The 57,545-nt window shown below is 41.5% G+C and carries 56 protein-coding genes and 1 rRNA gene (1 of these 57 running past the window's edge); 32 read left to right on the forward strand and 25 right to left on the reverse strand.

From position 1 onward, the window contains the following. The 4 genes from rrf to cysK form a co-directional block, all read left to right on the forward strand. Positions 1-107 (forward strand): 5S ribosomal RNA (gene rrf, locus GBI66_RS14520); the annotation flags it as partial. A gap of 156 nt (positions 108-263) precedes the next feature. Next, positions 264-806, forward strand: a complete 543-nt coding sequence (locus GBI66_RS14525; protein ID WP_151716582.1) for a GNAT family N-acetyltransferase — start codon at positions 264-266, stop codon at positions 804-806. 98 nt (positions 807-904) lie between these two features. Continuing rightward, positions 905-1,489 carry a hypothetical protein gene (locus GBI66_RS14530; RefSeq protein ID WP_078197427.1) on the forward strand — a complete coding sequence of 195 codons (585 nt, stop codon included), beginning with the start codon at positions 905-907 and terminating at the stop codon, positions 1,487-1,489. A 128-nt stretch (positions 1,490-1,617) separates the two neighbouring features. Further along, positions 1,618-2,619 carry a cysteine synthase A gene (gene cysK, locus GBI66_RS14535; RefSeq protein WP_151716583.1) on the forward strand — a complete coding sequence of 334 codons (1,002 nt, stop codon included), beginning with the start codon at positions 1,618-1,620 and terminating at the stop codon, positions 2,617-2,619. 66 nt (positions 2,620-2,685) lie between these two features. On the opposite strand, the gene GBI66_RS14540 is transcribed toward cysK, so the two are convergent. The 5 genes from GBI66_RS14540 to GBI66_RS14560 all read right to left on the reverse strand — a co-directional run bounded on the left by GBI66_RS14540 (position 2,686) and on the right by GBI66_RS14560 (position 5,736). Further along, complete coding sequence (locus tag GBI66_RS14540; RefSeq protein WP_005191647.1) at positions 2,686-3,228, reverse strand: lytic transglycosylase domain-containing protein; 543 nt, start codon at positions 3,226-3,228, stop codon at positions 2,686-2,688. A 335-nt stretch (positions 3,229-3,563) separates the two neighbouring features. Beyond that, the gene (locus GBI66_RS14545) at positions 3,564-4,127 is read right to left on the reverse strand and encodes a lytic transglycosylase domain-containing protein (RefSeq protein ID WP_151716584.1); all 564 of its coding nucleotides are present in this window, start codon (positions 4,125-4,127) and stop codon (positions 3,564-3,566) included. A 315-nt stretch (positions 4,128-4,442) separates the two neighbouring features. Continuing rightward, positions 4,443-4,661, reverse strand: coding sequence for a DUF2798 domain-containing protein (locus GBI66_RS14550; protein ID WP_005191653.1), 219 nt, complete (start codon positions 4,659-4,661; stop codon positions 4,443-4,445). Further along, entirely contained in the window at positions 4,658-5,233 is a 576-nt protein-coding gene (locus GBI66_RS14555; protein ID WP_151716585.1) for a flavodoxin family protein, read from the reverse strand. Before GBI66_RS14555 ends, GBI66_RS14550 begins: the two co-directional genes overlap by 4 nt. 11 nt (positions 5,234-5,244) lie before the next feature. Continuing rightward, a complete protein-coding gene (locus GBI66_RS14560) occupies positions 5,245-5,736 on the reverse strand; it encodes a DUF2938 domain-containing protein (RefSeq protein WP_151716586.1) in 492 nt (163 codons plus the stop codon). 81 nt (positions 5,737-5,817) lie between these two features. Here GBI66_RS14560 and GBI66_RS14565 point away from each other — a divergent pair, with 81 nt between their 5' ends. From GBI66_RS14565 to GBI66_RS14590, 6 genes are all read left to right on the forward strand, one after another. Beyond that, positions 5,818-6,222 carry a helix-turn-helix domain-containing protein gene (locus GBI66_RS14565; protein ID WP_151716587.1) on the forward strand — a complete coding sequence of 135 codons (405 nt, stop codon included), beginning with the start codon at positions 5,818-5,820 and terminating at the stop codon, positions 6,220-6,222. A gap of 153 nt (positions 6,223-6,375) precedes the next feature. After that, positions 6,376-7,632 (forward strand): esterase-like activity of phytase family protein, encoded by a 1,257-nt coding sequence (locus GBI66_RS14570; protein WP_171494321.1) that lies wholly within the window; start codon positions 6,376-6,378, stop codon positions 7,630-7,632. Between the two features lie 78 nt (positions 7,633-7,710). After that, on the forward strand, positions 7,711-8,934 hold the full coding sequence (locus tag GBI66_RS14575; protein ID WP_151716589.1) for an MFS transporter: 1,224 nt from the start codon (positions 7,711-7,713) through the stop codon (positions 8,932-8,934). 84 nt (positions 8,935-9,018) lie between these two features. After that, a complete protein-coding gene (locus tag GBI66_RS14580) occupies positions 9,019-9,528 on the forward strand; it encodes a hypothetical protein (protein WP_151716590.1) in 510 nt (169 codons plus the stop codon). Positions 9,529-9,720: 192 nt separating this feature from the next. Beyond that, positions 9,721-12,102: a YgiQ family radical SAM protein gene (locus GBI66_RS14585; RefSeq protein ID WP_151716591.1), complete on the forward strand. Its 2,382-nt coding sequence runs from the start codon at positions 9,721-9,723 to the stop codon at positions 12,100-12,102. 306 nt (positions 12,103-12,408) lie between these two features. Continuing rightward, positions 12,409-12,951, forward strand: coding sequence for a DUF2726 domain-containing protein (locus tag GBI66_RS14590; RefSeq protein WP_005191674.1), 543 nt, complete (start codon positions 12,409-12,411; stop codon positions 12,949-12,951). Here GBI66_RS14590 and GBI66_RS14595 read toward each other — a convergent pair. From GBI66_RS14595 to mdtD, 10 genes are all read right to left on the reverse strand, one after another. Beyond that, the gene (locus GBI66_RS14595) at positions 12,948-13,301 is read right to left on the reverse strand and encodes a RidA family protein (protein ID WP_005191677.1); all 354 of its coding nucleotides are present in this window, start codon (positions 13,299-13,301) and stop codon (positions 12,948-12,950) included. The two genes, GBI66_RS14590 and GBI66_RS14595, sit on opposite strands and share 4 nt — an antisense overlap. A 74-nt stretch (positions 13,302-13,375) precedes the next feature. Then, a complete protein-coding gene (locus tag GBI66_RS14600; protein WP_004802052.1) occupies positions 13,376-13,579 on the reverse strand; it encodes a hypothetical protein in 204 nt (67 codons plus the stop codon). Between the two features lie 62 nt (positions 13,580-13,641). After that, positions 13,642-15,030: a cell envelope integrity protein CreD gene (gene creD, locus GBI66_RS14605; protein WP_151716592.1), complete on the reverse strand. Its 1,389-nt coding sequence runs from the start codon at positions 15,028-15,030 to the stop codon at positions 13,642-13,644. Positions 15,031-15,105: 75 nt separating this feature from the next. Continuing rightward, positions 15,106-16,572, reverse strand: coding sequence for a two-component system sensor histidine kinase CreC (gene creC / locus GBI66_RS14610; RefSeq protein ID WP_151716593.1), 1,467 nt, complete (start codon positions 16,570-16,572; stop codon positions 15,106-15,108). A 13-nt stretch (positions 16,573-16,585) separates the two neighbouring features. Further along, positions 16,586-16,891, reverse strand: a complete 306-nt coding sequence (locus GBI66_RS14615; RefSeq protein ID WP_151716594.1) for a hypothetical protein — start codon at positions 16,889-16,891, stop codon at positions 16,586-16,588. A 42-nt stretch (positions 16,892-16,933) separates the two neighbouring features. Beyond that, positions 16,934-17,650 (reverse strand): two-component system response regulator CreB, encoded by a 717-nt coding sequence (gene creB / locus GBI66_RS14620; protein WP_151716595.1) that lies wholly within the window; start codon positions 17,648-17,650, stop codon positions 16,934-16,936. A 303-nt stretch (positions 17,651-17,953) separates the two neighbouring features. Then, positions 17,954-19,021: a DNA polymerase IV gene (dinB, locus tag GBI66_RS14625; RefSeq protein WP_151716596.1), complete on the reverse strand. Its 1,068-nt coding sequence runs from the start codon at positions 19,019-19,021 to the stop codon at positions 17,954-17,956. Further along, positions 19,011-19,772 (reverse strand): GH25 family lysozyme, encoded by a 762-nt coding sequence (locus tag GBI66_RS14630; RefSeq protein ID WP_078197399.1) that lies wholly within the window; start codon positions 19,770-19,772, stop codon positions 19,011-19,013. The genes dinB and GBI66_RS14630 overlap by 11 nt, the downstream gene beginning before the upstream one ends. Positions 19,773-19,782: 10 nt before the next feature. Further along, positions 19,783-20,751 (reverse strand): hypothetical protein, encoded by a 969-nt coding sequence (locus tag GBI66_RS14635; protein ID WP_151716597.1) that lies wholly within the window; start codon positions 20,749-20,751, stop codon positions 19,783-19,785. A gap of 49 nt (positions 20,752-20,800) precedes the next feature. Then, complete coding sequence (gene mdtD / locus GBI66_RS14640) at positions 20,801-22,189, reverse strand: multidrug transporter subunit MdtD (protein WP_151716598.1); 1,389 nt, start codon at positions 22,187-22,189, stop codon at positions 20,801-20,803. 164 nt (positions 22,190-22,353) lie between these two features. On the opposite strand from mdtD, the gene GBI66_RS14645 reads away from it, so the two are divergent. Further along, positions 22,354-24,135 carry a choice-of-anchor I family protein gene (locus GBI66_RS14645; protein WP_151716599.1) on the forward strand — a complete coding sequence of 594 codons (1,782 nt, stop codon included), beginning with the start codon at positions 22,354-22,356 and terminating at the stop codon, positions 24,133-24,135. A gap of 55 nt (positions 24,136-24,190) precedes the next feature. Here the strand turns inward: GBI66_RS14645 and GBI66_RS14650 are convergent, their stop codons facing one another. Continuing rightward, complete coding sequence (locus tag GBI66_RS14650; protein WP_151716600.1) at positions 24,191-24,817, reverse strand: TIGR00730 family Rossman fold protein; 627 nt, start codon at positions 24,815-24,817, stop codon at positions 24,191-24,193. A gap of 326 nt (positions 24,818-25,143) precedes the next feature. Here GBI66_RS14650 and GBI66_RS14660 point away from each other — a divergent pair, with 326 nt between their 5' ends. From GBI66_RS14660 to GBI66_RS14685, 6 genes are all read left to right on the forward strand, one after another. Further along, a complete protein-coding gene (locus GBI66_RS14660) occupies positions 25,144-26,727 on the forward strand; it encodes a TerC family protein (protein WP_005191700.1) in 1,584 nt (527 codons plus the stop codon). 80 nt (positions 26,728-26,807) lie between these two features. Continuing rightward, positions 26,808-27,278: a YchJ family protein gene (locus tag GBI66_RS14665; protein ID WP_151716601.1), complete on the forward strand. Its 471-nt coding sequence runs from the start codon at positions 26,808-26,810 to the stop codon at positions 27,276-27,278. 52 nt (positions 27,279-27,330) lie between these two features. Then, positions 27,331-27,975, forward strand: coding sequence for a trimeric intracellular cation channel family protein (locus tag GBI66_RS14670; protein ID WP_004802075.1), 645 nt, complete (start codon positions 27,331-27,333; stop codon positions 27,973-27,975). 22 nt (positions 27,976-27,997) lie between these two features. Continuing rightward, the gene (locus GBI66_RS14675) at positions 27,998-28,519 is read left to right on the forward strand and encodes a hypothetical protein (protein ID WP_171494322.1); all 522 of its coding nucleotides are present in this window, start codon (positions 27,998-28,000) and stop codon (positions 28,517-28,519) included. A 160-nt stretch (positions 28,520-28,679) separates the two neighbouring features. Continuing rightward, complete coding sequence (parC, locus tag GBI66_RS14680; protein ID WP_151716602.1) at positions 28,680-30,899, forward strand: DNA topoisomerase IV subunit A; 2,220 nt, start codon at positions 28,680-28,682, stop codon at positions 30,897-30,899. A 156-nt stretch (positions 30,900-31,055) separates the two neighbouring features. Beyond that, positions 31,056-32,735: a long-chain-fatty-acid--CoA ligase gene (locus tag GBI66_RS14685; RefSeq protein ID WP_005191709.1), complete on the forward strand. Its 1,680-nt coding sequence runs from the start codon at positions 31,056-31,058 to the stop codon at positions 32,733-32,735. Between the two features lie 48 nt (positions 32,736-32,783). On the opposite strand, the gene GBI66_RS14690 is transcribed toward GBI66_RS14685, so the two are convergent. After that, complete coding sequence (locus GBI66_RS14690; RefSeq protein ID WP_151716603.1) at positions 32,784-33,176, reverse strand: hypothetical protein; 393 nt, start codon at positions 33,174-33,176, stop codon at positions 32,784-32,786. Positions 33,177-33,326: 150 nt separating this feature from the next. Between GBI66_RS14690 and GBI66_RS14695 the strand changes: the two genes are divergently transcribed. Continuing rightward, complete coding sequence (locus tag GBI66_RS14695; protein WP_004802081.1) at positions 33,327-33,725, forward strand: MAPEG family protein; 399 nt, start codon at positions 33,327-33,329, stop codon at positions 33,723-33,725. 116 nt (positions 33,726-33,841) lie between these two features. Further along, positions 33,842-34,369, forward strand: coding sequence for an inorganic diphosphatase (gene ppa, locus GBI66_RS14700; protein WP_004656389.1), 528 nt, complete (start codon positions 33,842-33,844; stop codon positions 34,367-34,369). Between the two features lie 98 nt (positions 34,370-34,467). On the opposite strand, the gene GBI66_RS14705 is transcribed toward ppa, so the two are convergent. Further along, the gene (locus tag GBI66_RS14705; protein ID WP_151716604.1) at positions 34,468-35,757 is read right to left on the reverse strand and encodes an OprD family outer membrane porin; all 1,290 of its coding nucleotides are present in this window, start codon (positions 35,755-35,757) and stop codon (positions 34,468-34,470) included. Positions 35,758-36,497: 740 nt separating this feature from the next. On the opposite strand from GBI66_RS14705, the gene GBI66_RS14710 reads away from it, so the two are divergent. Continuing rightward, positions 36,498-37,310, forward strand: a complete 813-nt coding sequence (locus tag GBI66_RS14710) for a TorF family putative porin (protein ID WP_005191715.1) — start codon at positions 36,498-36,500, stop codon at positions 37,308-37,310. 111 nt (positions 37,311-37,421) lie between these two features. Here the strand turns inward: GBI66_RS14710 and GBI66_RS14715 are convergent, their stop codons facing one another. Then, positions 37,422-38,186, reverse strand: a complete 765-nt coding sequence (locus GBI66_RS14715; RefSeq protein WP_151716632.1) for a TSUP family transporter — start codon at positions 38,184-38,186, stop codon at positions 37,422-37,424. Between the two features lie 393 nt (positions 38,187-38,579). On the opposite strand from GBI66_RS14715, the gene GBI66_RS14720 reads away from it, so the two are divergent. Beyond that, entirely contained in the window at positions 38,580-39,368 is a 789-nt protein-coding gene (locus GBI66_RS14720) for a TorF family putative porin (protein WP_151716605.1), read from the forward strand. 42 nt (positions 39,369-39,410) lie between these two features. On the opposite strand, the gene GBI66_RS14725 is transcribed toward GBI66_RS14720, so the two are convergent. Then, on the reverse strand, positions 39,411-40,898 hold the full coding sequence (locus GBI66_RS14725) for a YifB family Mg chelatase-like AAA ATPase (protein ID WP_151716633.1): 1,488 nt from the start codon (positions 40,896-40,898) through the stop codon (positions 39,411-39,413). Between the two features lie 69 nt (positions 40,899-40,967). Continuing rightward, the gene (locus tag GBI66_RS14730; RefSeq protein ID WP_004802123.1) at positions 40,968-41,195 is read right to left on the reverse strand and encodes an accessory factor UbiK family protein; all 228 of its coding nucleotides are present in this window, start codon (positions 41,193-41,195) and stop codon (positions 40,968-40,970) included. Positions 41,196-41,470: 275 nt separating this feature from the next. Here GBI66_RS14730 and glnK point away from each other — a divergent pair, with 275 nt between their 5' ends. The 7 genes from glnK to GBI66_RS14770 all read left to right on the forward strand — a co-directional run bounded on the left by glnK (position 41,471) and on the right by GBI66_RS14770 (position 48,331). Further along, positions 41,471-41,809 carry a P-II family nitrogen regulator gene (gene glnK / locus GBI66_RS14735; protein ID WP_004656379.1) on the forward strand — a complete coding sequence of 113 codons (339 nt, stop codon included), beginning with the start codon at positions 41,471-41,473 and terminating at the stop codon, positions 41,807-41,809. Positions 41,810-41,877: 68 nt separating this feature from the next. Continuing rightward, positions 41,878-43,284 (forward strand): ammonium transporter, encoded by a 1,407-nt coding sequence (locus tag GBI66_RS14740; RefSeq protein WP_151716606.1) that lies wholly within the window; start codon positions 41,878-41,880, stop codon positions 43,282-43,284. Positions 43,285-43,410: 126 nt separating this feature from the next. Continuing rightward, on the forward strand, positions 43,411-43,875 hold the full coding sequence (gene nrdR / locus GBI66_RS14745; RefSeq protein WP_004656377.1) for a transcriptional regulator NrdR: 465 nt from the start codon (positions 43,411-43,413) through the stop codon (positions 43,873-43,875). A gap of 12 nt (positions 43,876-43,887) precedes the next feature. After that, the gene (gene ribD / locus GBI66_RS14750; protein ID WP_151716607.1) at positions 43,888-44,988 is read left to right on the forward strand and encodes a bifunctional diaminohydroxyphosphoribosylaminopyrimidine deaminase/5-amino-6-(5-phosphoribosylamino)uracil reductase RibD; all 1,101 of its coding nucleotides are present in this window, start codon (positions 43,888-43,890) and stop codon (positions 44,986-44,988) included. After that, complete coding sequence (locus tag GBI66_RS14755; RefSeq protein WP_151716608.1) at positions 44,985-46,277, forward strand: DNA adenine methylase; 1,293 nt, start codon at positions 44,985-44,987, stop codon at positions 46,275-46,277. Before ribD ends, GBI66_RS14755 begins: the two co-directional genes overlap by 4 nt. A gap of 396 nt (positions 46,278-46,673) precedes the next feature. Beyond that, positions 46,674-47,516, forward strand: a complete 843-nt coding sequence (locus tag GBI66_RS14760; RefSeq protein ID WP_078197369.1) for an MIP/aquaporin family protein — start codon at positions 46,674-46,676, stop codon at positions 47,514-47,516. Between the two features lie 155 nt (positions 47,517-47,671). Continuing rightward, positions 47,672-48,331 (forward strand): riboflavin synthase, encoded by a 660-nt coding sequence (locus GBI66_RS14770; RefSeq protein ID WP_004656373.1) that lies wholly within the window; start codon positions 47,672-47,674, stop codon positions 48,329-48,331. Positions 48,332-48,374: 43 nt separating this feature from the next. On the opposite strand, the gene GBI66_RS14775 is transcribed toward GBI66_RS14770, so the two are convergent. Genes GBI66_RS14775 through GBI66_RS14785 form a run of 3 tightly spaced genes read right to left on the reverse strand, consistent with a single transcriptional unit; the run spans position 48,375 to position 50,896 of the window. Continuing rightward, positions 48,375-49,001, reverse strand: a complete 627-nt coding sequence (locus tag GBI66_RS14775; protein ID WP_005210033.1) for a hypothetical protein — start codon at positions 48,999-49,001, stop codon at positions 48,375-48,377. 35 nt (positions 49,002-49,036) lie between these two features. Further along, positions 49,037-49,444 carry a DNA polymerase III subunit chi gene (locus GBI66_RS14780; RefSeq protein WP_005210035.1) on the reverse strand — a complete coding sequence of 136 codons (408 nt, stop codon included), beginning with the start codon at positions 49,442-49,444 and terminating at the stop codon, positions 49,037-49,039. Positions 49,445-49,447: 3 nt separating this feature from the next. After that, entirely contained in the window at positions 49,448-50,896 is a 1,449-nt protein-coding gene (locus tag GBI66_RS14785) for a leucyl aminopeptidase (protein ID WP_151716609.1), read from the reverse strand. A 154-nt stretch (positions 50,897-51,050) separates the two neighbouring features. On the opposite strand from GBI66_RS14785, the gene lptF reads away from it, so the two are divergent. The 4 genes from lptF to GBI66_RS14805 all read left to right on the forward strand — a co-directional run bounded on the left by lptF (position 51,051) and on the right by GBI66_RS14805 (position 56,075). Further along, positions 51,051-52,151: an LPS export ABC transporter permease LptF gene (gene lptF, locus GBI66_RS14790; protein ID WP_005191750.1), complete on the forward strand. Its 1,101-nt coding sequence runs from the start codon at positions 51,051-51,053 to the stop codon at positions 52,149-52,151. After that, positions 52,151-53,221, forward strand: coding sequence for an LPS export ABC transporter permease LptG (lptG, locus tag GBI66_RS14795; protein ID WP_005191753.1), 1,071 nt, complete (start codon positions 52,151-52,153; stop codon positions 53,219-53,221). Before lptF ends, lptG begins: the two co-directional genes overlap by 1 nt. 121 nt (positions 53,222-53,342) lie before the next feature. Then, positions 53,343-54,887 (forward strand): 2,3-bisphosphoglycerate-independent phosphoglycerate mutase, encoded by a 1,545-nt coding sequence (gene gpmI, locus GBI66_RS14800; RefSeq protein ID WP_151716610.1) that lies wholly within the window; start codon positions 53,343-53,345, stop codon positions 54,885-54,887. A gap of 9 nt (positions 54,888-54,896) precedes the next feature. Further along, positions 54,897-56,075 (forward strand): S41 family peptidase, encoded by a 1,179-nt coding sequence (locus GBI66_RS14805; RefSeq protein ID WP_151716611.1) that lies wholly within the window; start codon positions 54,897-54,899, stop codon positions 56,073-56,075. Positions 56,076-56,112: 37 nt separating this feature from the next. Here the strand turns inward: GBI66_RS14805 and GBI66_RS14810 are convergent, their stop codons facing one another. After that, a protein-coding gene (locus GBI66_RS14810; protein WP_151716612.1) for a sigma-54 dependent transcriptional regulator crosses the window boundary here: on the reverse strand, positions 56,113-57,545 show its 3' portion. It continues 4 nt past the right edge of the window; 1,433 of the gene's 1,437 nt are visible here — the last part of the coding sequence; its start codon lies off the right edge, out of view; the stop codon is at positions 56,113-56,115.

Here is a 57,545-nt window from a genome sequence, read left to right on the forward strand (position 1 = left end):
CAATAGCAAGAGTGAACCACCTGATCCCTTCCCGAACTCAGAAGTGAAACCTCTTAGCGCTGATGGTAGTGTGGCACTTGCCATGTGAGAGTAAGTCATCGCCAGCTTTTAAATATCAAACACCCCCAACCTAACGGCTGGGGGTGTTTTTTATGGCGGGGAATTTTATATCTCAACTTATTTTAATTAGATCTGACTAAAAATACTTCATACTCCTCCATCTCTTGCTTAAGATATAAACAATTTGAATCGAGCATCAGTTCATGCAGTTTAAAATTATCGCCGCTCAAGATTTGGATAGACTACAGCGACAACAGATTGCTGAGTTATGTTTTACAGCTTTTGATGAAGATCCTTGGAGTCAGTATGCCTTCATGCAAACAGCTTCTCATTTAATCTGTATATTGGATGAAAAGATTGTATCGCACGCTCTATGGACGGATCGAATGTTCATTGTTAATGACAATATCAGTGTAAAAACTGCCTATATTGAATATGTGACGACTGATCAAATGATGCGGGGGAAGGGGCTAGCATCACAGTTATTAAGATATTTAATCGATGCTTTAACTAATTTGGGTTATGAACTTGCTGCACTCCAGCCCGAAGATGATGCATTTTATAAAAAACTAGGCTGGATTTCTTGGTCGGGGGATTTATATATCAAACAAAATAGCTCTGCTTATCTGACAGATGAACATGAAATTCTGTTGTATCCATTGAGTGCTAAGCTGAAAGAATTACTATCACATCATACAGCTGATGATGCTATTTGCGCTGATTGGCGAGAGGGAGAGCTTTGGTAGTTCTAGCTATATTTTAATGCTAATTGTTTGATTTAAAATGTATATTAAGTAAGGGATTATGATAATTACTATTTGAGATTGTTAGCCTAGGAGATGCTATGGAGTTTATAAGTACCTATGGTAAGGAAATAGTTTCTTTATTAGTACCATTTATTACTTGGTTTCTGAATGTGGGGATAAAGCCTAAAGCAAAATTAATTTGGACAAATCCTCACGCATTTGTTTTCCTTGTACAAGAACCTTTGAAGGATGCTGAGGGTAATATTTTAAAGCCGATGCAAAGAGTTGAGACAGCATCGATCAAAGTTATAAATACTGGAAGAGATACTGCAAATAAAATTGAATTAATTTTTAATTGGCAGCCCCAGCATATCAATTCTTGGCCTGTTCGCTCTTATGAACAAAAGATAGCCCAAGATGGTCGCTGTACTTTAATATTTGATAACCTATCACCTAAGGAAGAGATAGGTATTGAAATAATGGGCATAAATGTTGACCTTCCTGCTTTACTTCTAGTTCGTAGCGCTGAATGTACTGCTAAAAATGTAGCTTTGAGTTGGTTCCAATCTGTACCGAATTGGAGAATTAATTTAGTTCGTGGATTAATTCTAATTGGTTTTAGCACAACAATTTATTGGGTTATCTCTTTAATTCAGTTTCTTGTTTTAAAGACACCACATTAAATCATTAGTTAGAATAACTAATGATTTGAATAAGGCGAATTTGTTTCAGGATAATTGAATTTTGTAGTAACTCTTATTTATATGCCTATAATGATTGAGAATCATTCCAAATCTAATAAGGAAATAACATGTCAACCGATCAGCAATTTCCAACACCTGCAAACCTCGGTATCGCAGTTTATTCAAATAATGCCGAAGCGATTGGTAACACACCTTTAGTCCGGATCAATCGCCTTATCAAAACGGGTGCAACGGTACTGGCAAAAGTGGAAAGCCGTAACCCTGCATTCTCAGTGAAATGTCGTATTGGTGCAGCGTTGATTGCAGATGCGGAAAAACGTGGTGTTCTTAAAACAGGTATGCATATTGTTGAGCCAACCAGTGGCAATACAGGCATTGCCTTGGCATTTGTCGCAGCAGCAAAAGGTTATCCAATTACCTTAACCATGCCAGCCAGTATGAGCTTAGAGCGTAGAAAAGTATTAAAAGCATTAGGTGCAGATCTGGTTCTGACTGATCCAGCCAAAGGTATGAAAGGTGCGGTCGATGAAGCCGTTCGTTTGGCTACTGAAAATCCAGAACAATACTTCTTACCACAACAATTTGAAAATCCAGCCAATCCACAAATTCATACAGATACCACTGGCCCTGAAATTTGGCAGGCAACCAATGGTCAAGTGGATATCTTGGTTGCAGGTGTAGGAACTGGCGGTACCATTACTGGGATTTCACGTTATTTTGAGCAAGTTCAAAATAAACCATTGTATTCAGTTGCGGTTGAACCTGCAGAATCACCAATCATCACACAAACCAAGCGTGGTGAAAGCATCACACCAGCGCCACACAAAATTCAGGGTATTGGCGCAAACTTTATTCCTAAAAATTTGGATTTAGATCTAGTTGATGAAGTGCTGCCAGTGAATAGCGTAGATGCAATTGAGTGGGCAAGAAAGTGTGCAACCCAAGAAGGCATCTTAGTAGGCATTTCAAGTGGTGCAGCATTAGCGGCAGCAGCCAAAATTGCTGAACGTCCTGAAAATGCAGGCAAAACTATTGTGGTAATCTTACCTGATAGTGGTGAACGTTATTTATCTTCAGTTTTATTTGAAGGTTTGTTTGACGAAGCTTAATTTCGTGATTCAACCAATAAAAAAACCATGCTTGAACAGCATGGTTTTTTTATTATTTAACTATTTTTAAAGTGCTTTTTTCAAGTTCTTTTCGTGATGTTTAACCGAGCGTGCATATTTCTTGGCTTTATGGCGCGTCCAGAAACTGCGTTCATAGCCAGTTGGTCCGACATTATAGTAGGCCACGGCTTTAGACCAACTGCCAGCAGATCTATAGTAAGTCGAGAGAACATGTGCACCACAGTTAATATTGACATTCTCATCATAGAGATTGCCCGGACAAGACTGACGCCAATGGCTGGAAATAATCTGGGTTAAACCGATTGCACCCGTTGGCGAGCGTGCTGAACTGTTGTAATTCGATTCTTGGCGAATGAGCGCGGCAAGTAAAGTCGGGGATACATCATAACGCTCAGCACTTTGAATAATTATTGGTGATAAACGATTTGCTGTGCTAGGCGAAACGGAATAGGCATTTTGTAAGCCTGATGAAAGTTGATTCGAGCGATTGGCAAAGGACCCGCTTAAACTGCTACATGCAGATAGACTGATTGCAAGCACAACAAGGCTGATCTTTAAAATGATTGAGGCAAACGGTTTAAAAGCCATATGTTGATCAGAAGAAGTCGATGTGAAGTGCAAAACCAGAACCCGATACCAAACAGAAGTATAAGGATGGTATGCACTCAGTTTAGGCGAGTCAATAGTAGTTATTTTACGGTAATGAATGGGGCAGAGAGGGTCATAAAAAAGCCCCGACATCTTGTCGAGACTTTCTCATATTTGGTTTCCTGCTGCCAGCTTCTGTAAATGACTACATTCTGTATTTTTTGTTATTTTGAATGAGATATCCTGTCTTTCTATGATTTATAGATTAGACGGTTGTGTCATCGTATATATTCGCTAATCACCGCAGTTGTTTTAGGTTCTTGCACAATGGAGCATTAAAGGGCTTCTTTTAAACTTTGTTCATGGCGTTTGACTGAGCTGGCATAGCGTTCAGCTTGCCGACGCATATAGGGACTTCTTCTATAACCTGTGGGGCCAACATTGTAATAGCCGAGGGCTTTTGACCAATCGCCTGTCGATTGATAGTAGTTCGCCAAGATATAAGCACCACAATTGATATTGACATGTTCATCATATAAATCACCAGGGCAGAACTGTTGCCAAAATTTTGGGCGTACTTGGGTTAGACCCACGGCATCTGCTGAAGATCGTGCACGGGTTCTATAGCTAGACTCTTGACGAATCAGCGCGGCTAATAAATGTGGTGAAATATTGTGACGCTCAGCTGTTTGCAGAATGATTGGAGCAACTCGATTTGCGGTTGTTGGTGCTACTGAAAAAGCATTTTGAATACCAGAAGACAATTTCTGGGAATGATTTACCGTAGGTGCTTTGGTTGTCGTACATGCGACAGTGAAGTAAGTACTTAAAAAAATGAGACTCAATTTGGCAAAAGTAATGTGAAAGCGAGAAAAAGAAAATTTTTTGTAAATTATCATCGTAGAAAAATTTGACCGTCATCTATAAAACATGCGGATGGTAGGGAGCAAGCCGATGGGAGTCAATGTAATCTATAGGGGTAAATCGTTTAATTTTAGATATTAAGCCAAATAAAAAAACCCCGACATCCTGTCGAGGCTTTCTCATATTTGGTTTCTTGCCGCCAACTCCTGTCAACGACCACATCCTGTGCTTGTTATTATTCTGAATGAGACATCCTGTCTCTCTATGCTTAATATATTAGTGAATCTATCTCATTCGGTATATTCGCCAATCACCACAGTCACTGTAGGCTTTTACTTACAAAATGCAAATTAGCGTTTCTTTAGAATCCAGCCGACCAACCTTTGTGCAATTGGTGCGCAGACTAATACGCTAGGAAAGGCAAACATCCATGCCACGATCCATGCAGACATCCACATCGCAAAGAAATTATCGATAAAACCCACTGCTTTTAATGTGGTGATGCCAGAGATTATACAAGACATCATGCAGGATAAAATCAATGGGAATAAAAGACTTGCTGCTTTCACGTGATCATCACTCCTTGATATGCACTTAAGCTCAATGCAAAATTTTGTCCAAACAACTGAGCGGTTTTGATATCGCCAAAATCAAAAGCATCTGCCGCACTGGAATGTTCAGCTTGTGCCATAAGGCCAGACCATGACCCGAGACGATTGGCCGCTTGCGTATACGGAACACCTTGATGTTGCTCAGGTAAAATAGGATTACCAACCCATATCATACCGTGTTGCATCGAAAAGGTGAAAAGTGAAATCAGTGTAGATTGCTTATCGCCTGCAGGCAGTGAGGAAACTGTAAATCCTGCAGCTAACTTTCCTTTAAATGCTTGTTTTTTCCATAAAGGTCCTGTGGCATCCATCAACAGTTTCAATGTGCCTGACACACCACCCAAATAGGTTGGTGAACCCCAAATCAGTCCATCATAGTGACAGAGTAATTCAGGTTGTGACATTAGCTGCTCAGCGGTGAATAAATCAATTTTAATCTGTCCAACTTGTGCGGCACCGAGTTGAATCTGTTGGGCAATAAATTGGGTATGGCCCTGACGGCTATGATAAATAATAGCAATGGATTTCATGGTTGAACTCCTCAGTGAAACCGTGCAAGCAATTGAGCGCTGAGATATAAACCGCAGCCAAAAATAGTGTGATTGATCAGACTTCGTAGGCAGTTGCGCAAAGGTTGTGCTGTTTTAGCTGAAGCAATGCCTGCTCCCATGGCGGGTTGCATGATGAAAAAGGGAATAAGCACTGTAATCACCCCGAAAATAAAGGCAGAGCTGAATTGAGGGTGTCGTAACCATACACCTCCTACAATCAGGACAAAGCTGAAGGCAAAGAGGATGCCGACACTGTAATGTGCCAGCCAACCCAAGGCATATTCCCTTTGAATGGCAGGGCTTTGCGCAATCGATGCATGGATGAACTTGCCCCGAAATATCCAACCGACCCAACGGCCCAGTAAGGCAAAATTTAAGCTCGGGAGGTGGAGTCTTTTTAACAGCAGTAGCCATATATCCATGATTATTGTGGCTCCTACGCCTAGGCATAGGATTTGAAATAATAGTTCCGCAGTTTCCATTTTTTCACCTTGATCTTTTTTGCATAAAACGCGATAAATATAGTGTGCAAATTCAAGTCAACTTGAAGTCAAGGGGTATTTATGGATATTGGAGAAGTGGCTAAACGGGCCAATGTGACCACCTCAACCTTACGCTTTTATGAGGAAAAGGGCTTAATTAGATCGATTGGTCGTCACGGATTACGTCGCCAATATGGCAAACAAGTCTTGGATCAATTGGCATTGATTGCTTTGGGGCGGGCGGCAGGTTTTTCCCTCAATGAAATTGCGCATATGTTTGGGGAGAGTGGTCAGCCCGAATTGGACCGAACCATGCTCAATCAGAAAGCAGAGCAGTTGGAACAAATGACCCGACGTTTGCACTTTATCAGCCAAGGGCTGAGACATGCAGCGGTATGCCCCGCAGAAAATCATATGCAATGCCCAACCTTTCAAAATTTTTTAAAAGCTGCGATTGCAGGAGAGTATCAACCGATCAAGCTTTAGCAACATGGAGTCAAGAGGAGTTGGCATGATTGATGGCGTAAAGCCATGAGTGACATTGTCATCTTTTCGCCATAAAGATTTCATTTTATTGCAGTAAAAACGTCATCAAAGCTTGTTTTAATTTGCGTAAATTTTTACCAAATGTATAAAACCATGAACAAGAAAACTTTATTGGCCTTATTCTGCTGTAGTGCTTTGGGTTTAACGGCTTGTAATAATGATGACAATAATCAAGATCAGAATACATCGACAGACAAAGTCACAGCACCCACACTGATTTCATTCGCCAAGCTTCCTGTCGCAACTTATGCCGCTGGACCCGATTCAGGTAAAGCGGTGAGTGGGGCCAATGGCATCTATCCTCCCTTTAAAGGACAACCCGTACAGGGCTTTTCTGCTGCCTTAAAAAATGAGGATGGCAGTTATATGGCCATGGCCGATAACGGTTTTGGTACACAAGATAATTCGGCTGATTTCTTGTTGCGTATTTATAAGATTAAAGCTGATTTTAAAACCAAGAGTAAAGGTTCGGGGCAGGTTTCTGTACAAAGCTTCATTCAGCTACGTGATCCCAATAAGCGAATTCCTTTTGAGATTGTGAATGGCAATACGGCAGAACGTTTATTGACAGGGGCAGACTTTGATCCTGAATCAATGCAACGTGCGCCAGATGGTACTTATTGGATTGGTGATGAATTTGGCCCATTCTTACTACATTTCTCGGCCGAAGGTGTATTACTCGATGCACCGATTGCTTTGCCAAATCCATTTAATCCGAGTCAAGAATTATGCTCTCCGCAAAATCAACTGAATAAAGCCAATATCAATTATGTTGAGCCATTGGTGGGGCGCAGTAGTGGTTTTGAAGGCATGGCGATTTCACCTGATGGCAAATATCTGTATCCACTACTGGAAAAACCATTGCTGAATGACTCGACAGGTCGGCTGCTGATCTCCCAGTTTGATCTTCAGAAGAAAGCCTATACGGGTGTTTATTATTGGTTTGTATTGGATAGTAAAGCCACCAATATTGGTGACTTCCAGCTGTTTAATGACAAAGAGGGCATCATTATTGAGCGCGATGTGAGTCAAAATAATCTTGGTGGCCATAAGAAACTGATTCGGATTAAATTCAATGAACCGAAGCAGGTGGTGGCACGTGAAGACTTGGTCGACTTAATGAAAATTGCCAACCCAAATGGGCTGTATGGTACAGCGCGTGAAGGCGATATTGGTACAGGCAAGCTGTTTGCCTTCCCATTTGAAACCATTGAAGATGTGATTATTGAAAATGGCACCACTTTGACGGTATTGAATGACAATAATTTCCCAGGTTCATCGGGCCGCAATGCCAAACTTGCCGATGATAATGAAATAATTCAGATCCGTTTGCCTAAAGCATTATTTTAAACATTTGATAAAAATGGCCGAAATGATCATTCCGCATTTCGGTCGAAGGCGTATACTGATCGGGCATAAGGAGTCCTCATGTCTGAATCAGTGCTGCGCCCAACCCATATTGAATATGGTTCGAAATCGTTTACTGCGATTTTATGGTCATTGTTCTTTGCTGGTTTCGCGTCATTTTCCTCGTTGTACTGTGTACAGCCGATGATGCCGATCTTTGCAGAATTCTTTCATGTCACTCCGACCCACAGTAGTTTTCCGCTCTCTTTTTCCACCATTGCACTGGCTATTGGCCTGTTGTTCACTGGCTTTATTTCCGATCGTTTCGGGCGTAAACCCATCATGGTGTTTGCCTTATTTCTGGTCTCGATTTTATTACTGATTAGTGCTTCTTTTCCAATCTGGGAAATCTTTCTAAGTACCCGTGTTTTGATTGGTCTAGCTGTTAGCGGTGTTGCTGCGGTTGCGATGACTTATATCGGAGAGGAGATCGCTCAGAAGGATATCGGTTTTGCTATGGGGCTGTATATCTCAGGTACAGCGATTGGAGGAATGGGTGGGCGTTTGATTGCAGGCGTTTTGGTTGATTTTATTTCTTGGCAATCGGCAACCTATATTATTGGCTTTCTGAATTTTGTGATTGCCTGCTTATTCTATCTGTTATTACCCAAATCACAGCATTTCAAACCATTTCCATTCCGATTTTCACGTTTTAAAGCAGCCTTTGAGCAAAATTTAAAAGACCCGAAACTACGCATTTTATTTGCCCAAGGTTTTATCTTGATGGGCTGTTTGGTGACTGTATTTAACTATATCAGTTACCACTTATTAGAAGCCCCGTTTCATCTATCGCAAACATGGATTGGTCTGATTTCAATTGCCTATCTGGCAGGGATTTATAGTTCACCCAAAGCCGCGCAATGGGGCTTTAAATATGGGCGCGATAAAGTGTTGCCAGTTTTACTGGTCATGATGATTATCGGTCTATTGATTACCTTGATTCCATCGCTCTGGACTATCTTACTGGGCCTCACAATTTTTACCTTTTCATTTTTTGCAGCACATTCGACGGCCAGCAGTTGGGTTTCTGTTCAAGCTGTTCAGTATCGAGCAGTCGCGTCTTCACTCTATTTATTCTGCTATTACATCGGCTCAAGTTTGCTTGGCAGTAGTGGAGGGTTAGTTTGGGAGCGTTTTGGATGGGGTGGAATTAATTTGAGTGTCGCTGTGGTCTTAGTGATCGGTTTTGTGCTCGCGATACACTTAATGAAGAATGAAAATAAAACGACAAATAAAGTCGCATAAACTTGATAAAAGTTCTGAAGATTTAGTAACTTAAATAAGCACCTATTTGGGTGTAGAGATAATATTAAAATTGGGGAAAATAATATGGAATTACATAGTCGCGTTTATTATAAACATCCTGATTCAACAATCATGGGGCAATTAGAAGTTTTATTTACCACACATCATGGAGATGAAGAAAAGTTCATTCAGACAGCTTTACTAATTAATCCGCAAGCAGATGAGATTACTCAAGAGCTGGTTGATTTGATCGATTCGATTGAACATGATCTTACACCAGAGACACTGTACTATGTTGATGGGTTTGCTGTGCTAGATTTTACCCATGGCTCAAATGGTGATGAAAACATTGAAAATATTTTATTATTCTTAAAAAGAGTATTACCTGATATTCATGCACAAGCTTGGGGCTGTGGTGATGATGATCCTTGGGAGTTTTGGTTCAAATTTAATGGCGATGAGCTTATCCGTGAAGATGATGAACCTTTTAATGATCCTGATGAAGATGAAGAAATTAAAGCTTCTATTTATATATGGTGGCATCAAGATTTACCTTCTGAAATTAAAGAAGGTTTCTTGAACGAAAAAGAATAATTATCATCATCTTATGACGCTGTTTCCTCAATAAGTTACAAATACTTTTTGGGGAAACACTATTGTTTGTTTTTTGAGCTATAAAAATGAATGAAATTCATGTTAAAATGATCGGCTTTCATTTTAGGGGTTAAAATACAACCAACCCCGATAAATGTCTCTCCTTCATCTGCTAGCCGAGATTCGCAAGCTATGTCTACTGCCTATACCATGCAGACTGCGCCTAAAGCGTTGTTTGATTACGACAAATATTGGGCGTCGTGTTTTGAACCCGCACCATTTTTGCCGATGTCACGAGAAGAAATGGATCTACTCGGCTGGGATGCATGTGACTTTATTTTAGTTTGTGGCGATGCTTATATTGACCATCCATCTTTTGTATCAGGTGTGATTGGGCGTGTACTTGAAGCACAAGGCTTCCGTGTCGGAATCATTGCACAACCAGACTGGACCAATGCAGAGAGCTTCCGCGTTCTAGGCAAGCCAACCATTGCATGGGGTGTGACCGCAGGGAATATGGATTCAATGATCAACCGTTATACGGCTGACCGTAAAATCCGCTCTGATGATGCCTATTCACCAAATAATGAAGCGAATAAACGCCCAGACCGTGCAGCCACGGTTTACTGTCAGCGTTGCCGTGAAGCTTTCCCAGATGTTCCAGTCTTACTTGGTGGGATTGAAGGCAGCTTACGTCGTATCGCACATTATGACTATTGGTCAGACAAAGTCCGTCGTTCGATTTTGATGGATTCTAAAGCTGATTTGCTCATGTATGGCAATGGCGAGCGTGCCATCATCGACGTGATGCATCGTTTAGCCAAAGGTGAAAAAGTCCACGAGATTACCGATGTTCGTGGTACTGCATTTATTATCAATAAACATAATAAAAAATCGAAAGCAAAATTCGTTGAAATCGCCAGTAACGATGTTGATACCATTGGTCGTGTTGATCAAATTATCAACCCCTATGTCATGACTGAAGACATTGATGGCTGTGAAGTTGAAAAAGAAAAAGGCAACTCACTGGCGCAGTATCAAAATTTCCAAAAAGAATTTGTGGCAAATCCGATCGTACGTGAAGGCGACAATCTAGATCCAGATACGCAGATCGTACAGCTGAAACCTGCACCATCAAAAGCAATTAAACATAAATTACCACCCCGTGAATTGGCGGTAATCCGTTTACCTTCTTATGAAGAAGTGGCTGAGGATCAGGTACTCTATGCACATGCCAACCGTATTTTACATCTAGAAACCAACCCCGGTAATGCGCGTGCATTGGTGCAACGTCATGGTGAGCGTGATGTTTGGATTAATCCACCGCCAATTCCTCTGACCACTGAGGAAATGGATTATGTGTTTGATTTGCCTTATGCGCGCTTACCGCATCCCGCATATGGCAATGCGCGTTTTCCAGCATTTGATATGATCAAATTCTCTGTGAATATCATGCGTGGTTGTTTTGGTGGTTGTACTTTCTGTTCGATTACCGAACATGAAGGTCGTATTATCCAAAACCGTTCGGAAGATTCAATTTTACGTGAAATTGAAAAGATCCGTGATACTGCGCCTAACTTCACTGGGATTATTTCGGACTTAGGTGGTCCAACCGCAAATATGTACCGTTTGCACTGTCAAGATCCTGAAATTGAAAAGAATTGCCGTAAACCATCGTGCGTTTATCCAGGTGTTTGTCAGAACTTACATACCGACCATGCACCTTTGGTTCAGCTTTATCGTAAAGCTCGTGAAATCAAAGGGGTGAAGAAGATTCTAATTGGTTCAGGTCTACGTTATGACTTGGCCGTACTGAACCCTGAATATGTTAAAGAATTGGTTCAGCATCATGTCGGTGGTTATCTAAAAATTGCGCCTGAGCATACCGAAAATGGCCCATTATCCAAGATGATGAAACCCGGCATCGGGACTTATGATCGCTTTAAGCAAATGTTTGAGCGTTTCAGTAAGGAAGCAGGTAAGGAACAGTATTTAATTCCATACTTTATTGCTGCGCATCCGGGTACCACCGATTACGACATGATGAATCTGGCGATCTGGTTGAAGAAGAATGGTTTCCGTGCCGATCAGGTACAGACCTTCTATCCATCGCCAATGGCAACTGCAACCACAATGTATTACTCAGGCAAAAACCCATTGTCTAAAGTGGCACGTTATACGGAAAATGTGGATATCGTGAAAGGCGAAAAGCGTCGTCGTTTGCATAAGGCATTCTTACGCTACCACGATCCAAACAACTGGCCTTTATTGCGTGAAGCCTTGAAAGAGATGGGGCGTGTAGATTTAATTGGAAATTCAAAGCAGCATTTGATTCCAACTTATCAGCCACAAGGGACTGCTGAAGGTGAATATAAATCGGCACGCAAAAAGAATTCATCTGTTGCAGGGGATTCTGCAAAACGTGGTCAAGGCCAGTCTCGTTCGCAGTCTGGTCAACAGCGTCCGCAAAAAGGACAGGTCTTAACCCAACATAATGGTTTACCACCACGTGAAACGGGTGATAAAAGACCATTTTCAGGAAAGCCAAAGTCTAAAACCAAAGCACATCGTTAATTTAGTATAGAAGAGGGCATGAGAGCGTTCATGCCTTCTTTTTTATGCCTAAATTGTCGTGTGGTCACAATTTGATCGCAAAACTATCGCCCATAGAAACATAAACTGACAATAACGACTTGAATCTTGGATGCCGAATGATTATAAATAAAGTGCAGAGGGCTATTACGACTTTGGTCGTCTAGGAAAACACGATTAAAAAACTTAAGTTTGCACTGCAAAATGACTTTGCTATCGATGTTCTTGATTAAAAAAATTGGCATAAAGCCAAAATGATTATAAAAAATCTAAAGGGATTAGTTAGAAATGTATTATTTTATAACAACAGTTGGGTTGCTGTTGATCACAGCACTTGCACTTCGCCGCCTACAACAAAATAGGCGTCAGGATAGTCCGTTAAAACGCCGTGGTATTTTGAATATCGCAGAACAAATTACACTCATGCGTTTGCAGGCTGTTTTACCTCGTCATACCATGTTGGCACATGTTTCTTTTGATGCTCTACTGACTACAAAATTTGCACATACACGCCGTAAGTATCAAGGTTTAGTTGCTGATTTTGTGGTTTTAGATCAACAGCATCAAGTGCTTGCAATTATTGAGATTGCAGACGAATCTTATGTGAACCGGCTGCATCAAAAGCACTATCAAGACAGTTTGCTTGAGTTGGCTGGCTATCGTGTACTACGTTATAGCAGTATTCCGACTGAGCAAGAGCTCAGAGAGGATTTGGTACCTGATCTGTTTGAACCTGCGACGGTTTCAACCGCTTCCACGACAACATCAATGCCAATCGCGAAAGCGGATCGAATGATGAAATATAATGAATTTGCAGTGAAATCTTATTAAGGAAGAACGGCAGTGACCGTCATCTCAACCAGTACATCTGGTGTATAGAGCTTAGATTCGACACAGGTTCGTGCTGGGGGATGTCCCTCAGCAATCCATGCGTCCCATACTGCATTCATTGCCGCATAATCTTTTTCAATGTCTTTTAAAAAGATCAGTACAGATAGAATATGGGTTTTATCTGTGCCTGCTTCTGCCAATAAACGATCAATATTATCTAAGGTCTGCTGTGTCTGTGCGGTTACATCAACACTGGTATCATCAGCCAATTGACCTGCTAAATGAACAAGATTTCCCGAAATTGCAACTTCGCAATAACGTGATGTGACATGAAGGCGTTGCACAGACATAGTGATTCCATAATCGAAAAGTATAGTGGGGATTGTACTTGATGCCATTCAGCTGCAATGTAATTTTCTATAAATCAGGCTAAAAAAGTTTCTATTTCCATTAAGTTACGATGTTTGAAAACTAAAATGCAGCGTTGTTGTGGGCAAATAATAATATTTCCCAGATTCAAAAACTGAATTTTGGCTTGCCGTAATTGATTCAGACAGCTTGCAATCGAACTGTGTAAAGGACATAGCTGTTTAAGTTGTTTTAACGCTAAATAAGTCGTTTGGTACATGGTTTTATTCCTTATCAATCCCGTGAAAGGGGGCGAAGACATTACTTCGTCCTTATATATTTTTATTGGCTTTGTTGTTCGGATTGGTACCAGTTGACATGACGGGTGATGAACATGACGCAGGCAATCAGGATGAAGGACAGGATGGAGCCAAATAAGAAGGTCTTACCACTGGATTGCAGTAATAGATACATCATGCCGTAGAGCACACTGAGTAGAATTCCGAATAACAGCGCAGGCTTAACCCCTTTGACCACAAAATATAAATACCATGTGATGAGACCGACACAAGCGATTGCTGCCACTAGATAGGCGAGTGAAAAGGCGTAATATTCACTAATTGAAAGTAACAACACGAAGAACGCACCTTGTGCCATGGCAACCAGTGCATATTGCACAGGGTGGATTTTGAGTTGTTTTAAAACTTCAAACAGGAAGAAGCAGCCAAAGGTAATGATGATCACCATCACGCCATATTTAATGGCACGATCGGTTTGGGTATAGATATTGACAGGCTCTAGGAATTGAGTCGAAATGCCTGAAATATTGGAGGGGACGCGGCTATCATAGGCAGCTTCTGCGGGTGCATTTTCTGCATTTAAGACCTGATAAAAGCACTGGCTATTTTCGCACAGTGAAACATTTTCTAAATTACGTTTACCCAGTGCGATATTTTTCCAGTCTGCCTGAAATTGGTGTTTTTCACTGGATTTTTTAAAGGGTAGGCTTTGCCCATCGTATTTAACATCGCCCCAGTTACCTGTGGCTTGATAGGTCATTTCATAACTGGTTGGAATGAAGCTGAATTCACTCAGTCCTTCAAGCTCGAACTGCAAGCCAAACTTAAAACCCTGTTGGAACTTTTGCACCAGTTCAGGGTATTGCTTAGCCGTCAGATGCATCAGATCAAAACCGCGTTGTCCTTGGCTTTGCGCAGAAAAGTCGAACTTATAGGCTTTGCCATCAATATTGAAGATTGGTTTGGCATTCAACCCACGCGCATCTTGGATCGGAAAAATAATTTCAGCCTGTTCCCATAGATAATCACGTTTTGCTTCGTTATCGATGGCCTTAAATGTACCTTTGCCTGACATCGAATTTTGATAACTGATTGCTTTATAAATATTACGCCTATAGGTACTGTCCGAAACTTTAAATTGTGCACTCCAGTTGGTCGTTTCAGCACCTACAGCGACAAATAGGGTTTGCGTACAGGTATAGCTTTTCTTTTGTTCATCGGTACAGGTGGTTTGTACTTGGTAGGGCAGTTTTAAATAAGGTGCAACGATTTGTTGTGGACGAATTTGTTCGTTGGCGATGTCATGAATGACTTGTTGTTGATAGCTTTGGCGTTCTGAGACCAAGCTCGAAATAAAAAACAAACCAATATAAAAAATCAAAATCAGGAACAGAATGGCTCCGATTTTAAGATTGATAAAATTGCGACGCATATGAAATTCCATGGTCATTAGGATATGACCAGTATCTATATGCGAGATGCGCTTCGGATGAGTTCGGTTTGAAGCTTAAGTGAAGTTTGTGTGAAGTATGAGGGTCAAGAGCACACCAGATTGATGGGTTGCTAAGAAGTCGAGGCGATTCGCTTCAATATTCTGGATACTAATCTGACCGTGGTGCTGCTGAATAATCTGTTTGACGATACTGAGTCCAATGCCGGTACTGCGTTGCTGATTATGTGGGCGCGGTAGAGAAAAATAGGTTTCAAATACACGGTTTAAGGCGTATTCAGGAATCGCATCGCCCTCATTAAAAAACAACAAAGTGATGCTTTGATGGCTTGGGTCTTGCTGAACTTGAACTGCGATTTTCCCCTGTGGAGAACAGAAATCTCTGGCGTTATCTAACAGATTATTCAACGCTTGTTTTAGCCAAAAGGGATCGGCGTGGATCAAGCAGTGTTGGGGGAGATCAAGCCGTGTTTGGATCTGTTTCAGCTGCAAAGCACTATGTTGTTGCTGAAAGCATTGTTGAATGAGTTCGTTCAGGTCTAAGTTTTGAAACTCTAAAGCATGCTGATTTTTTTCGAGTCGTGTTAATAACAACATCCGTTCAATTAATGACTGCAAACGCTGGCTTTGCTGGACGATATGATGGGCAAACTGTTGCTGATCAGCCAGTGGTAAGTCATCCTGTAGTAATTCAGCGCTGGCTTGAATCGCGGTGAGGGGGCTTTTGAGTTCATGGGTCAATGTATTGACATAGTTCTCCACATAGCCACGATCTTCCAGTTTTTCCCGCATTTCGCTCAGTGCTTGAGTCACTTGGTTGAGTTCTTTGGCGGAATAAAAGAATGGTGCCTGATTCACCGGTGCCAATGCCTGTGCATAGCGTCGGACCCGATCAATACTGTGTCTTAGCCAATATGCCACCATACTCGCCAATAATAAACTGAGTGCTGCGATCCATAAGGCTTGGTAAATTAATTGCTGTTCGGCTCGCTCGATATAAGGTTGTACCGACTGATTTGGTTTACCAATACTGACCACACCAAGCAATTGTTGTTGGTAAATAATCGGCGCTGCAATATGCATGACACTACTGTTGCGGTCGTAGGGATTGGTGGCTGTTGAACGTGCGCCGTATTTGCCACGTAGCGTTAAGTAGACATCATTCCATTTTGAATAGTCTTGTCCTACGGCTTGCCCTTCAGAATCATAAATCACGATGCCTTTGGGATCGGTAATGTACAGTTGCTGGTTAATCTGTTCTTTGCGATGCTGCCAAATGGTGGCATTCAGTTGACGGGACAAAGCTGCCTGAATTTTTTGATCAAATTCGGGCGTATCCACCTGATGTTGATAGACATCTTCCGCAATCAGTTGGGCAATGATATTGGCGTTTTCAGCGAGGGTATCTTCAACTACTTGCCGTACATTGGGTTTCACTTGCTGGGTCAGGGTATAGGCGATAAAACCTAGACTCAATACCACCACCAAGCTAAAGAAAAACCAGATACGGACAAAGATAGACATAATTTTATAACCTCTAAATCGAGGATGGAAATGGAAGCATTATTTTTTCTGCTTCAATTTCAAAAAGATCACCAGATTGGACTTCTATTTGTATGAATGAATTTCCATTCTCTAAAATGGATAAGTTTAATATCTGATTTATTGAAATACTTTCACCCCACTCATTTTTCTGAGAGATATTAAATCTTTTAAATTTTTCTGCAATTAGCATTATGTCTTCTGATTGGTTGTTTTTTAGATGAATCTTAAGATGAGATTGGATCCAATCTAAGTGAATAGAGATGAGAGACCAATCATGCATACTTATATTTTTTTCCATAATTGATAGTCTAGCTGTTGAGATTATATTTAGAAACAGACCTTAGAATTGCATCAAACTATAGCCAAAGCCACGATGAGTACGAATAGGGTCATCATCTGGGGTAATCTGTTTGAGCTTTTGCCTTAAACTCTTGATATGCGTATCGACGGTACGTTCCAAACTATGCTCTGGATGTTCCCAAATATGATCCATCAATTGTTGGCGGCTAAACACCTGTTCTGGGTGCTGAATCAGTAAAAATAACAAGCGGTATTCATAGCGAGTCAGTTGTAGCATTTGTTGATGATAATGAATCTGCAAGGACTGAGGGTTACATGACCAGATTGCCGATTGCAAAATGACTTCAGTTTTCGTGGCTGCTACAGAGGCAATAACAGGCTGAGCTTGCGCTTCCATTCTGCGCCAAATCGCTTTGATTCTTGCCACAATTTCTCGTGCGCTAAAGGGCTTGCTGCAATAATCATCCGCTCCAATTTCGAGCCCCACCACTCGATCAATTTCATCATCACGGGCTGTTAAAAACAGTAAAGGTGTTTGGTATTTTTGGCGTAATTGTTTGCAGACTTCGAAACCATTCAGGTCAGGAAGTCCTACGTCTAAAATAATGAAATCAAAGGATTGTTGTGTCAGTAATTGCAGTGCCTGTGTCCCTGTATTGGCCCAACTGACTTGCCAGCCTTCACGCTCAAGTGCATAACGTAATGGGAGTACAATTGCGGCTTCATCTTCGACACAGAGAATTTGTTTTTGCTTCATAAGACAGGTGTAATGCGCAATATTCTAATTTTATGCACTTAGTTTAACTGAAGTCTTGGAGGAGAGAAGAATTAAATTCAGAATTTTTACAGTGAGGGGAGTTTGTAAAGCACACTTGAAGTGCCCTGTAATATTCGGATTTGATCGTCACGCCAACCACAGGAGCAGATGCTAAAAGTGAGGTTTTCTTTAGCAAAGCAAGTAACATGGATAATGTTACTGCGTTGCTTAGAGTACTGAAAACTGGATAAAAAGCAAACATAAATTTCAGTCAGCGTTGTATGGTTGTGCAAAAAAACAGCATCACCATAAAGAAAGTTGTGATTCTTCCTGTAGCGGTTGCAATTGATAAACACCTACCCCAACCAGACGAAATTGAAATTCTGGGTCGATATGCATTTCATCGAGCAGTTGTAATAGCACTTGGGCTAAATCCTGTTGCGATTGTAGCGCTTGCTTAAAGCTTTTACTGTGTTGTAAGACTTGGAAATTTTTAAGCTTGAGTTTGACCGTCACACCACGCGCGGCTAGCTGTTTTTTATTCAGACTACGCCAGACTTGCTCGGTCAATGGCTGCCATGCATGGCTGCATTGAGCAAGGGTATAATCATCATCAAAAGTAATTTCCTTGGAAATTTGCTGACGTTCCCGTTCTGCTTTGACAGGTCGGTGATCAATGCCTTGCGCATATAAATACAGCTGTTTGCCGTACTTCCCAAAATGATGAATCAGCACATTTTCGTCAATTTTTTGCAGATCACCTAAGGTATGCAAATTTAGTTGTTGCAGTCGTTCTTGGGTGACTTTTCCCACCCCAGGAATTTTATTCAAGGCTAAATCTTGAATAAAACGTAGTACCTGATTCGGTTTAATCACAAATAAGCCATTGGGTTTGTTCCAATCCGAGGCAATTTTTGCCAAGAACTTATTCGGTGCCACGCCTGCGGACGCGGTCAAGCCTGTGACTGCAAAAATATCAGCACGGATCTGTGTGGCGACTTCGGTGGCACTGGCAATATTTTTTAAATTTTCAGTCACATCCAGATAGGCCTCATCTAAAGACAGCGGTTCAATCAAGGGCGTGTATTGCTGAAAAATCTGATGAATTTGCGCTGAAACTTCGCGGTATTTTTCAAAATTAGGTTCGATCACGATGACCTGTGGACAGAGTTTTTTGGCTTGTCCCATCGACATGGCTGAACGGAGTCCAAAGACACGGGCAGGATAAGAGGCTGCGGCAATCACTGCACGAGGATGATGTGAGGAAATCACCACTGGCAAATCTTTTAGCTCAGGGCGGTCTTTGAGCTCGACTGAGGCATAAAAGGCATCCATGTCGATATGGATGATTTTGCGTAACTCATTTGGCATCTTCAATGCCTTGTGCTTTCAGAAAAATCCGCCATTGCTTTGGTGATTCGGCATAAACATTTAAATCCACGGCTTTGGGAACGCCGTCGATTTTGCCTTGACTGCTATGCTGCCAAAACAGCCATTGTCGACCATCTTTGAGTTCAGGTTTGCCCTCATAATCACGAACCCAAACAGGCGTCTGATTAAAGTTCCCCATCAAGACAATGTGATAAAAGCTTTTAGAAATATAAAAAATCGGCTGTTTACCATAGTGTTTTTGCAGTTGGTCATGCATGACCTGAATTTGTTTGAGTAGCTGCTCTTTGGTATAGGTATTAATGCAATTACTGTCGTATTCCAGATCAATCACAGGCGGCAGGGCATCGGCCTTTTTCGGAACGGTCGCAATAAAATTTTCTGCTTGTATAGCACCATCACGACACAGGCGGTAAAAATGATAAGCACCCACATGCAGACCTTGTTCACGCGCCTTTAACCAATTCTGCTGAAAGTTGCGATCTTTAAAATCACCGCCTTCAGTTGCTTTGAGATAGACGAATTGATATTGCATCGGTGAGATTTTCTTCCAGTTAATCTCACCTTGGTGATGAGACACATCAAAGCCACGGATGGAATAATCTTGTGCCGAGGCTTTTTGCTGATAGAACAAACCAAAGTAACTGACCACACCCAACATGACGGCTAAACCGATACTGACGTAAGTCGGATAATGTTGAGCACGTGGAAATTTTATCGATTTTTTTGCCATATCATTTGTATTATGCGATGTCTAAGCGAGTGTCAGATTTACAGTATTGGTCATGTAGAGATTGTACTCGCTTCGCCTTCATGTGGGTCACCTGACTGCCTAATTGTGCCACAAATTTGCATGATGCATAGTTCTCGGCTTGTTTCTGATAGTCTCGAACCCAGTTTTCACGGATCGCTAAACGTGCTTCGCTGACTGGCCAGATGCCGAGTGCTAAGCGATTCACACCAATTCGCCAAGGTTTTGGGCTGATTCTGGCTCGGAAACAATTTTGATTTTTACACATTCGGACGTAGTTAGGATCCGCATGAATGGCATTGAATAATAATTGGGCTGCATCACTTTTAGGTTCAAAGATCTGATGCATTGCCAAAACACGATAACCTTTTGGTGTGAGATAAACGCGTAAATGCCATGTGGGGTGCTGTTGAGAGAAATCTTGAATTGATGCAAATGCACGCTGTTCAGGAGTTCCAAACAACTTGTTTTGTAAATAGAACAGCGCTTTGCCAACTAACCCTGTCAAGATGAGGGAAACAATCACTCCGACTCCTAAGATCATCCATGAACCTAAGTAAACAGCCCCAATACTCGTGACTAGCATTAATAATAAAAAAGCCAATAGATACAGTCTAAAGCGAGGTGCGTATTCGAAATCGATATCGGCAAATAACACATCTGGGGTATTTAAGCATAATGCGCCGTAGGAGTTTCGCGTGATAATGACATCGTCATGCTGAGCAATAATCTGTTCTCTGATTGGTACACCCTCGGCACCATTGTAGGGAACTTTATGGTCGATTCTTCGGATATTTTCACCAGCCTTGATCCTTTCAATTGCCTCGTCAACACGTTGCTCAGCATGCGATTGCGCTGCTGCAAGGCTTTGATCTGACCAACCAAAGCGTTTAATGGTGTATTGTCGTCCTGCAATCTTGGTTTTTGTTTTGGCCTCTGCCCAATGTTGGGGAACGATCATTTTACTTTTCCTTATTCTGTTTATTGGCGAGAGTTCTAGGCTTTTCGCTTTAATCTGTAGTTTCTTTTGGAATTTGCCAAAACACCAGTGCGGTAATGATATTAATACAGCCGAGTGTGATCAAGGTGGCGTGGAATGCCGTGCTCAGAGATGTGCTTGAGAGGTGTTGACCAAACACATTAATCAGTGTGCCTGCCAATGCCACCCCGATACTCATCGAAAGCATCATAATCATGGATAAGAAGCTATTGCCGCTGCTGGCATCTTGCTGTGGTAAGTCTTTCAAAGTTAGCGTATTCATGCCTACGAATTGCAGCGAATTGAGTGTACCGAAGATAAACAGGTGTAGCACTTTCAACCAAAGCGGTGTCGCGGCTGTCATCAATGAAAAACTAGCAATGCATAAACCAACCAAGACGGTATTGGTCAGTAGAAAACGACGATAGCCGACCCGTTGAATTAATGGGCGAATAATGGGTTTGGAAAATAATGAACCTAATACCATTGGAATCATCATTAAGCCAGTAATGAACGGCTCGAAACCAAAAGCCACTTGCAACATCAGCGGCAAGATAAACGGGATTGCATTACTGCCCAAGCGGGCAAAGAAATTGCCGAGTACACCGATCGAGAAAATTTTGTAACGAAATAGGCGACCATGAAACAGGGCATTTTGATGTGTATGTGCGTGATAGGCATAGCCTATTGCTGCAAATAATCCTGCAATGAGTAGACCAATACTGATCAGGCCAGAATATTGAGATGAGGCGATATTTTCAATCCCAAGGGACAAGCCCACCATTGCGACCATTAATAGGATAAAGCCACTTAAATCGAAGGATTTGACGCTAGGTTCTTTCTGGTTTGGCATGACTTTGAAGGTCATGATCATTCCCAAGATTCCCATCGGAATATTAATTAAAAAAATCCAGTGCCAAGTGGTCACTTCGACGAGCCAACCCCCTAAAGTCGGTCCCATCAACGGTCCAATCAAACCTGCAAGGCTCATCAGACTCATGGCAGACAGAAATTGGGAGCGTGGAATGAGTTTTAATAAAGCCAAGCGCCCTACAGGCATCAGTAAAGCACCACCGATGCCTTGAATGACGCGAAAAAATAATAATTGTTCTAGGTTTTGAGACAAGCCACAGCCCAGCGAGGCCAAGCTGAAAATCACCATAGAACTGAGGTAGATATTACGAATACCGAAGCGATCAGCCAACCAACCACTTAAAGGGATACACGCTGCAACTGACAATACATAGGCCACAATGACGCCATGCATCTGCAATGGATTTTCATTGAGTTGAACCGCCATCGCTGGAATTGCCGTGTTGACGATGGTGGTGTCTAAGGCTTGCATAAAAAAGCCAATCGAGACCAGAAGCACCAACAATCGGAACTCAGGTTGTACCGCTTGATGTGTTGTCGTTGTCATGAGCCGTGATGAATAAAAAGGCAGTTTTAGTTTAATGCAACTGTGCGTGAAATAAAGCCTAAAATTGTCAAAGAGTGGTCATGAAACTGACATTAAAGTGTCATCGAATTTGCATCACCAAATACTAGATTAGCCATACAGAATAAATTGTATGGAATTTGATCATGAAATTTAAGATTTCAGTTTTACTGACAGCGTTACTGTCGGTGGGGTTAGTGGCCTGTAATGATGATAATGACAAGCAGACGACTGCGCCTGAGGTAGTCGAAGCAACGCCTGAAACGATTAAGTTAAGTTTATTGGGACGCTATGAAACTAATGTTTTCGCTAAAAGTGCTGCTGAAATTCCAGCCTATGATGCTACGAGCAAACGTTTATTTGTGGTCAATGCCCAGAAGGGTTTAGTCGATGTCTTAGATGCTTCTAAGCCTGAAAAGCCAGTTCATCTTGCAGAGCTTTCTGCCCGTATTTATTTAGCCAACTCGGAAGTGAATAGCGTTGCGGTTAAAAATGGCATTGTTGCGATTGCAGTCCAAGCGGAGAAGAAAACCGATACAGGTATTGTGGTGTTTTTTAATGCTAAGGACTTAAGTTTTATCAGTAAAGTTGCCGTAGGTTCATTGCCGGATATGTTGACTTTTAGCCCAGACGGCAAAACTGTTTTGGTGGCCAATGAAGGTGAGCCAAACGATGACTACTCGGTTGATCCTGAAGGTTCTGTCAGCATTATCGATATCAGCAATATTCAACAACCCAAAGCCAGTGTCGCAGACTTTAAGGCGTGGAATTCACAAAAGGCGGATTTAATCGCCAAAGGGGTGCGTATTTTTGGGCCAAATGCGAGCGTGGCTCAGGATTTAGAACCTGAATATATAACCATTGCTGCAGACAGTAAAACTGCGTGGGTCACGTTGCAGGAAAACAATGCGATTGCACGAATTGATATCGCTCAGCAGAAAGTCACCGATATTTATCCATTGGGCTATAAAGATCATGGGCAAATTGGCAATGAACTGGATGTCAGCGATAAAGACAAGAAGATTGATATCAAAACATGGGCTGGCTTATTTGGTATGTATCAACCGGACTCGATTGCCAATTATCAAGCCAATGGTCAAACCTATCTGGTCACTGCAAACGAAGGTGATAGCCGTGAATGGTTGAAGGATTCCAAAGCCTATTATGCGGGAGATGCCAGTAAAGGTTTTGTTGAAAATATCCGAATGAAGCATCTGTTTAACAGCAAAGGCTTTAATAAGGACGGAGATTATCCAGCACATTTACAACAAATAGCTGCAGGGGTGAAAGGGGCGAAACTCAATCCAGTGATCTTTGCGTATTGTGGTGCCACTGCAACAACTGCGGGTGCATGCCGTGATGATGCAGCATTGGGTCGTCTCAATATTGCGTGGAACATGGGTTATCAAACCAATGCAGATGGTTCAGCTAAACTGGATGCGAATGGTTTGCTCACTTATGACAAGCTCTATGCTTATGGCGCGCGTTCATTCAGTATCTGGAATACTCAAGGTCAGTTAGTTTGGGACTCAGGTAGTGAGTTTGAAAAGAAAACCGCTGAATTGTTCCCGAACTATTTTAATAGTGACCACGAAGCGGTAGCTTTTGATGATCGTAGTGATAATAAAGGTCCAGAGCCTGAGGGTGTTGCTGTTGGTACGATCGGTAAGAAAACCTTTGCTTTTATTGGCTTAGAGCGGATGAGTGGAGTGATGGTGTATGACATCACCACACCGAATAAACCGAAATTTATTGAATATTTTACGACACGTAATTTTGTCGAAACCGATGCGGCCAAGCAGGGCGATTTAGGACCTGAAGGTTTGATTTTCATTACGGCAAATGATTCACCAAATGGCAAGCCTTTACTGGTGGTGGGAAATGAAGTCAGTGGCTCAACTGCTGTCTATCAAGTGAATGTGCAATAAGTTCTCAATATAAAAAAAGCGGATCTTCTTGATCCGCTTTTTTTATGGGTCGGTCTTAGACTTCGATATGGCTAGGTGTGCTTAAGTTTTTAATCACACTTGAAATCTGTTCCAGTGTTTCACAAATAATCACTTTGGCACGGTGCTGCGGTGGTAAAAAGCCTTCTTCTACTGCATGATCAAGCTGTGCAATCAGGGCATCATAAAAGCGATTGACGTTATAAATAATCATGGGTTTCTGGTGCTGATTGAGCTGTCCCCAAGTGGCAATTTCCAGAATTTCTTCAAAAGTACCCAAACCACCTGGTAAGGCAATAAAGGCACTGGCACGTTCAGCCATCAGGGCTTTACGTTCATGCATACTATTGACGATATGCAGTTCAGTCAGTTTATGGTGAGCAATTTCATAATCCAACATAAACTCTGGAATCACACCGACTACTTCGCCACTATGTTCTAGTACGGTATCTGCCACTTGTCCCATCAGACCAATACTGGCACCGCCGTAGACAATACCAAAGCCTTGATTGGCAATATGCTGGGCTAGCTCAATGGCTTTGTCTCGGTAAATCGGCTTGTTGCCTGTACGTGAGCCGCAATATAACGCAATAAGAGATTGAGTGGTTTTTATGGGAGGAGGAGTAATGGTTCTTGTCTCTGTCATTCTTAATACACTATTCATTCGTTTATTTTCACCTTATCATTTTCGCTGTGCTTGTCTAGGCTAAATCAGGTTTGTGACAGTTTTATGCACATTTTACATACAATGTACTTTTGTCGTGCTTCGAAAGAATTTGAAAACATCCTCAACATAAAAAAAGATGAATTTCACTGAAATCTTGCCTATACTAAAAATCCTTTTATTAATCTATGTACCTCTATGAGTAGTGGTTGTTGTCGCTCCGCATTGTTCTTATTTCCTAAAAAAAATGTTTTGGCTGTTTGTGCCGACCTTTTAAAATCTCAACTTCATAACAATATTGCTGATTTTGCAGAGGAGTCACCTCAATGATTCTGGAATGGATGTCAGATCCTGCTGCTTGGGTTGGCTTAGCCACATTGGTGGTGCTTGAAATTGTACTAGGTATTGATAACCTTGTTTTTATTGCAATTTTGGCAGAAAAATTACCACCAGAACAACGTAATGCTGCTCGTAAGATTGGTTTAATTCTCGCCCTGTTAATGCGTTTGATCCTGCTTGCCTCGATCGCATGGGTGGTGACTTTAACCACACCGCTGTTCCATATTTTTGATCATCCCTTTTCCGGACGTGACCTGATTCTACTGTTTGGTGGTGTGTTCTTATTATTTAAAGGCACCATGGAACTGCATGAGCGAATCGAAGGAAAGCAGGCACATAAAGAAGAAAACCCAGTACATGCCGTGTTCTGGATGGTGGTGGTACAGATCGTCGTCCTCGACGCAGTATTCTCTCTTGACAGTGTGATCACTGCAGTGGGGATGGTGAAAGAACTTTCAGTGATGATGATCGCGGTGACGATTGCGATTGGTATCATGTTGCTGGCTTCACGCCCATTGATGGATTTCGTCAATAAGCATCCAACCGTAGTGATTCTGTGTCTTGGCTTCTTGATGATGATTGGCTTCTCATTGGTGGTTGAAGGCTTTGGTTTCCATATTCCAAAAGGTTATTTATACGCTGCGATTGGTTTCTCGGTGTTGGTGGAAATGGTCAACCAGACTATGCGCCGCAACCAAGAGAAATTGGTGACGACAACAGATTTACGTTATCGCACCGCCTCTGCCGTACTGCGTATGTTGGGCAGTAAAGGCAATGGTAACGAAAGTCAGAACAAAGAAGCAGAAGATGTGTTAGCGACTCAAGCTTATGCCAAAGAAGTCTTTGATGAAGATAATGGCGTATATCACAGTGTTCTAGTTCAAGGGGTCTTGGGTTTATCTGAGCGTCCAGTCAAGTCGGTGATGACACCACGTCCAGAGCTAGAGTGGCTAGACTTAGATGATGATCCTGCTGAGTTAAAAGAACGTTTAATGGCAATGACCCATTCGCGTTTGATCATTGCTCGTGGTGAGTTAGACAATATTGAAGGTATTGTTCTCACCCATAAAGTATTGAATGAATATATCGAAACAGGTGCGATCGATTTCAGTAAACACTTACGTGAACCTGTGATTGTGCATGAAAATGCACAAGTCCTGATGGTGATGGAACAGTTACGTCAAGCACCATTACAAATGGCGATTGTCCTGAATGAATATGGTTCGATTGAAGGGATTGCCACACCAATTGATATGTTAGAAGCGATTGCGGGTGAATTCCCTGATGAAGATGAATTGGAAGCAACTGCAGAAAGTCTAGATGACGGTTCTATGTTGTTAGAAGGTTCAACCGACATTCGTCACGTTTCTTTGTTATTGGGCAAAGATTTGGTCGATGAAAGTGAAGAATATTCAACCTTGTCGGGCTATATCTTATTCCATCTTGGTCGTTTACCAGAAAATGGTGACATGATTGAAGTCGATGGCTATCGTTTTGAAGTGGTGACAATGGATGGGCACAAGATTGAAAAAGTGCGCATCCTTCCGAAAGAGAAGACGACCGAGAAATAATTAAGTTTGAGCAAATAGCCTTTGAGTTTGGCCTTGTGGTACAAGGCTTTTCTCAGGGCTTTTTTATTTGAGAATTGGAAATGACTTCATCACAAAATTGTCCATGTGGGCAGGGGCAATATGCTGAGTGCTGTCAGCCTTTGCACTTAAAACAGCAAGTCGCTCAAACTGCAGAGCAGTTGATGCGATCGCGTTATAGTGCTTTTGCATTGCAACAGATTGATTATATTTTGCAGACGACAGCCTTGGGGCAACAGCCCGCTTTAGACCGAGCTGCGATTGCAGACTGGAGTCAATCGAATCAATGGCTCAAACTGGAAGTCGTACAACATCAGCCCAAGCTGGATAAAACGCATGCGTTGGTTGAGTTCAAGGCACATTATCATGATGGCACACAAGCGCATATTCATCATGAAATTTCACATTTTGTATTACATCAACAGCAGTGGTATTTCCTTGATCCGACTCTGGATATGCAAATCACTATGAAACAACCCTGCATTTGTGGCTCGGGGAAAAAATTTAAGCAATGTTGTGCGCAATTCATCTAAGTTTGTCTTAGAATAGCGCACACTTTTACGCCTGATTTAGGGATGTAGGCAGATGTTACTCACCGTAATTTATATTATTGCCATTACTGCGGAAGCGATGACTGGTGCATTGTCAGCGGGCCGACGTAGTATGGACTGGTTTGGTGTGGTGCTGATTGCCTGTGTCACGGCCTTAGGCGGTGGTTCGGTACGTGATGTGCTATTAGGGCATTATCCTTTAACCTGGGTCAAGCATCCTGAATATTTGGTGCTGACCTGTATTGCTGCCTTTGTGACGATTATTATTGCCAAGTGGATGCGTCATCTGCGCAACATCTTCTTGGTACTGGATGCCTTGGGTTTAATTGGTTTTACCATCATTGGTTGTCAGATTGCTTTATCGATGGGACATGGCTTTGTGGTGTCTGCTGTCGCAGGGGTATTAACTGGAGTATCAGGTGGTATTCTGCGTGATATTCTGTGTAATGACGTACCTTTGGTGTTCCGTCGTGAGCTCTATGCCAGTATTTCCTTTGTTGCGGTAATTTGTTATTGGGTGTGCTTGGAAGTCGGTTTGCCACACGATCTTACTGTGATTTTTACTTTGGTCTTTGGTTTCACTTTACGTTTGATTGCAATTTATTTTGGTCTGGAAATGCCGAAATTTATTTATAAAGAGGATGATGCGGAATCTGCGTCCTCCACCGATGAACATTGATAAAAATTATATAGATAAGCAGATGTTAAAAAGAATTGATATAAGTCCGTTTTCTTATCATTCAATTGAGATTGATGGTTATATCCCCTTTGCTATTTATTTGAATGAAAAATCTCCAGATTTGTATTGGAGAGCTGGTAATGGCTCTACATCTTTAATTGAAATAGGGCTTTTAAAAACAGGTGAATTGTCAACGATCAAACTTATTACCTATGATCCACAGATGATTATTCAAACGATAAAATCACCGACATCGTCAGCTTTGAAAAAAACATTCCTCCCTGTTTTTGATGTTTCGTCTTGGGTGGTAGATATGAACGATTTTTCCAGTCAGTTTAAAGATGCATTTGATACAGATTTTCAATTGCTGATTGGTCTGGATTACATCGAACTGGCATTTTCATCTATTAAAGAGAATACAATTGAATCTTTTCAAGGGCACCATTTTAGTCTGGACTTTAATGATCATGATGAATTTGCTTCTTTGCAAATTTTAAATATTGATAAAAATAAAATGACATTACTTAGAGAAGTCTCAGGTTAGATAAGTAAAAATCTTCTGTTTAGAACCTTATCCAATTACAAATTCTCCGAACAAGACACCATTTGACGTTTAAACAACAACAAGGGCTTGTCACAACGCCTTCATCCACATAGCATACAAAACATTGACGATAATAAATGATTTTGGATGACTCGCTGAAATGACCAGCCTTGCACATCATGCAACAGAAAACCGTTCCGTAGCCGAATTCACTGAACAGGCTTACTTGAACTATGCCATGTACGTGATTATGGATCGTGCATTGCCCCATATCAGTGATGGTTTAAAGCCTGTACAGCGCCGTATTGTCTATGCGATGAGCGAGCTCGGCTTAAAATCGACAGGCAAGCCGAAAAAATCGGCACGTACCGTTGGTGACGTACTCGGTAAATACCATCCACATGGTGACTCCGCCTGTTATGAGGCGATGGTATTGATGGCACAGCCATTTAGCTATCGCTACCCACTGGTTGAGGGTCAGGGCAACTGGGGTTCACCTGATGATCCAAAATCATTCGCGGCAATGCGTTATACCGAAGCTAAACTTTCGGCTTATAGTGAATTATTGCTGAGTGAGCTTGGGCAGGGCACCAGTGAATGGCAGGATAACTTTGATGGTTCGATGAAAGAACCAATCACCTTACCTGCACGTATTCCCAATATTCTGTTGAATGGTACCACGGGTATTGCAGTGGGGATGGCAACCGATATCCCGCCGCATAACTTGCGTGAAGTGGTGAAAGGCACGATTGCGCTGATTCGTAACCCTGAAACCACCGATGAAAAATTAGCAGAATATATTCCTGCACCAGATTTACCGACCAAAGCTGAAATCATTACTCCGCCTGAAGAATTACTGAAAATTCAAACCACAGGTCGTGGTAGTTATCGTGTTCGGGCGGTGTATACAGTCGAAAAAAATGAAATCGTGATTAGCGAATTGCCCTATCAGGTTTCTGGTTCAAAAGTTGTGACTCAAATTGCCGATCAAATGATTGCCAAGAAGTTGCCACTAGTTGCCGATATTCGAGATGAATCTGATCATCGCAATCCAACCCGTTTGGTGATTGTGCTGCGCTCTAATCGTGTCGATGCAGAAACGGTGATGAGTCACTTGTTTGCAACAACGGATTTAGAATCAAGCTACCGTGTCAACCTGAACATGATTGGGGCGGATGGTCGTCCACAGGTAAAATCGATTCGCCGAATCTTGTTAGAGTGGATTGAGATTCGTAAGCAAACCGTGACCCGTCGTTTGCAATATCATTTAACCAAAATTGAAAAGCGTTTACATATCTTGGCAGGTCTTTTAATTGCTTACTTAGATATTGATACCGTGATTCGGATTATTCGTGAAGAAGACCAGCCAAAACCTGTATTAATGCAGCATTTTGGTATTGATGAGATTCAAGCTGAAGCAATTTTAGAACTCAAGCTTCGCCATTTAGCCAAGCTTGAAGAAATGGAAATTCGCCGTGAGCAAGAAGAACTGGAAGCCAAGGCCGCCATTATTCGTGAGCAATTGGCAAATCCAGAATCATTGAAAAATCTTATTATCAGTGAATTAAAAGAAGACGCGAAAAAATTTGGTGATGATCGCCGTTCACCAATCGTTGCTCGTGCAGACGCGGTGCAGATTAAAGAACAAGATTTAATGCCAGCCGAAGCGGTGACCGTGGTGTTGTCAGAAGCTGGTTGGGTGCGTGCTGCCAAAGGTGCGGAAGTGGATGCTGCTAATCTTAACTTCCGAGCGGGGGACCAGTATTTAAGTCATGCTGTGGGTAAAACCAATCAGCGGGTGTACTTCTTGGATGAAACAGGCCGTAGTTATGCCTTGCCAATTAGTAGCTTGCCATCGGCACGTGGCTTAGGTGAACCGCTCAGTTCCAAACTGTCTCCAGCCAGTGGGGTCTCATTTATCCAAGTCTTTATTGATGACGATAATAGTGAATTACTTGCGGTCAGTTCTAAAGGTTATGGTTTTAAAACCCAAGCCGCGCAATTGGATACCAATGCCAAAGCGGGTAAGGCATTCTTGACGGTTGCAGATAAGGCAACGGCTTTACCATTGCTGCCAATTCAGCAAGCAACTCATGTTGCGATCCTCAGTTCATCAGGACGTTTATTGATTATTGATTTAGCTGAACTTCCAGTTCTGAATAAAGGTAAAGGTAACAAGTTGATACAACTTGATGAAAAAGAGCAAATTTTATCCATGACAACCCTGACGTTAGATGAAATAATCCAAGTCGCTGCAGGACAACAGCATCTAAAACTGAAAGGGGACGATCTCCAAAAATATCTAGGAAAAAGAGCAACAAAGGGGCAACTTTTACCACGCGGATATCAAAAAGCAAATAGACTCTTCATTCAGAGATAAGGCTAGTATTCTGTGATACAAATACGTTATATATGACAATGTATTCATATTGTTTGAATAGATTGACAGGGCAATTCAAAAAGTTAAAAAAAATGTTTTGTCATGGACGTAACGTTGTTACATTTTTAAGGATTACCACTCGGAGATAATGGCATTATGGAAAAGATTTGGTTTGCTGAATACCAAAAGACAGGAATTCCAGAAACAGTTGAACTGCCTGCTGAAAACACCTCACTTGTTGATATTTTTGAACGCAATTTCCAAAAATTTGGTTCACGTGATGCCTTTATCTTCATGGATAAAGTTTTAACGTTTAATGAATTAGAAGTCGCTAGCCGTAAATTCGCTGCTTATTTACAGAGCTTAGGTTTAGCTAAAGGATCACGTGTTGCGGTCATGATGCCGAACGTTTTCCAATACCCAGTGGTTGCTTTAGGTGTATTCCGTGCAGGTTTAGTGCTTGTAAACGTGAATCCATTGTACACAGCACGTGAACTTGAGCATCAATTGAATGACTCTGGTGCTGAAGTGTTGGTAATCATTGAAAACTTTGCCAGCGTTTATCAAAGCATTATTGGTAAAACACCTGTGAAGCATGTTGTGGTGGCTTCTGTGGGTGACATGTTGGGTACATTGAAAGGTACCTTGGTCAACTTTGTTTTACGTAAAGTGCGTAAGCAAATTCCAGCGTGGAATATCCCTGGGCATACCAAATTCAATGCTGCATTAAGCAAAGCCAATCCAAGCAACTACAAGCGTCCAAGCTTAACCTTAAGTGATACTGCGGTACTCCAATACACGGGTGGTACAACAGGTGTTTCTAAAGGTGCTGAATTGACGCATCGTAACCTTGTTGCAAACTTACTTCAGTGTGAAGCAATTTTCTCAAGCAAGTTTGGTGCTTCTGACAGCGCGAAAGGTGATCGCATTGTTTGTGCATTGCCGCTTTATCATATCTTTGCGTTCATGGTATGTGCGCTTTACGGTATGTATAAAGGCCAAGCGAATATCTTGATTCCAAATCCACGTGACTTGCCAGCAGTGGTTGGCGAATTACGTAAATACCAGCCATCATTTTTCCCAGCAGTAAACACATTGTTTAATGCTTTAGTGAACAATGAAGAGTTCAAACAACTTGACCATAGCAATCTGAAGATGGCGATGGGTGGTGGTATGGCGGTGTTGCCATCGACTGCTGCGGCATGGAAAAAAATCACAGGTACAACCATTATTGAAGGTTATGGTTTGTCTGAAACCTCACCTGTTGCAACTGCGAACCCACCTGCAACAACTGAATTCAGTGGCACGATTGGTATTCCATTGCCATTAACAGAAGTTGCAATTTTGGATGATGACGGTAAAGAAGTTGCACTAGGTGAACAAGGTGAAATTTCAATCCGTGGCCCTCAAGTCATGAAAGGCTATTGGAATCGTGCAGATGAAACTGCCAAAGTGATGACTGCTGATAATTTCTTCCGTACCGGTGATATCGGTGTGATGGATTCACGTGGTTATGTGAAGATTGTTGACCGTAAAAAAGACATGATCTTGGTATCTGGCTTCAACGTTTATCCAAGTGAAATTGAAGAAGTGATTGCGAAACATCCTAAAGTATTGGAAGTGGCTGCGATTGGTGTTCCAGATGAAAAATCAGGTGAAGTGCCAAAATTATTCATCGTGAAAAAAGATCCTTCTTTAACGACTGAAGAAATTATTGCTTATGCAAAACAAAACCTAACAGGTTATAAGTGCCCACGTTATGTTGAGTTTATGGAAGAATTACCGAAGTCAAACGTAGGTAAAATCTTACGTAAAGACTTGCGTAAACCAGCTTAAGCATAAAGCTAAAAAAAGCGCCGCAATTGCGGCGTTTTTTATTTGAATTTATTTAGTACGATTTGATTTCATTAACCAGCGATCGATATACGGTCGTCCAATACCGACAATGCCGACAAACACCACCATAGTGGCTAATTGAAAGCGTAAACGGGTTGAATCGATACCATTAAAACTAAAATAGTTGTCGGCAAGAGCATAAATTACAATGACCACCAACCAATGCCAGAGTGTTAAGCGATAAATACCGACCGCATAAAAGGCAATGCTGAGGATCACAAAAGTACCCAAGGTCGACTGCCAATTCAGATTTGCACAAATCACACTGAGTAAAAATGCCATGATTGGGAGTACAACTTTCAATACACGATCAACTAAGAGTTGATGCTGTCTTTGCTGTGCCAAAACATCAAACATTTCTTTTTGATCTTGCTGCTGCATAGTTTGACCTTAAAACTGTATGAAAAAACACAACTTTTACACACAAACGTGGTGTAAAAGAAACGCTTGTAGAACAAGCACAAATGAAAGTTCAATAAATTATAGATTATGATAGCATGATCAGAAGAACTTCAAATGATGGATCTCAGCATGCAAGGTATTAGCGGCATTATATTGATGATTATAGTCGCATGTTTGTTGCCGTATGTGTTTACCTTGATTGCAAAATCGAAAGGTGGTTTTCAAGCAAAAGATAATCAAAATCCGCGTGAGTTTTTAGCCAAAACCACTGGCTTGTCTGCACGTGCCAATGCCGTGCAACAGAATAGTTTTGAAAGTTTACCTTTGTTTATTGCTGCGATTTTGATGGCAGAATATATGGTTGTGCCAGAACGCTTTATTCTTACGTTGGGTTGGGCTTACATCGTATTCCGTGTGATTTATGGCATTTGTTATCTAGCCAATTTGGCAACTTTGCGTTCAATCATTTGGTTTTTCTCTCTGCTTTGTCCAATTTTACTGTTCGTGATTACTATTAAAATGACTTAAGCGCAGCTGGATAGAAAATTCTCCAGCTGTTTGCATATCTAGCATCATTTTCATTGTATTCACGTTATAATCTGTCCGATTTACATCTGACTTCACAATATTAAACGAGTGTTGATATGAGTTATAGCAATATTCCTGCGGGTAAAGACGCACCTAATGACATCTATGTCATCATCGAAATTCCTGCAAATGCAGCGCCAATCAAATATGAAATCGATAAAGATTCAGATGCGTTATTTGTAGACCGTTTCATGGGTACAGCAATGTTCTACCCAGCAAACTACGGTTATGTACCAAATACATTGTCTGAAGATGGTGACCCATTAGACGTACTTGTTGTAACTCCACATCCTGTTGCTGCTGGTTCTGTGATTCGTTGCCGCCCAGTAGGTAAATTAAAAATGGAAGATGATGGTGGTATCGATGCGAAATTAATCGCTGTTCCACACGAAAAATTATCTCCATTGTATAAAGATGTTCAAGAATATACGGATCTTCCGCCGTTATTGATCAGCCAAGTTGAGCATTTCTTTGCTCACTACAAAGATTTAGAGCCTGGTAAATGGGTAAAAATCAGTGGTTGGGAAGGTGCTGACGTTGCGAAAGCTGAAGTACTTAAAGCAATCGAAGCTGCTAAAAAGTAACTTTGAAATATTGGACCAAGCTTTAGTTTTTTAAAGCTTGGTCATAAAAAAACTCCATTCATTCAAATGGAGTTTTTTATTGCTTGATCAACTGTGAATTAGAATAATTTCACAGGGATATCAAGCCAGATACGCCATTCGTTGGTATCACCGATATAAAGCTTATCGTAAGCATCGCTTGCACGGTAATATGAGTGACGTAAACGTAAGCTCGCATCTTTGGCAAAACCAGATTGAACCGTGTATTTCACTTGGTTAAAGAACTCACGTTCTTGAGCAGTATCGGCTACATCTTTAATTTTAATGTCCCAACCATAAACGAATGCAGTCGTCCAGCTTAAACCAGGAACACCATAGCCACCGAAGTCTACGTTATATTGTAATTGCGCAGATTTTTCGCTGTTACCAATAAAGTCAGACAGGTAAGAGTTTGGCAAATAGATACTTTGAGCGCCATCAGCGTTCTCGCCGTAGTCATAACCTGTATTACCATTATTTTGTTGGTAAGCCAGCATCACGCTATGTGGGCCTGTGTTATAAGTCGTAGAAAGCGCCCAGATGGTATTTTTGCGATTAGACAAGTCATCAGTCGTACTTGAATACGTATTTGCCTTTTCATCCCATTTGGTATGGTAAGCACTTAAGTCATACGTCAAACCACTGTCTTTATCTAACGCTTGCTTATAGTTCACATTGATATAATGACGATCTAGCTTATCTTTGCTATCCAAGCCAAAGTACGCCGCATTTAAGTTGTCATCAAATTTGTATTTTGCGCCCCAAACTACAGCACGATCAAGTTTGCGGCCATCAGTATTGATTTGGTCAGAGTACTGATCTTTAGTGAATTTACCGGCAGTTAACTCTAAGCCATCAATTTCACGGCTTGTTGCCAAAACACCTTCAAAGTATTCAGGTACTAAACGTGCTGTATTACTTGCTAGAACAGGGATATCTAAGATTTGTGTACCGTAAGTCACAGTTGTATTTGAGATACGTGCTTTAACAAAACCGCCACCACGTGCCCAGTGATCATAGGTATCGCCAGTATTGTCTTTACCATTTAAGCGTTCGCGAGGGATCATGCCGTTACCAGCATTATTGTTCGAGCCTAATTTAAAAGAGCCATCACCAATGATACCTGCACCAAAGCCAACTAAACCTTGAGTAAAACCGGTTTCAAGTTTTACCATTGCCGTTTGAGCATATGAGCTTGTGTCTTTGACACCATTCTTTTTGTCACGATTTAAATAACCAGTACGGAATAAAATATCCCCTTTGGCATCTTCAACAAGTCCTTTTGCTTCGCTTTGTTCGCTTGCATATGTTGAGGTAATTAACGCGGCATTAATCAAAACCGCTAAAGTAAGTTTATTTGCCTTTGGCATAGCTCGCCTCATTAAAAAAAATAAATTTGGGATAGAACCGAAATTTTGACCAATTGTATAAGTTATGCATAAAAAAGATAGATTTTTATTAAAATAATTTAATTAATATTAAATAAAATACTTATATAATTTTATGATTTGTTTCTCGTTTAAAAAACCGTCAAATTCAATTTAAACCAATGATTTTTATATTTAAAATAATTTAATTTGGTTGTAAAATAAGCTGTATATTTTTTGATTTATTTTTATAAAAATATGTGATTTATTGCATTATTTTTTCTTTTTATTTAATGAGTTATTTTTTCTTTGTTTAAAAAATAAGCGTATCAATTTGCAAAAACTACCATCCCGACGAATGACAGTGACTCATCAATCCAAAAGTTACAGATGTTCAGGCGAATTTAAGTTTTTTGCCGATGCACTTTTATGGAACACTGCTTACATTTTCTGCATGATGCTTATCTTTTAAGCACTTTTTTGTTTTTTTACTTCGCAGATATGCCTCTTTTTTGTGCAATAAATAGGGCTTATTTTAGTGACGCTTCTAAATAGTTCAAAAAAACAGATCTTTTTTTGATAAAGATCAATTCCAAGGCATCGATGACGGAAGCTCAGCACTTTTATGGGACAAAATCGAGATTTAACCTAGTTTTTATAAAGTTGGCACAGCAATTGCTAATTACTTTGTGATGCAATTTAAAACATAAATCAGTCGAATATCCATCATGGGGGAGATCAATATGATGAAATTTGCATGTAAAGCAATCGCGTTGAGTATTTGTGCAGTGACTTCGACTTTTGCTATGGCGGAAGATAAGCCTTCACTTTATGGTGTAACAGCATCAGGTAACGTCTCTGCTACAACAGACTACCGTTTCCGTGGTGTAACACAATCTTCAAATAATCCTGCTATTCAAGGTGGTTTTACATTTTCACATACTTCAGGTGCTTATCTAGCTCTTTGGGGATCGAGTGTTGATTTTGGTATCTCTGGTGTATCTACTGAAACTGATGCGACATTAGGTTTTACCAATAGCTTTGCATTGACAGATAAAATTAAGCCAGTATATGACGTTGGTGTCATCCATTATGGTTATATTGGTTCTAAGTCAAACTATACAAATACTTATAATGGTAAAAAAGGTTTGGCATTTACTGAAGTATTTGGCAAGTTAACATTCCCTGAAACCATTTTTGCTGGTGATGCTCTAAGTGTTGGTGTGAATTATTCGCCAGATTATTGGGGTAGAAGTGATGATTTTTGGTATTTCAACCTCGGCTATTCTGCTCCAATTGCTGATACAGGCTTAACAGGCCTTGCATCTGTCGGTTACAACAAGCTTAAAAATGCAGACTCATTAAGTGTTGTTGCTGGTGGCCCTGGCAAGGACGATAACTATGTTGATTATAAACTGGGTGTAAATTATAACTTCCTTGGTATCTTAGCTGAAGTTGATGTGGTTGGTACAAATATCAGTAAATCTGGTATGACCAATGCACAGAAGAAACCATATGACACGGGTGTATTATTTAGTTTGACTAAAACCTTCTAATCCTCTTTGAAGAAAGAAAAAGCCAGTATCTTTGCTGGCTTTTTTTATACAGATTTAGGTCAAATTGTTTTAAGCCGCTAGAGCTTTGGTTCAACAAGGTTTTACAGTCATTTAGAATATAGAGAACCCCATTCTGATAATCAGAAAAACCAAAAGGACAAGAAAAAATAATCTGATAAATTGGCTGCCATAGCGTAGTGCTAAAAAAACACCCACTAAAGAACCCATAATATTACAGACGGCGATCGTTAATCCGATTGCCCACAATACATGACCTGTGGGGATAAAAAATAAAAGTGCTGCGCTAAATGTCCCAAGGTTAACAACCTTTGCCGATGCTGAAGCATTGAGGAAATCAAAGCCAAAAACTTTGACAAACAAAAAGAGCAGAAAACTTCCGCTACCAGGTCCAAAAACACCATCATAAAAACCAATCAATCCGCCAAAGAGGATTCCAAGCAAGATTTCTTTATAGCCACATTTGACATAAGTACTTCGTGCGCCTAAGTCCTTCTTTAAAAAAGTATAAATGGCCATCATGATGAGTAAAAAGAAAATGATATACGTCATCAATTGTTTTGGGATATAGGCAGTGGTCATCGCTCCAACAAATGCAAATATAAATGCTGCAAGCATTGTGGGAATCAGAAGCTTCCATACAAAATTGATTTTATGAACAAATTTAAAAATAGAAGATGCTGTTCCAGCCCAAACAGCTAACTTATTTGTACCAAAAACGGTCGCAATACTGTGTTGTGGCAAAGCATGTAATAAGGCAGGTATTTGTACTAAACCACCACCGCCAACGGCTGCATCAATCAGACCGCCACAGAAAGCAAAGAACCCTAAAGTCAGTAGGACGGTTTCATTAATCATCATATTAGCCAGTCTGAGAATTTTTTATGTTGTTCGCACTTTTGAAGGAACAGCATGCGAATCTTGTTAGATCATTATTAAACATCGTTTCTTTTGAACTTGCTGTTTTTTTATGCTGTTCAGGAACTAAAGTTTTGAATGCATAAAAATTATTTGCTTGGCTAAAAAGGTGCTTTTTATGCGCTATGAAGGATAGGGGGCGCTCATTTCAGTTGCATGATTAGAAATACTTTGCCTTAAAACTTAGAAAACATTGAGTTAATCTTTATTAGTGATTGATTTTATTTGTCTTTTTTTATTTTTGTGATTTGGCACAGCAATTGCTAATTAGCTTGTGATGCAATTTAAAGCTTAAAAATCAATTGAGTATCTAAAAATAGGGGGGAGATCAATATGATGAAATTTGCATGCAAGGCTGCTGTACTGGGAATGCTGACTGCTACATCAACTTTAAGTTTAGCAGAAGAAACAAAACTACCATTTCCAGGCACTGTTACAGGAAATGTGAATGTAGTATCGAGCTACAATTTACGCGGCATGACCAACTCGCCAGAAAGTGATACACCAGCGGTTCAAGGGGGGCTGGATTATAGCCATGACAGTGGCTTCTATTTGGGCTATTGGTTTTCGACTTTAACCGCTGCCTATGCTGATTTTAATACTTCACCTACTGATGTGAAGGAAGAGAAAAAATCCTTCGAAAATGATTTTTATGCAGGCTATAAAGGCAAAATCACTGACGATTTGGGTTATCAGATCGGGGGGACGGTTTATTACTATTATCCGGGTTGGGAATCAACAGGTTATGAAACCATCTTGGGTTTGAGCTATAAAGATTTCAGCATTACCGCGCAGACTTTATTGAATAATGTCACCTTCGGAAATAAGGGCGATACCTATTTCTTGGCGACCTATGCGCCAAAACTTGCAGGTGGCTTTACAGGTAAAGCGCAAGTTGCAGCCTACTATTATGGTGATGACGATGAGTATCTAGCTTATCAAGCCAAAGCTGGTGATGTAACCAAAACGGATTTTGCTTTCCGTCATGCAACACTGGGTTTATCACATCCTTTGGGTAATACAGGCGCAACGTGGAGTCTGGATTATATTTTTGGCGGCTATACCCGTGATGAAACCAAGCAAAAGAATAAAGTTGTTTTAGCACTTGGTTATGCCTTCTAATGTGCTCTGATCTATAAAAGAGGCGACCTATATGGTCGCTTTTTAGCTTTGACTACCACGATAAGACAATGCTTCCGTCAGATGATTGCTACTGATGCATTCGCTTTCAGCTAAATCAGCAATCGTTCTGGCAACACGGAGGACTCGGTGGTAAGCACGGGCAGAGAGATTTAAACGCTGTTGTGCCATTTCTATGATTTTGGTTGAGCTGTCATCTAAAAGTGCATGTTGTTCCAGCAATTTCGGTGAAAGAGCCTGATTCAAACAGTGTTGTCTTTGGATCTGTTTTTCATAAGCCATGATGACACGCTGTCTGACGCTGTCCGAATTTTCGGCGGGAGTCCGATCTTGTAGTTCCTGAGCTTGGAGTGGCGGAACCTCAATATGTAAATCAATCCGATCTAACAGCGGGCCGGAAATTCGATTTTGATAGCGTTGGATACTCTCAGGAGAGCATTGGCAGCGACTATCCTGATTAAAGGCATAACCACAGGGGCAGGGATTCATTGCCGCAATAAATTGAAAATTTGCAGGAAAGGTCATTTGCCGTGCTGCACGAGAAATCACAATTTCTTTGGACTCCAGTGGTTGGCGTAGTACCTCAAGCACCTTGCGATCAAATTCGGGCAATTCATCCAAAAATAAAACACCCAAATGCGCCAAGGTGATTTCGCCGGGCTTGGGTTGAGAACCACCACCGACCAAGGCAATCGCAGATGCAGTATGGTGTGGTGCGCGAAAGGGTCGTTGCCCAAAGATATGTTGTGCATTGGCAACCGAATAAATACTGGCGACCTCTAAATTTTCCTGTGCATTGAGTGGCGGTAAAATGGAGGGAAGGCGAGAGGCGAGTAAGGTTTTACCTGTACCGGGAGGACCTTTAAATAAGAGCGAATGCCCACCTGCTGCTGCAATCTCCAATGCACGACGTGGCCGTAATTGCCCTTTAACGTCTGCGAGATCAAGTTGATAAGAGGTTAAACCATGATCTGATCTTTGTGGTGCAGCTGTAATTTGAGAATTGCCCGAAAAATGTGCACATACGTCCTGTAGATGATTGGCAGCATAGACTTCAAAATTGGGAAGCTGATTGGCTTCTTCTAAATTGCCTGTAGGCAGTAACAGACGATGTTGTGCCTGTTGGCAGGCCATAGCGATGGTCAATGCACCTGAAATCGGGCGTAAATGTCCATCTAGTGCAAGTTCCCCAATAAATTCAAAACCTTCAGTACTATTCTCTGGGATTTGTCCAGAAGCAATCAAGATACCTAAAGCAATTGGGAGGTCGAGTCGTGAACCATCTTTAGGGAGATCTGCGGGGGCTAAATTGATGGTTAAGCGCTTGGTTGGAAACTGAAAACCGCTATTAATAATGGCTGAGCGAACACGATCTTTACTTTCACGTACTGCCGCTTCAGGTAGCCCCACAATTGTTAACGAGGGCAAGCCTGAACTGATATGAACCTCAACTTCAATTTGTGGGGCATGCAGGCCCAATAAACCTCGAGTATAGATTTTGGCAAAAGACATCTTATTATTGTTCCATTGTGGTGCTTTATTTTTAATCATTTTTCGGTGCTGTTCGCACCGAATTGGTGCTTATTTTTTATTCTGAACGATTTCTTCAAGTATTTTCATTTGCTGTTGCAGTTCAGTGAGGCGTTGATTGGCCGTATTGAGTGCAGTTCTTTGGCGATCAAGTTCTTGTTTAGAGACAAGGTCTAGTTTTTCGATACTTTCACTGAGTAACGCACGTAAGTTTTTTTCTAGGTCTTTTTTAGGTTGGTCAACTTGTTGCAAAATTGCCTGTAAAAGAGTCTCAATCATAAAGTGCTCAATAGGTTATGTATATTTGCTGCTCAGTGTATCACTGCTGGCTATATTCCTCTAGCACACTTCGGGACAGAAGGATGAGTGACTGGTTGATTTCATTCAATATAGCGAAATGAAACTTATTTTCGATGCACTATCTACATCTTCAAGCCTAAATAGGTTATAAAGAAAGCTTGTGCTCAATATTTAAAAACCCCCAACCTTTAAATATTGGCATGAAAATTGAACATAAAACCTTACTGGTGAAAATAAGCCGAAGGAAAACAAACATGAAGCTTGTAACTGCAATTGTAAAACCATTTAAATTAGATGATGTGCGTGAAGCACTCTCTGAGATTGGTGTTCAAGGGATTACCGTAACTGAAGTCAAAGGTTTCGGACGTCAAAAAGGTCATACAGAACTGTATCGTGGTGCAGAGTATGTGGTTGATTTCTTACCGAAAGTAAAGATTGAAATTGCAATTAGTGATGAAATGGTGGACGCAGTCATTGAATCAATCACTCGTGTCGCAAGCACAGGCAAAATTGGTGACGGTAAAATCTTTGTCACGAATTTAGAACAAGTAATCCGTATCCGTACGGGTGAGACTGGGCCAGATGCTGTCTAAATTGGCACAAACTTTGCTGAGTTAGAAATTAAGAGAAATAGCTCGCAAAATAAGGTTGGGGGACACGAATGAAAAAAATGCTTATGGCGCTCAGTCTATCTGGCGCACTCTTAGGTGGTTCAGCGGTGGTTTGGGCAGAAGATGCTGCATCAGCACCAACAACTGAACAAACTGTAGCCGTTGCTGATACGGGTGCTGCAACAACTGAAATCGTTGCAGTTGAAGCTCCAGCTCCTGAAGAGGCTGCTCCTGCTGCTGTAGCAACAGTGGATACAGGTGATACAGCTTGGGTTCTTGTTTCAACAGCATTGGTTCTGTTGATGACTATTCCTGGTTTGGCTCTGTTCTATGGTGGTATGGTGCGTAAGAAAAACGTACTTAGCACCATGATGTTCAGCCTTTCTGCGGCGATCTTAGTGAGTTTAATCTGGGTAATTGCCGGTTACTCATTGGCTTTCTCTGGTTCAGGTGCTTATGTGGGCGACTTGGGCAAGGCGATGCTGAATGGCGTTGCATTTGATGCCTTAAGTGGAACAATTCCTGAAAGCTTATTTGTTGTTTTCCAAATGACGTTTGCGATCATCACTGTTGCGATTATCAGTGGTTCGATTGCTGATCGTATGAAATATTCAGCATTTATGGCATTTATCGCAGTATGGGTAATTTTGGTTTATGCACCAATCACTCACTGGGTATGGGCGGCTGATGGCTGGTTATTCAAAGCAGGCGCATTAGATTTTGCTGGTGGTACGGTTGTTCATATTAACGCAGGTGTTGCAGGTTTGGTTGCAGCATACATGTTAGGGAAACGTACAGGCCTTGGCCGTGAATCTATGGCACCGCATAACTTAACTTTAACTGTGATTGGCGCAAGCTTGATTTGGGTAGGTTGGTTCGGCTTTAACGGTGGTAGTGCTTTAGGTGCTGGTGCGCGTGCAAGTATGGCAATTCTTGTAACTCAAGTAGCTGCTGCGGCTGCTGCATTCTCATGGCTTATTGTTGAACGTCTTGTTCGTGGTAAAGCATCAGTTCTTGGTGGTGCATCAGGTGCGGTTGCTGGTTTAGTGGTGATTACGCCTGCTGCTGGTTTCGTTGGTGTAGGTGGCGCATTAGTCATGGGCTTAATTGGTGGTGTGGTGTGCTTCTGGGGGATTACTGCACTGAAACGCCTGCTTAAAGCGGATGATGCTCTGGATGCGTTTGGTTTACATGCTGTTGGTGGTATCGTTGGTGCGATTCTTACTGGTGTGTTCTACAGTGATGAAATCATCAAAGCGGCAAATGTTGCACTTGCACCGACCTTTATCGGTCAATTGTGGGTACAAATTGAAGGTGTGTTAGCGACAATCGCTTATAGCGCAATTGTGACCTTCATTATCCTGAAAGTAATTGATCTGGTGATTGGTATCCGTGTAAGTGCTGATGATGAGCGTATGGGTCTTGACCTTAGCCAACATGGCGAACGTATCGAATAATCAGTGCAAGATGTGATTAAAAAAAACAGCCTTATGGGGCTGTTTTTTTATGGCTTTAGGGTGCTAGTTCTGCAATTGAAGAAACTTTGCTACACTTAAGCAAAGTGAGTAAATAATCGCGCAACTATGCATTGTCCATTTTGTAACGCTGCTGATAGTAAAGTCATAGACTCCCGTTTGGCTGCCGAAGGCTGCCAGATTCGTCGTCGTCGTGAGTGTGTCATTTGTGGGGAGCGTTTTACCACCTTTGAAAGTTATGATGTGGTCATGCCTCGCGTGATCAAATCAGACGGTAAAAATGAACCTTTTGATGAGGCCAAACTACGCCGTTCTTTAATGCATGCCTTACAAAAACGTCCTGTCACTCAGGAACAAATTGAAACCGTACTTAGCGATATTCAATCGCAGATCCGCCGTCTAGGCGAACGGGATGTCAAATCTAGAACTATTGGTGAAATCGTGATGCAGGCATTATTTGCTTTGGATCATGTCGCCTATGTTCGATTTGCTTCTGTGTACCAAGATTTCCAAGATGTAGAAGCATTTCGCCATCAAATTGAGCAAATGCAACAACGTGAAAATGAAGCTTAAATTCGAGAGATCATGTCTGAGTTAACCCAAGATCATTTAACTGAACATCAGCATTGGATGCAACAAGCCATTGCCTTAGCTCGACGTGGTCAATATTCGACGAAGCCGAATCCAAATGTCGGTTGCGTCATTGTCAAAGAAGGTCAACTGATTGGGGAAGGCTATCACCCTAAAGCTGGTCAGCCGCATGCGGAAGTTTTTGCTCTGCGTCAAGCAGCTGAGAAAGCCAAAGATGCAACTGCATATGTCACTTTAGAACCTTGTGCACATTACGGTCGAACACCGCCTTGTGCGGAGGCTTTGGTCAAAGCTCAAGTGAAAAAAGTTGTCATTGCCTGTTCTGATCCAAATCCACTGGTCGCAGGTAAAGGCGTTAAGATTTTACAAGATGCTGGCATTGAGGTTGAAACGGGAATTTGTACGGAAAGTGCAAAAACGCTCAACTTGGGTTTTTTGAAGGCTATGTCAACTGGCCTGCCTTATGTACGTTTAAAGATAGCATCAAGTCTGGATGGCCGTACTGCGATGGCTTCGGGTGAATCAAAGTGGATTACTGGCAAAGCAGCTCGACAAGACGTACAACATTGGCGGGCAATTTCGGGTGCGGTGATTACTGGTATTCAAACGGTTTTAGCTGATGATTGCGAACTGAATGTGCGTGCATTAGAAGGCGTTGATCTGACAACAGTGGTGCAACCAAAACGGATCGTTTTAGATCGACAAGGGCAATTACCACTTTCTGCAAAAATTCTACAGCAATCTGAAACGGTGATGGTGATAACACCATTTCGTCAAGAACTTGCTGATTTAGGCGTGATACAATTGCCACCGCAACCTTTAAACCAGTTATTGCAGACTTTGTCTCAACAATATCAAATTTATGATGTTTTGGTTGAGGCAGGTGCGACTTTATCAACGGCCTTTTTACAACAAGGATTGGTTGATGAAATGATTAGTTATGTTGCGCCAACTTTACTTGGTCAATCTGCTCGGGCTATGTTTAATGCTGAATTTAGCAAAATGGCAGAGCAGCTCCGTTTTGAGTTGGTCGATGTAACCCAACTTGGGCAAGACATTCGCCTAAGATTGCTCCCTATCCAAGAGATGATATGAATCCAGAACCATCGGTTTATCACAAGCGTCGTCATGCTGCCCGTACGACTGACGAATATCTTTTTCATCAGTTAGTACCTTATCTCGGTAATAAGCGTCGGCTGCTTCACCTCATTTTAGAAGCGTTTGAGATTACAGGTACATTGAATAGCAAGAAAAAGAATCCACCGATTTTTGCTGATTTCTTTGCGGGGAGTGGGGTTGTTTCGCGGTTAGCACGTCAGAATGGTTATCGCGTGATTGCCAATGACTGGGAACCGTATAGTCATGCATTGAACAATGCCATTTTAGCTTGTGTTGATGCACCTGCTTTTAAAGAGTTAGGTGGCTATCAGAAAGCCATTGATTATTTAAATCGGCTACCTGAAGTCAAAGGCTGGGTCACGCATAATTTATGTCCGCGTAATGATGATGTGTATGATCCCGCCCGTGATCGTTTGTTCTTCAAACGCCGTAACGGTATGCGGATTGATGCGATTCGTCAGCAGATTGCGACTTGGCAAGCGCAAGGGGCAATTAATGATGTAGAGATGAGTGCTTTATTGGCACCGCTACTGTATTCAGCAAGTTTCGTCAGTAATACCAGTGGTGTCTTTAAAAGTTTCCATCAGGGCTGGGGTGGACGTACCCAAACTGCCTTGGAGCGGATTGAATCTTTATTGTGGCTGACACCGAGCCGCTTCTGTGAGATTGGTGATCCTAAGCGTCCTGCTGCTGAAATGTGGTGTGTTGATGCACAGCATCTTGCCAATCAAATGAGTGGTTTTGAGGTTGATGTCGCCTATCTAGATCCACCCTATAATCAGCATGCCTATAGCAGTAACTATCATGTTCTGAATGCACTGACTTTATGGGATCAAGTCGACTTACCATCTCCAGATACTAAAGGTTTTAAAAGCGGTATTGATCGTGCTTGGCGTAAAGAACGTCCAAGTCCTTATAACTCCTCTAAATATGCCAAAGAGGCCTATGAAAAGTTATTGGAAACGATTAATGCACGTTATATTTTGACCAGTTATTCGACTGATGGGAATATTGAGCCTAAAGACTTGCTGACTGCCAATTTGAAGCGCGGTAAAGTGACTTTGCTGACCCAAGATGTTCCACGTTATCGGGTGAGTAAACAACGCCAATCTGAACGTGCTCGCGTACTTGAGTTTATTGTGATTACGGATACCCATGCCAAGTCTGGACCACCGTTACGGCAGCTTTTAGGACAGTTATACCATTTCGCTGAATTGGGTGGTGTAGATACCACGGGTAACAGTACTCAATTGGCACTTTGGTAAAAGAAAAAAGACACCATTTTGGCAACAAAGTGGTGTTTTTGTATCCAATATTTGCTGAGTATCGGTTAATTAGATTGTTGTGATCGATTTGTAAGATAAGCCTATGTTTTTATAGTAAATATCTACCAATTTTGAGTTGGTTTATACATGCGAAGTCATACATTTAAATTAGAGCTTAGAAAATTATAATTAATAAATAATGATTTAAAACAAATATATGGAATAGTTTTGTCTTTGATTTTTATCGTCATGTTCACTTAATATAAGGCTGGAAATACTTTAACCAATCGTTCAAATTTTTACCAAATGATATTGACCATATCTAAAAATAACTATAGTTTGCCGAGCTTAATTTAGGGTCTTGCCTATTTGCAGCGATGACCAAGAGAGGTTGTTATGAGTCGCTCGGAACCCACCTTATTGGGGCAATGTGTAGCTGAATTTTTTGCTACCGCAATTTTTTTATCATTCGGTATTGGTGTGGTGGCTGCACTTAAGCTTGCGGGAGCGAGTTTAGGCTTGTGGGAAATTAGTATCGTATGGGGTTTGGCTGTTGCATTGGCAGTGTATTTGTCTGCTGGCATTTCTGGGGCACATCTTAATCCCGCAGTGACTATCGCTTTGGCATTGTTTGCTGGTTTTGAAAAACGTAAAGTACCTTTCTATATCATTTCACAAGTTGCTGGTGCAGCTGTGGGTGCACTTCTGGTTTATGGTCTGTATAGCAATTTATTTGTGGACTATGAGCAAACCCATCATATGGTGCGGGGCAGTGTAGAAAGTTTAGAGCTAGCGGGAATTTTCTCAACCTATCCACATCATTTGCTCTCGCTTGGTCAGGCCTTTATGGTGGAAATGTTTATCACCATGCTATTGCTGTGGTTGATTATGGCGATTGGTGATGATAGCAATGGTTTACCACGTGGTGCTTTGGCACCGATCTTAGTCGGTTTATTGGTTGCAGTGATTGGTGCATCTTTTGGCCCATTGACTGGCTTTGCCATGAATCCTGCCCGTGATTTTGGCCCGAAAATTGTGGCTTATTTCTCTGGCTGGGGACCTGTTGCTTTTACAGGTGGTCGTGATATTCCCTATTTTATCGTCCCAATTATTGCGCCAATCGTGGGTGCTTGTTTAGGTGTGCTTGGTTATAAGTTGTTCTTTAGCTATTTCTTGGTCAACAATCCTGCTGTAGTAAAAGAAAAAGAAATTGCTGAAAAGCAAGTGTCTGAAATGTAATAAAGACCAGATCAAGAATTTGAAGGGCAGTCAACGGATTGCCCTTTTTATTTGCCTGTATTTGGACTGTACATGCCTTGTTATCTCTAGTTCTTTGCTTTAAGGTATCTTCTTTACAGTGGTACATACTGCAATAAAGATAGGTTGAAACTCCCATGTTTACAGGCATTATTGAAAGTTTAGGTAAGGTTGAGAGCCTACAAAGTGTAGGTGGCGACGTTCGTTTACGTATTCAAACTGATTTGGATATGTCTGATGTACATTTGGGGGATTCGATTGCCACCAACGGGATTTGCCTGACCGTGATTGAATGGGGTGAAAACTGGTATGCGGCTGACGTTTCGCGTGAGAGTTTAAACCGTACCACACTAGGTCAATGGAAAGTTGGTCAAGCCGTCAATGTCGAGAAAGCAATGTTGCCAACCACACGTTTTGGTGGGCATATTGTCAGTGGACATGTGGATGGTTTAGGTGAAATTACCTTGGTCCGACATGATGCACGTTCACTGTATTTTGAAGTGACAGCACCTGTTGAGTTGGCTAAATATTTAGCCGAAAAAGGTTCAGTCACTGTCGATGGGATTAGTCTGACTATTAACCATTTGCGCGGCAATATTTTAAGCTTGAATTTAATACCACATACTGCAGAACGTACCAATATTGGTACTTGGCAGGTTGGAAGCAAAGTCAATTTGGAAGTGGATGTCTTGGCACGTTATATCGAGCGTTTATTGCTAGGTGATAAGGCTGCGGAACAGAAAACTGAATCGAATATCAGTATGGCTTTTTTAGCTGAAAATGGTTTTTTAAAATAAAAGATGAAGTATAAAAAAGCCCAGTTCGAACTGGGCTTTTTTATTATTTTTCGTCTGAAAATTCACTGTTTTTCAGGATGTAGTCAATTTCATCTTGTGCTAAGGCGTGCAGTTTTGCTCTAAATACCGTTACTGCTTGCTCAATTAAACCTTCAGCTTCTAATTCAAGTCGTACACGGACACTTTCCAGTTCTGACAGAATTTGCTGATCATCGATCACAACACGTTGAGCCTGTGAATAATCGATACTTGGCTGTTCAGGGTTGCTTTGATAGCGTTCCGTTTGCTGTGCAATTTCCTGATCAATATGGCCACGTAAGGCAAGTAAGTTTTCAGTCTGTTGTTCAAATTGACGGGCTTCATCGGCTTGCAGTTGTGCAGCGTAGGCGGCTTCAGCTGCACGCTTCTCTTCCAGAGCCTTTTCCAAAGCCAGTTGTTTTCGAATACGTGCTTGTTCAATCAAGTCTGCTTTTAAGTCGGCATAGGCTTGATCAATGCGCTGCTGAGAAAGTTGCTGCGCATTTTCCTCATGTTGTGTCCATGTCTGAGTCAGTGTTTGTGGTAGCAGTAGATCACAAATACGTGCTAAATCATCCTGATAGGTCTGACGGACAGCCTCAGGTGCATTTAACCAACGTTTTTTAAAGTCCTGACCTACATTTAATGCCACAAGACACTCCTCAAATGATGCTGTTTATTGCCGATTTATAATTTAAAGGTTCGAGGTTCAATACCTAAACGACGATACATTTTAAATTTTTCCCGCCCGATCTGTTTTGCCGTTTCATTATTTTCAATAATTTCGATAATGTGGCGAAAATCTTGAGTTTGTTCAAGTGCATGATTGTTAAAATTAAACACGATCCAATCATTCGACGGAGGTAATTCCGCTGAAATACACACAGGACTATGCGGCTGATCGATGCCATGTGGAATAAAGCTGAGTGGATCAAAGTTCCAAAGTTTCTCATCTAACTCCGTTTGCTGCTCTGAATCAGCGCAATACCACCAAATTTGTGGATGCTGATTCAGAATCTTACGGCATAAACGGCAAGCACTTTCGACTTGCCGTTCTTTACTATTCTCAAATAGATAAAAGCTGATTTGTGGCATGTTTTAGTTTTTCGTTGCAACACGATTGGCTAAAAACTGCATCAGTAATGGCACTGGACGACCTGTAGCACCTTTAGCTGCACCCGATAACCACGCTGTACCTGCGACATCAAGATGCGCCCAACGATAATCACGAGTGAAACGTTCGAGGAAACACGCTGCAGTAATTGCGCCACCATATGGGCCGCCAATGTTGGCAATATCGGCAAAAGGAGAGTCGAGTAATTCTTGATACTCTTCCATCACTGGCATACGCCATACGCGGTCTAGTGACTGTTCGCCTGCCTGTTGTAGGTCTTGGGCAAGTTCGTCATCTGGCGTAAATAAACCACTCACCACTTTACCAAGCGCAACCACACAAGCACCAGTCAGTGTTGCAATATCAATCACCAGCGCAGGATTAAAGCGCTTGATATACGTTAAGGTATCACAGAGAACCAGACGGCCTTCTGCATCGGTATTCAGGATTTCAATGGTCTGACCGCTCATACTGGTCACAATATCACCTGGACGGGTAGCATGAGCAGAAGGCATATTCTCAGCAGCTGCAATCGCACCGACCACATGAATTGGCAATTGTGCTTCGCATAGTGCTTGGATTGTCCCAAGAACAGAAGCTGCGCCGCACATATCAAATTTCATTTCATCCATGCCGAGGCCGGGTTTCAATGAAATACCACCTGTATCAAAGGTCACACCTTTACCGACAAGTACGACAGGTGCTTGATCTGCTTTAGCATTGTATTCGAGTGTAATAATGCGGCCTGGGCGGTCAGAGCCTTTGCTGACTGCAAGGAAGGCATACATCCCCAAGTCTGCCATTTGCTGCTCATCAAGCACCGTGACTTTTAAAAGCGTTGGATATTGTGCTGCAAGTGCAAGTGCTTGATCTGCCAAATATTCAGGGAAGCAGATATTGCCTGGACGGTTGCCAAGATCACGTGCATAGTTTTGGCCTGATTGCACTGCATGAATTAGATTCAGTTGTGCATCATCTAAAGTGGTTTGATTGGCAACAAGATGGATTGTTTCTAATACAAATTCATTTTTTTTCGATTTAAATTCATCATAACCATACGCTGCTTGAGTCAGGCTTAAGACAAACAGTGAATGTAAATCGGTTGGGATTGCTGAAAGATCGACACTAATTTGTTTAAATTTATTTTGTGATGATTTGATAATAGTTTGTGCGAGTTTTGCTAATTTTGTCGCTTTTAACTCGGCACTTTTTCCAAGTCCGAGCAGTTGAGCATTGGCTTGTACGGGAATATTGGCAATTAAGGCTAAGCTTTCGTTAAAACCTGCTTTGAATTGTGTTGCGTTAAGCACTTCTTCTAGGTGATTGATTTGATATGTATTTAAGTTCTGTTGTAATTGTTCTGAATCAACCAAAATCCACAAAGATTCGCTAGACACCTGAGTTGGGAATGCGTTATGAAGGGTAAATTTCATTGTTTGTATGGAACCTGATGAGTGAAAAATAAAGATAAGTCCATTAAACACTTTCAGATATGAGGTTGCAATCCGCAACAAGCGATAGGTTTTATATTTTTAACATTCGGGTAAACTAGCGTTACCTTCAATTGGGCTTTTTGGAAGTATTACTTTGATTATTCGGCGTTATCTCGTCAAACAAGTGGTTTCGACATCTCTCGTCGTCATTGGTTTATTAACCCTGATTATGATGGGTGGTCGTTTAATCAAATATTTTGGCGTGGCAGCTCAAGGTCGTTTAGATGCAGGTATTTTATTTAGCATCATCGGCTATCGTTTGCCTGAGTTTTTAACGCTGATTCTTCCTTTAGGTTTCTTTATTGCCTTGATGCTGGTGTTTGGTCGTCTTTATGTTGATCATGAAATGGCAGTTTTAAACGGCAGTGGTGTGAGTCGGAATCAATTGGCACGACTGCTGTTACCGATGACGCTGGTTTATCTGGTGGTGCAAACCTGTTTGATGGTCTGGGTTGGGCCATGGGGGTTGCGTGAGTTTGAAAAACTGACCAGCACACAAGCGGTACGCACGGGCTTTGACTTGGTTCGTCCCAAGGAGTTTATTTCTTCAGGACCTTTTACCATTTATGCTGGATCACTTTCAGAAGATCGTAAGAATTTAAAAGATATTTTCTTCTACCAAAAGGCCAAGCAAGAAGACAAGCCCGATGTCATGATCTTGGCAAAAGAAGCAACACGAGTTGAAGTAGAAAATGACACAGCGAATGTGGTGGATTTAGTCCAAGGTCGCCGCTATGAAATTTACCCAAATCAGCCGAGATATACGCAAGCCGAATTTCAGTCTTATCGTTTACGTTTAGAAAGTGATAAAGATGTGAAGTTTGAAAGTGATGATGTTGGGGCATTGTCCATGTCAAAGCTTTGGCAGAAACGTGATGATTCGGTGCTTAAAAGTGAGTTGGGTTGGCGTATTTTTGGACCATTGGTAATTATCGTGGCGTTGATGTTGGCGGTGGCATTGTCAGAAGTGAGTCCACGTCAGGGGCGTTATTATCGTTTGATTCCTGCAATTTTTATCTTTGCCAGTTTAATCGTGTTGTTGATTGCCATTAAAACCCGAATCAGTAAAGACGAACTGGATATCTGGGCTTATCCAGTGGTACTTGCTGTCTATGCAGCAGCTGCAGCAATCTTTGCGCGTAAACAAAAACTGGCGCCAAAACTTAAGAAAAGCATTCAGCGAGTGGGGTTATAATGTTAGCACGTCGAATAGTCGCCAAACATGTGACAACAACCACGGTTCTAGCCATGCTCGGAACAACGCTGGTGTTATCTTTTCTACAAGTTTTATTCACCTATTTAGGTGAATTAGGTGAACTCAAACCTAATTATAATGCTTGGCAAGCTTTTCTCTATGTGATGTGGGGGGCGCCTCGTTATTTATACGAAATCCTACCTGTTGCGGCATTGATTGGTTCAGTGTTGGGTTTAGGCGCATTGGCCTCGAATAGTGAATTGATTGTGATGCGCTCTGTCGGGATTAGCCTCTGGCGGATCGTCGGTTGGGTGATGCGTGCGGCCTTGTTATTGATTGTGTTGTCTTTCGTGCTGAGTGAGTGGGTTATTCCATATACCAATGAAAAAGCACAAAGTATTAAAAAACAACGTAGTGTTGCCGCTTTAGGGGAAGTAAAAGGCTATTGGTCACGTGAAGGCCAACGTTTTATTTATATTGATTATGCCAACTCGCAAGGTCAACTTCGCAATATTCAAGTGATTGATTTTGATAAGGACTATCGTTTGCAGTCATTTGTGAATGCTGAGAAAGGCCAGTTTATCAAAGATGGACAGTGGACTTTAGAGCAATCTCATCAAGTTGATTTGCTGGCGCAGGGTAATGCCATCAAAACTGATCACGATCAACAAGCACTGGGTTTGGCACTGCAACCTAAATACGTGCACATGGTGACCTTGGATCCTGAAGATTTATCTCCAAGCCAATTGATTAGTTTCATGCGCTATATGGATGAATATAGTCAGGTGCCGAAAACTTATGAACTGGCATTTTGGCAGAAAGTTACTTCACCATTTTCTTTGATTACTCTGGTTTTGATTGCGTGCTCCTTTATTTTTGGTCCATTACGCCAGCAGTCGATGGGCTTCCGTTTAGTGATCGCATTATTTACAGGGCTTGGCTTTTTCTATTTACAAGATTTCTTGGGTTATGCAAGTCTAGTCTACGCACCATCTCCAGCATGGTTTGTGCTGCTACCTGTTGTGCTGATCTTTATGGTGGGTAGTTATTTATTGTATCGGGCGCGATAAAACACGTTATATGAAGACTCTATCATCAGGATTGATGAAAGCCATCAGTCTGGTCATGGAGAATTAGCTTAAATTTCGGTAAAATATGCCGATCAAATGATAGACAAAAAGAGAGTCCATTATGACGGATGCAAATGCTGGCAAAATTCCTCACGTTCTTGTAATTATGGATGGTGTAGGACATCGGGAAGCAGTTGAAGATAATGCTTTTTTAGCAGCAAAAACACCAAACCTCACTGCAATGGTGGCTAAGCATCCGAATAGTTTGATTTCAGGTTCAGGTGAAGACGTTGGCTTACCTGATGGTCAAATGGGGAACTCAGAAGTTGGACATATGAATCTTGGTGCGGGTCGTGTGTTGTATCAGGACTTTACCCGAATTACCAAAGATATTCGCACAGGTGCTTTTTTTGAGCATGAAGTGTTAGTTGATGCCGTTGAAAAAGCTAAAGCAGTAAATGGTGCCGTCCATGTGATGGGGTTGCTGTCACAAGGTGGCGTGCATTCGCATGAAGACCATATTGTGGCGATGTGTGAGCTCGCATTAAAACGTGGTGCAACAGTTTATCTGCATGCGTTCCTTGATGGCCGTGATACACCACCACGTAGTGCAAAACCTTCATTAGAAAAACTCGATGCTTTATTTGCTCAGTATCCAAATCAAGGTCGTATTGTTTCCATGATTGGTCGTTATTTTGCCATGGATCGTGATAATCGTTGGAATCGTGTTGAACTCGCTTATCGTTTAATGACAGAAGGCGAGGCAGTCCGTGTTGCAAACTCAGCTGTTGAGGGGCTAGAGCAAGCCTATGCAGCAGAAGAAAATGATGAGTTTGTTCAAGCAACCCGTATTGGTGAAATTGCTAAAATCCAAGATGGCGATAGTGTGGTTTTCATGAACTTCCGTGCCGATCGCGCGCGTGAAATTACCCGTGCCTTTGTTGAAAAAGATTTTGCTGGGTTTGAGCGTAAAGTTGTTCCGAACTTGTCGAAATTCGTCATGCTGACACGTTATCAAGCCAGTATTGATGCACCTGTGGCGTATATGCCAGAAGGGCTTAAAAACTCGATTGGTGAATATCTGTCAGGTTTAGGTAAAACTCAATTACGTATTGCTGAAACTGAAAAATATGCACATGTGACTTTCTTCTTCAGCGGTGGTCGTGAAGATGAATATGAAGGTGAGAAACGTATTCTGATTCCATCACCGAATGTAGCAACCTATGATTTAAAGCCAGAAATGAGCGCGTATGAAGTGACGGATGAATTGGTTAATGCAATCAATTCGCGTGAGTTTGACCTGTTGGTAGTGAACTATGCCAATGGTGATATGGTTGGACATACAGGTATTTTTGATGCTGCAGTAAAAGCGGTTGAAACTGTAGATACATGTCTCGGTCGTGTTTATGATGCAGTCATGGCAAACAAAGGGCATATGTTAATTACGGCTGATCATGGTAATGTAGAACAAATGCAAGACTATGATAGTGGACAAGTTCATACTCAACATACCACTGAATTGGTGCCATTTATTTATGTCGGGCCGACACAAGCAACGATTGCGGAAGGTGGTGTATTGGCCGATGTTGCACCTACGCTACTTCATTTGATGAACATTCCTGTACCTCCAGAAATGCAAGGCAAGAATTTAATTACTTTAAAATAAGGTGAAGCAATGACCCAACACAACAACATTTACAGAACATTATGTGCAAGTGTGTTGATGTGTTGGGGATTGCATCTCTCTGCAGCACCGATTACTCATTCATCTGGATGGGCTGATGAAGACAAAAGCATCGGCAGTACAGAAGTTCCGATTGAGTCGATTCAACAATTTGTACAAATTTATGGCATTGTTAAAGATAACTATGTCGATAAGAAGTCTGATGATGCTTTATTCCAGCAATCAATTAAAGGTTTAGTGAGCGGTTTGGATCGCTACTCTCGTTATTTATCAGCAGAAGAATACCGTCAACTTATTCAATATACAGAAGGCGATTTAGCCTCTGTCGATTTCAATTTAAATTATGATGCACACTCCAAATCTTGGCAGATTCAAGATTTGAAGCCAGGCTCAGATTCGAGCAAATTGGGTTTGCGTAATGGGCAAGTGATTCTGAAAGTTGATAACCAAGAACTCAAAAATTTAAATCAAGACCAGATTCAGGGTCTATTGTATGGTTCGATTGGCAGTACCGTGCAGATTCACCCAGAAAATAATAACAGCACAGTGATCTTGGTTCGAAATAAAAAAGTCGAGACAGATATTGAACCTGTTCTACTACATAATCAGGTACTGGTACTGAAAATTCGCGTTTTTCAGCAAGATACAGCCAATGAAGTTAAACGTTTAATCGAGGAATATAGCTCAACCAAACTTAAAGCTGTGGTTTTTGATTTACGTAATAATCCTGGAGGACTACTCTCTGCTTCAGTCGAAGCTGCCGATTTATTTTTAAATCAGGGGCTAATTGTGACGACGAAAAGTCGTTCTGAGGGCGACCAGCAATTCCAAGCTTTACCATCCAATGAATTTCAAAATCTAAAGTTAGGTATCCTGATCAATCGTCGTTCTGCTTCTGCCGCTGAAGTTTTTACCGCTGCATTAAAAGAACACAAGCGCGCTTGGGTGGTCGGTGAAAACAGCTATGGTAAAGGTGTGGTACAAAAGTTGTTCCCTTTACCAAGTGGGGCTGCATTGCAAATGACGGTATCACACTATTACACCCCGAATGGCAATATGATTGAAGGTCAGGGCATTCAGCCTAATCAAACCTACGCTTTGTCTGCCGAGATGAAAGAAGATAATTATCTTGAGCATGTCACAGATCTGGTTTTGAAAAGTAGATACTAAAAATAAGCCCCGAATGATCGGGGCTTATTTTTAAATATTATTCATCATCTTCAGTATCTAAGCCGAATTTTTTCAAACGGTAGCGTAACGAACGGAAGGTCATTCCTAATTTTTTCGCGGCTAATGTTCGATTCCAATGGGTGAGATTCAATGCATTCAGAAGAATTTCTTTTTCAATATTTTCTAAATAACGCTCCAAACCTTCAGGTGGAAGCTTCTTTGAACTCATATTTGGGCTTGCAGAATGTTGCGGTGTTTCAACTTCTTCTGCTGCTGTGTTGGAAAATGAGGGTGCTGGATTGGCAAAGGAACTGCGTAATGGTGCTGTTTGTAAATGGGCCAAGTCGATATTGTCATCATCACTCAGTGTAATCGCACGTTCAATGATGTTGCGTAATTCACGAACATTTCCCGGGAAATACTGCTGCAATAGGAATTGCTCTGCACGCGAGGAGAGTGACTTTGTCGATAACTCCCATTCTTGGCTAATTCTTTGAATAAAGTGATTTGCCAATAAGAGGATGTCTTGTCCACGTTCACGTAATGGTGGTAGAACGATATCCATCACATGTATACGGAAGAATAAGTCTTGTCGGAAACGACCTTGCTGTACCAACAGTTCCAAATCTTGATGACTGGCACTGATGACACGGAAATCAACATCAATCTCTTGATCTGAACCGACAGGACGAATTTTCTTTTCTTGTACTGCACGGAGTAGTTTGACCTGCATATTTAAAGGCAGTTCAGCAATTTCATCTAAAAATAGACTACCGCCGTGAGCAGAGAGAATTAAGCCTTGTTTGTCCTGTGTTGCACCGGTAAAGCTGCCTTTTTTATGCCCAAATAGTTCGCTTTCCATCAATTCAGTTGGAATCGCGCCACAGTTAATGGCAATAAAAGGACCTTCGCTACGGTTACTCAAACGATGCACTAGATTCGCGACGACTTCCTTTCCTGTTCCTGATTCACCTGTAATAAAAACAGGGGCTTGAGAACGAGCGATTTTCTTTAAAGCGATACGTAATTGTTGAATAGGTGCTGAACGTCCGATTAACAGTTTATTTTCTAAAGCTGTTTCAGCTGCCTCTTGTTCTGGCTGTGGACGATTCAAGGCTTTTTGGATTAGTTGATCCAAATGCATTTGATTGACAGGTTTGCTGACAAAATCAAATGCGCCTGCTTTAAGTGCTGCAATGGCAATATCCATATTGCCATACGCAGTTAACACCGCAATAGGTGTATTGGGATAGTTCTGTGTTACATGTTTGACCAGATCCAAACCATTACCATCTGGAAGATTTAAATCTGTTAAACAGGCATCGTACTGGAACTCAGTAAAGAATTTTTTTGCCTGTTCGACCCGATAAGCGAGATGTGTCTTGATGCCCATGCGTGCTAGCGTCATCTGCATTAAAAGACATAAATCTTCTTCGTCGTCTACCAGTAAGACGAGTGGTTGTTTTGTTG

The organism is Acinetobacter sp. TUM15071, assembly GCF_008980925.1.
In the GTDB taxonomy this organism is placed as follows: Bacteria; Pseudomonadota; Gammaproteobacteria; order Pseudomonadales; family Moraxellaceae; genus Acinetobacter; species Acinetobacter dispersus.

What these genes read in the sequence shown, in the direction of transcription:
- GBI66_RS14675 (WP_171494322.1), top strand. Translation starts at nt 27,998, where the DNA reads ATGTTAAAAAGAATTGATATAAGTCCGTTTTCTTATCATTCAATTGAG.
- GBI66_RS14710 (WP_005191715.1), top strand. Translation starts at nt 36,498, where the DNA reads ATGATGAAATTTGCATGTAAAGCAATCGCGTTGAGTATTTGTGCAGTG.
- GBI66_RS14755 (WP_151716608.1), top strand. Translation starts at nt 44,985, where the DNA reads ATGAATCCAGAACCATCGGTTTATCACAAGCGTCGTCATGCTGCCCGT.
- gpmI (WP_151716610.1), top strand. Translation starts at nt 53,343, where the DNA reads ATGACGGATGCAAATGCTGGCAAAATTCCTCACGTTCTTGTAATTATG.
- GBI66_RS14730 (WP_004802123.1), bottom strand. Translation starts at nt 41,195, where the DNA reads ATGATTGAGACTCTTTTACAGGCAATTTTGCAACAAGTTGACCAACCT.
- GBI66_RS14695 (WP_004802081.1), top strand. Translation starts at nt 33,327, where the DNA reads ATGCAAGGTATTAGCGGCATTATATTGATGATTATAGTCGCATGTTTG.
- ppa (WP_004656389.1), top strand. Translation starts at nt 33,842, where the DNA reads ATGAGTTATAGCAATATTCCTGCGGGTAAAGACGCACCTAATGACATC.
- ribD (WP_151716607.1), top strand. Translation starts at nt 43,888, where the DNA reads ATGTCTGAGTTAACCCAAGATCATTTAACTGAACATCAGCATTGGATG.
- GBI66_RS14720 (WP_151716605.1), top strand. Translation starts at nt 38,580, where the DNA reads ATGATGAAATTTGCATGCAAGGCTGCTGTACTGGGAATGCTGACTGCT.
- GBI66_RS14705 (WP_151716604.1), bottom strand. Translation starts at nt 35,757, where the DNA reads ATGCCAAAGGCAAATAAACTTACTTTAGCGGTTTTGATTAATGCCGCG.
- GBI66_RS14600 (WP_004802052.1), bottom strand. Translation starts at nt 13,579, where the DNA reads ATGTACCAAACGACTTATTTAGCGTTAAAACAACTTAAACAGCTATGT.
- GBI66_RS14780 (WP_005210035.1), bottom strand. Translation starts at nt 49,444, where the DNA reads ATGCCACAAATCAGCTTTTATCTATTTGAGAATAGTAAAGAACGGCAA.
- GBI66_RS14530 (WP_078197427.1), top strand. Translation starts at nt 905, where the DNA reads ATGGAGTTTATAAGTACCTATGGTAAGGAAATAGTTTCTTTATTAGTA.
- GBI66_RS14595 (WP_005191677.1), bottom strand. Translation starts at nt 13,301, where the DNA reads ATGTCTGTGCAACGCCTTCATGTCACATCACGTTATTGCGAAGTTGCA.
- GBI66_RS14670 (WP_004802075.1), top strand. Translation starts at nt 27,331, where the DNA reads ATGTTACTCACCGTAATTTATATTATTGCCATTACTGCGGAAGCGATG.
- GBI66_RS14570 (WP_171494321.1), top strand. Translation starts at nt 6,376, where the DNA reads ATGAACAAGAAAACTTTATTGGCCTTATTCTGCTGTAGTGCTTTGGGT.
- GBI66_RS14590 (WP_005191674.1), top strand. Translation starts at nt 12,409, where the DNA reads ATGTATTATTTTATAACAACAGTTGGGTTGCTGTTGATCACAGCACTT.
- GBI66_RS14585 (WP_151716591.1), top strand. Translation starts at nt 9,721, where the DNA reads ATGTCTACTGCCTATACCATGCAGACTGCGCCTAAAGCGTTGTTTGAT.
- dinB (WP_151716596.1), bottom strand. Translation starts at nt 19,021, where the DNA reads ATGCCAAATGAGTTACGCAAAATCATCCATATCGACATGGATGCCTTT.
- creD (WP_151716592.1), bottom strand. Translation starts at nt 15,030, where the DNA reads ATGCGTCGCAATTTTATCAATCTTAAAATCGGAGCCATTCTGTTCCTG.
- GBI66_RS14565 (WP_151716587.1), top strand. Translation starts at nt 5,818, where the DNA reads ATGGATATTGGAGAAGTGGCTAAACGGGCCAATGTGACCACCTCAACC.
- GBI66_RS14635 (WP_151716597.1), bottom strand. Translation starts at nt 20,751, where the DNA reads ATGATCGTTCCCCAACATTGGGCAGAGGCCAAAACAAAAACCAAGATT.
- creC (WP_151716593.1), bottom strand. Translation starts at nt 16,572, where the DNA reads ATGTCTATCTTTGTCCGTATCTGGTTTTTCTTTAGCTTGGTGGTGGTA.
- GBI66_RS14615 (WP_151716594.1), bottom strand. Translation starts at nt 16,891, where the DNA reads ATGGAAAAAAATATAAGTATGCATGATTGGTCTCTCATCTCTATTCAC.
- GBI66_RS14630 (WP_078197399.1), bottom strand. Translation starts at nt 19,772, where the DNA reads ATGGCAAAAAAATCGATAAAATTTCCACGTGCTCAACATTATCCGACT.
- GBI66_RS14725 (WP_151716633.1), bottom strand. Translation starts at nt 40,898, where the DNA reads ATGTCTTTTGCCAAAATCTATACTCGAGGTTTATTGGGCCTGCATGCC.
- GBI66_RS14545 (WP_151716584.1), bottom strand. Translation starts at nt 4,127, where the DNA reads ATGATAATTTACAAAAAATTTTCTTTTTCTCGCTTTCACATTACTTTT.
- GBI66_RS14785 (WP_151716609.1), bottom strand. Translation starts at nt 50,896, where the DNA reads ATGAAATTTACCCTTCATAACGCATTCCCAACTCAGGTGTCTAGCGAA.
- lptG (WP_005191753.1), top strand. Translation starts at nt 52,151, where the DNA reads ATGTTAGCACGTCGAATAGTCGCCAAACATGTGACAACAACCACGGTT.
- GBI66_RS14660 (WP_005191700.1), top strand. Translation starts at nt 25,144, where the DNA reads ATGATTCTGGAATGGATGTCAGATCCTGCTGCTTGGGTTGGCTTAGCC.
- GBI66_RS14770 (WP_004656373.1), top strand. Translation starts at nt 47,672, where the DNA reads ATGTTTACAGGCATTATTGAAAGTTTAGGTAAGGTTGAGAGCCTACAA.
- parC (WP_151716602.1), top strand. Translation starts at nt 28,680, where the DNA reads ATGACCAGCCTTGCACATCATGCAACAGAAAACCGTTCCGTAGCCGAA.
- GBI66_RS14715 (WP_151716632.1), bottom strand. Translation starts at nt 38,186, where the DNA reads ATGATTAATGAAACCGTCCTACTGACTTTAGGGTTCTTTGCTTTCTGT.
- GBI66_RS14560 (WP_151716586.1), bottom strand. Translation starts at nt 5,736, where the DNA reads ATGGAAACTGCGGAACTATTATTTCAAATCCTATGCCTAGGCGTAGGA.
- GBI66_RS14540 (WP_005191647.1), bottom strand. Translation starts at nt 3,228, where the DNA reads ATGGCTTTTAAACCGTTTGCCTCAATCATTTTAAAGATCAGCCTTGTT.
- GBI66_RS14665 (WP_151716601.1), top strand. Translation starts at nt 26,808, where the DNA reads ATGACTTCATCACAAAATTGTCCATGTGGGCAGGGGCAATATGCTGAG.
- GBI66_RS14805 (WP_151716611.1), top strand. Translation starts at nt 54,897, where the DNA reads ATGACCCAACACAACAACATTTACAGAACATTATGTGCAAGTGTGTTG.
- glnK (WP_004656379.1), top strand. Translation starts at nt 41,471, where the DNA reads ATGAAGCTTGTAACTGCAATTGTAAAACCATTTAAATTAGATGATGTG.
- GBI66_RS14760 (WP_078197369.1), top strand. Translation starts at nt 46,674, where the DNA reads ATGAGTCGCTCGGAACCCACCTTATTGGGGCAATGTGTAGCTGAATTT.
- GBI66_RS14580 (WP_151716590.1), top strand. Translation starts at nt 9,019, where the DNA reads ATGGAATTACATAGTCGCGTTTATTATAAACATCCTGATTCAACAATC.
- GBI66_RS14740 (WP_151716606.1), top strand. Translation starts at nt 41,878, where the DNA reads ATGAAAAAAATGCTTATGGCGCTCAGTCTATCTGGCGCACTCTTAGGT.
- GBI66_RS14555 (WP_151716585.1), bottom strand. Translation starts at nt 5,233, where the DNA reads ATGAAATCCATTGCTATTATTTATCATAGCCGTCAGGGCCATACCCAA.
- cysK (WP_151716583.1), top strand. Translation starts at nt 1,618, where the DNA reads ATGTCAACCGATCAGCAATTTCCAACACCTGCAAACCTCGGTATCGCA.
- GBI66_RS14575 (WP_151716589.1), top strand. Translation starts at nt 7,711, where the DNA reads ATGTCTGAATCAGTGCTGCGCCCAACCCATATTGAATATGGTTCGAAA.
- GBI66_RS14525 (WP_151716582.1), top strand. Translation starts at nt 264, where the DNA reads ATGCAGTTTAAAATTATCGCCGCTCAAGATTTGGATAGACTACAGCGA.
- GBI66_RS14690 (WP_151716603.1), bottom strand. Translation starts at nt 33,176, where the DNA reads ATGCAGCAGCAAGATCAAAAAGAAATGTTTGATGTTTTGGCACAGCAA.
- GBI66_RS14650 (WP_151716600.1), bottom strand. Translation starts at nt 24,817, where the DNA reads ATGAATAGTGTATTAAGAATGACAGAGACAAGAACCATTACTCCTCCT.
- mdtD (WP_151716598.1), bottom strand. Translation starts at nt 22,189, where the DNA reads ATGACAACGACAACACATCAAGCGGTACAACCTGAGTTCCGATTGTTG.
- GBI66_RS14645 (WP_151716599.1), top strand. Translation starts at nt 22,354, where the DNA reads ATGAAATTTAAGATTTCAGTTTTACTGACAGCGTTACTGTCGGTGGGG.
- nrdR (WP_004656377.1), top strand. Translation starts at nt 43,411, where the DNA reads ATGCATTGTCCATTTTGTAACGCTGCTGATAGTAAAGTCATAGACTCC.
- creB (WP_151716595.1), bottom strand. Translation starts at nt 17,650, where the DNA reads ATGAAGCAAAAACAAATTCTCTGTGTCGAAGATGAAGCCGCAATTGTA.
- GBI66_RS14685 (WP_005191709.1), top strand. Translation starts at nt 31,056, where the DNA reads ATGGAAAAGATTTGGTTTGCTGAATACCAAAAGACAGGAATTCCAGAA.